55 protein-coding genes and 1 tRNA gene (1 of these 56 cut by a window edge) are annotated in these 56,977 nt (G+C 73.5%); 16 read left to right on the forward strand and 40 right to left on the reverse strand.

Annotation, left to right across the window (positions count from 1 at the left end):
* Positions 1–378: 378 nt before the first annotated feature.
* The 15 genes from GC157_04735 to GC157_04805 all read right to left on the reverse strand — a co-directional run bounded on the left by GC157_04735 (position 379) and on the right by GC157_04805 (position 14,455).
* Positions 379–3,510: a LysM peptidoglycan-binding domain-containing protein gene (locus tag GC157_04735; GenBank protein ID MBI1376776.1), complete on the reverse strand. Its 3,132-nt coding sequence runs from the start codon at positions 3,508–3,510 to the stop codon at positions 379–381.
* On the reverse strand, positions 3,507–3,956 hold the full coding sequence (locus GC157_04740) for a hypothetical protein (protein MBI1376777.1): 450 nt from the start codon (positions 3,954–3,956) through the stop codon (positions 3,507–3,509). Before GC157_04740 ends, GC157_04735 begins: the two co-directional genes overlap by 4 nt.
* Positions 3,953–4,393 (reverse strand): pilus assembly protein, encoded by a 441-nt coding sequence (locus GC157_04745; GenBank protein MBI1376778.1) that lies wholly within the window; start codon positions 4,391–4,393, stop codon positions 3,953–3,955. Before GC157_04745 ends, GC157_04740 begins: the two co-directional genes overlap by 4 nt.
* The gene (locus tag GC157_04750; GenBank protein MBI1376779.1) at positions 4,390–4,815 is read right to left on the reverse strand and encodes a pilus assembly protein; all 426 of its coding nucleotides are present in this window, start codon (positions 4,813–4,815) and stop codon (positions 4,390–4,392) included. Before GC157_04750 ends, GC157_04745 begins: the two co-directional genes overlap by 4 nt.
* Positions 4,816–4,820: 5 nt before the next feature.
* On the reverse strand, positions 4,821–5,027 hold the full coding sequence (locus tag GC157_04755; GenBank protein ID MBI1376780.1) for a hypothetical protein: 207 nt from the start codon (positions 5,025–5,027) through the stop codon (positions 4,821–4,823).
* A gap of 42 nt (positions 5,028–5,069) precedes the next feature.
* Positions 5,070–5,960 (reverse strand): type II secretion protein F, encoded by an 891-nt coding sequence (locus tag GC157_04760; GenBank protein MBI1376781.1) that lies wholly within the window; start codon positions 5,958–5,960, stop codon positions 5,070–5,072.
* Positions 5,957–6,868, reverse strand: coding sequence for a hypothetical protein (locus GC157_04765; GenBank protein MBI1376782.1), 912 nt, complete (start codon positions 6,866–6,868; stop codon positions 5,957–5,959). The genes GC157_04760 and GC157_04765 overlap by 4 nt, the downstream gene beginning before the upstream one ends.
* Positions 6,865–8,250, reverse strand: coding sequence for a CpaF family protein (locus GC157_04770; GenBank protein ID MBI1376783.1), 1,386 nt, complete (start codon positions 8,248–8,250; stop codon positions 6,865–6,867). The genes GC157_04765 and GC157_04770 overlap by 4 nt, the downstream gene beginning before the upstream one ends.
* A gap of 71 nt (positions 8,251–8,321) precedes the next feature.
* Positions 8,322–9,041 carry a hypothetical protein gene (locus tag GC157_04775; protein MBI1376784.1) on the reverse strand — a complete coding sequence of 240 codons (720 nt, stop codon included), beginning with the start codon at positions 9,039–9,041 and terminating at the stop codon, positions 8,322–8,324.
* A gap of 124 nt (positions 9,042–9,165) precedes the next feature.
* Positions 9,166–9,843, reverse strand: a complete 678-nt coding sequence (locus GC157_04780) for a flagellar biosynthesis protein FlgA (protein MBI1376785.1) — start codon at positions 9,841–9,843, stop codon at positions 9,166–9,168.
* Between the two features lie 31 nt (positions 9,844–9,874).
* Positions 9,875–10,669 (reverse strand): ATP/GTP-binding protein, encoded by a 795-nt coding sequence (locus GC157_04785; GenBank protein MBI1376786.1) that lies wholly within the window; start codon positions 10,667–10,669, stop codon positions 9,875–9,877.
* A gap of 116 nt (positions 10,670–10,785) precedes the next feature.
* Positions 10,786–11,370: a hypothetical protein gene (locus tag GC157_04790; protein ID MBI1376787.1), complete on the reverse strand. Its 585-nt coding sequence runs from the start codon at positions 11,368–11,370 to the stop codon at positions 10,786–10,788.
* A gap of 206 nt (positions 11,371–11,576) precedes the next feature.
* The gene (locus GC157_04795) at positions 11,577–12,413 is read right to left on the reverse strand and encodes a hypothetical protein (protein ID MBI1376788.1); all 837 of its coding nucleotides are present in this window, start codon (positions 12,411–12,413) and stop codon (positions 11,577–11,579) included.
* 276 nt (positions 12,414–12,689) lie between these two features.
* The gene (locus GC157_04800; GenBank protein MBI1376789.1) at positions 12,690–14,015 is read right to left on the reverse strand and encodes a hypothetical protein; all 1,326 of its coding nucleotides are present in this window, start codon (positions 14,013–14,015) and stop codon (positions 12,690–12,692) included.
* A gap of 29 nt (positions 14,016–14,044) precedes the next feature.
* Positions 14,045–14,455, reverse strand: coding sequence for a hypothetical protein (locus GC157_04805; protein MBI1376790.1), 411 nt, complete (start codon positions 14,453–14,455; stop codon positions 14,045–14,047).
* A gap of 548 nt (positions 14,456–15,003) precedes the next feature.
* Between GC157_04805 and GC157_04810 the strand changes: the two genes are divergently transcribed.
* Genes GC157_04810 through GC157_04820 form a run of 3 tightly spaced genes read left to right on the forward strand, consistent with a single transcriptional unit; the run spans position 15,004 to position 17,415 of the window.
* Positions 15,004–15,846 carry a TIGR04255 family protein gene (locus GC157_04810; protein MBI1376791.1) on the forward strand — a complete coding sequence of 281 codons (843 nt, stop codon included), beginning with the start codon at positions 15,004–15,006 and terminating at the stop codon, positions 15,844–15,846.
* A complete protein-coding gene (locus GC157_04815; protein ID MBI1376792.1) occupies positions 15,843–16,490 on the forward strand; it encodes a hypothetical protein in 648 nt (215 codons plus the stop codon). The genes GC157_04810 and GC157_04815 overlap by 4 nt, the downstream gene beginning before the upstream one ends.
* On the forward strand, positions 16,444–17,415 hold the full coding sequence (locus tag GC157_04820) for a hypothetical protein (protein ID MBI1376793.1): 972 nt from the start codon (positions 16,444–16,446) through the stop codon (positions 17,413–17,415). Before GC157_04815 ends, GC157_04820 begins: the two co-directional genes overlap by 47 nt.
* 284 nt (positions 17,416–17,699) lie before the next feature.
* Here GC157_04820 and GC157_04825 read toward each other — a convergent pair.
* Both GC157_04825 and GC157_04830 read right to left on the reverse strand, forming a co-directional pair.
* A tRNA-Met gene (locus GC157_04825) sits at positions 17,700–17,773 on the reverse strand.
* A 105-nt stretch (positions 17,774–17,878) separates the two neighbouring features.
* Positions 17,879–20,881, reverse strand: a complete 3,003-nt coding sequence (locus GC157_04830; protein MBI1376794.1) for a UPF0182 family protein — start codon at positions 20,879–20,881, stop codon at positions 17,879–17,881.
* Positions 20,882–21,074: 193 nt separating this feature from the next.
* Here GC157_04830 and GC157_04835 point away from each other — a divergent pair, with 193 nt between their 5' ends.
* Positions 21,075–21,572, forward strand: a complete 498-nt coding sequence (locus tag GC157_04835; GenBank protein MBI1376795.1) for a hypothetical protein — start codon at positions 21,075–21,077, stop codon at positions 21,570–21,572.
* A gap of 27 nt (positions 21,573–21,599) precedes the next feature.
* On the opposite strand, the gene GC157_04840 is transcribed toward GC157_04835, so the two are convergent.
* The 3 genes from GC157_04840 to GC157_04850 all read right to left on the reverse strand — a co-directional run bounded on the left by GC157_04840 (position 21,600) and on the right by GC157_04850 (position 24,075).
* Positions 21,600–22,655 (reverse strand): PDZ domain-containing protein, encoded by a 1,056-nt coding sequence (locus GC157_04840; GenBank protein MBI1376796.1) that lies wholly within the window; start codon positions 22,653–22,655, stop codon positions 21,600–21,602.
* A gap of 2 nt (positions 22,656–22,657) precedes the next feature.
* Positions 22,658–22,882, reverse strand: coding sequence for a hypothetical protein (locus tag GC157_04845; protein ID MBI1376797.1), 225 nt, complete (start codon positions 22,880–22,882; stop codon positions 22,658–22,660).
* 62 nt (positions 22,883–22,944) lie between these two features.
* Positions 22,945–24,075, reverse strand: a complete 1,131-nt coding sequence (locus GC157_04850; GenBank protein MBI1376798.1) for an NAD-dependent epimerase/dehydratase family protein — start codon at positions 24,073–24,075, stop codon at positions 22,945–22,947.
* A 284-nt stretch (positions 24,076–24,359) separates the two neighbouring features.
* Between GC157_04850 and GC157_04855 the strand changes: the two genes are divergently transcribed.
* Positions 24,360–25,754, forward strand: a complete 1,395-nt coding sequence (locus GC157_04855) for a hydrolase (protein MBI1376799.1) — start codon at positions 24,360–24,362, stop codon at positions 25,752–25,754.
* Positions 25,755–25,831: 77 nt separating this feature from the next.
* Positions 25,832–26,359 (forward strand): NUDIX domain-containing protein, encoded by a 528-nt coding sequence (locus tag GC157_04860; GenBank protein MBI1376800.1) that lies wholly within the window; start codon positions 25,832–25,834, stop codon positions 26,357–26,359.
* A gap of 40 nt (positions 26,360–26,399) precedes the next feature.
* On the opposite strand, the gene GC157_04865 is transcribed toward GC157_04860, so the two are convergent.
* Both GC157_04865 and GC157_04870 read right to left on the reverse strand, forming a co-directional pair.
* Complete coding sequence (locus GC157_04865) at positions 26,400–27,116, reverse strand: DUF45 domain-containing protein (GenBank protein MBI1376801.1); 717 nt, start codon at positions 27,114–27,116, stop codon at positions 26,400–26,402.
* Positions 27,117–27,492: 376 nt separating this feature from the next.
* Complete coding sequence (locus GC157_04870) at positions 27,493–28,203, reverse strand: alpha/beta fold hydrolase (GenBank protein ID MBI1376802.1); 711 nt, start codon at positions 28,201–28,203, stop codon at positions 27,493–27,495.
* A 93-nt stretch (positions 28,204–28,296) separates the two neighbouring features.
* Between GC157_04870 and GC157_04875 the strand changes: the two genes are divergently transcribed.
* From GC157_04875 to GC157_04895, 5 genes are all read left to right on the forward strand, one after another.
* Positions 28,297–29,139 (forward strand): hypothetical protein, encoded by an 843-nt coding sequence (locus GC157_04875; GenBank protein MBI1376803.1) that lies wholly within the window; start codon positions 28,297–28,299, stop codon positions 29,137–29,139.
* 657 nt (positions 29,140–29,796) lie between these two features.
* A complete protein-coding gene (locus tag GC157_04880; protein MBI1376804.1) occupies positions 29,797–31,059 on the forward strand; it encodes an ArgE/DapE family deacylase in 1,263 nt (420 codons plus the stop codon).
* 115 nt (positions 31,060–31,174) lie between these two features.
* Positions 31,175–32,236, forward strand: a complete 1,062-nt coding sequence (locus GC157_04885; protein ID MBI1376805.1) for a hypothetical protein — start codon at positions 31,175–31,177, stop codon at positions 32,234–32,236.
* A complete protein-coding gene (locus GC157_04890; GenBank protein MBI1376806.1) occupies positions 32,233–33,552 on the forward strand; it encodes an AarF/ABC1/UbiB kinase family protein in 1,320 nt (439 codons plus the stop codon). The genes GC157_04885 and GC157_04890 overlap by 4 nt, the downstream gene beginning before the upstream one ends.
* 127 nt (positions 33,553–33,679) lie before the next feature.
* Positions 33,680–34,513, forward strand: a complete 834-nt coding sequence (locus tag GC157_04895; protein MBI1376807.1) for an EamA family transporter — start codon at positions 33,680–33,682, stop codon at positions 34,511–34,513.
* 34 nt (positions 34,514–34,547) lie between these two features.
* Here the strand turns inward: GC157_04895 and GC157_04900 are convergent, their stop codons facing one another.
* The 6 genes from GC157_04900 to GC157_04925 form a co-directional block, all read right to left on the reverse strand.
* Complete coding sequence (locus GC157_04900; protein MBI1376808.1) at positions 34,548–34,733, reverse strand: hypothetical protein; 186 nt, start codon at positions 34,731–34,733, stop codon at positions 34,548–34,550.
* 4 nt (positions 34,734–34,737) lie between these two features.
* Complete coding sequence (locus GC157_04905; protein ID MBI1376809.1) at positions 34,738–36,372, reverse strand: nucleotide pyrophosphatase; 1,635 nt, start codon at positions 36,370–36,372, stop codon at positions 34,738–34,740.
* Between the two features lie 105 nt (positions 36,373–36,477).
* Complete coding sequence (locus GC157_04910) at positions 36,478–36,795, reverse strand: hypothetical protein (GenBank protein MBI1376810.1); 318 nt, start codon at positions 36,793–36,795, stop codon at positions 36,478–36,480.
* A complete protein-coding gene (locus tag GC157_04915; protein MBI1376811.1) occupies positions 36,792–37,229 on the reverse strand; it encodes a WhiB family transcriptional regulator in 438 nt (145 codons plus the stop codon). The genes GC157_04910 and GC157_04915 overlap by 4 nt, the downstream gene beginning before the upstream one ends.
* A gap of 203 nt (positions 37,230–37,432) precedes the next feature.
* Positions 37,433–37,660 carry a hypothetical protein gene (locus tag GC157_04920; GenBank protein ID MBI1376812.1) on the reverse strand — a complete coding sequence of 76 codons (228 nt, stop codon included), beginning with the start codon at positions 37,658–37,660 and terminating at the stop codon, positions 37,433–37,435.
* 197 nt (positions 37,661–37,857) lie between these two features.
* A complete protein-coding gene (locus tag GC157_04925) occupies positions 37,858–39,966 on the reverse strand; it encodes an AAA family ATPase (GenBank protein ID MBI1376813.1) in 2,109 nt (702 codons plus the stop codon).
* A gap of 263 nt (positions 39,967–40,229) precedes the next feature.
* On the opposite strand from GC157_04925, the gene GC157_04930 reads away from it, so the two are divergent.
* Together GC157_04930 and GC157_04935 are read left to right on the forward strand one after the other, a co-directional pair.
* Positions 40,230–40,469 (forward strand): mycoredoxin, encoded by a 240-nt coding sequence (locus tag GC157_04930; protein MBI1376814.1) that lies wholly within the window; start codon positions 40,230–40,232, stop codon positions 40,467–40,469.
* A 63-nt stretch (positions 40,470–40,532) separates the two neighbouring features.
* Positions 40,533–41,075 (forward strand): GNAT family N-acetyltransferase, encoded by a 543-nt coding sequence (locus tag GC157_04935; GenBank protein MBI1376815.1) that lies wholly within the window; start codon positions 40,533–40,535, stop codon positions 41,073–41,075.
* Here the strand turns inward: GC157_04935 and GC157_04940 are convergent.
* The 10 genes from GC157_04940 to GC157_04985 all read right to left on the reverse strand — a co-directional run bounded on the left by GC157_04940 (position 41,057) and on the right by GC157_04985 (position 53,305).
* A complete protein-coding gene (locus tag GC157_04940) occupies positions 41,057–43,717 on the reverse strand; it encodes an HAD-IC family P-type ATPase (protein MBI1376816.1) in 2,661 nt (886 codons plus the stop codon). The genes GC157_04935 and GC157_04940 overlap by 19 nt on opposite strands.
* A gap of 163 nt (positions 43,718–43,880) precedes the next feature.
* Positions 43,881–44,393, reverse strand: coding sequence for a DUF1876 domain-containing protein (locus GC157_04945; GenBank protein ID MBI1376817.1), 513 nt, complete (start codon positions 44,391–44,393; stop codon positions 43,881–43,883).
* A gap of 195 nt (positions 44,394–44,588) precedes the next feature.
* Complete coding sequence (locus GC157_04950) at positions 44,589–45,374, reverse strand: glucosamine-6-phosphate deaminase (protein ID MBI1376818.1); 786 nt, start codon at positions 45,372–45,374, stop codon at positions 44,589–44,591.
* The gene (locus GC157_04955) at positions 45,362–46,282 is read right to left on the reverse strand and encodes an ROK family protein (protein MBI1376819.1); all 921 of its coding nucleotides are present in this window, start codon (positions 46,280–46,282) and stop codon (positions 45,362–45,364) included. The genes GC157_04950 and GC157_04955 overlap by 13 nt, the downstream gene beginning before the upstream one ends.
* Positions 46,279–47,685, reverse strand: a complete 1,407-nt coding sequence (locus GC157_04960) for a hypothetical protein (protein ID MBI1376820.1) — start codon at positions 47,683–47,685, stop codon at positions 46,279–46,281. Before GC157_04960 ends, GC157_04955 begins: the two co-directional genes overlap by 4 nt.
* A complete protein-coding gene (locus GC157_04965; protein MBI1376821.1) occupies positions 47,686–48,441 on the reverse strand; it encodes an ABC transporter permease subunit in 756 nt (251 codons plus the stop codon).
* A gap of 80 nt (positions 48,442–48,521) precedes the next feature.
* Complete coding sequence (locus GC157_04970; GenBank protein ID MBI1376822.1) at positions 48,522–49,379, reverse strand: ABC transporter permease subunit; 858 nt, start codon at positions 49,377–49,379, stop codon at positions 48,522–48,524.
* A gap of 122 nt (positions 49,380–49,501) precedes the next feature.
* Entirely contained in the window at positions 49,502–50,863 is a 1,362-nt protein-coding gene (locus GC157_04975; GenBank protein ID MBI1376823.1) for an extracellular solute-binding protein, read from the reverse strand.
* A 72-nt stretch (positions 50,864–50,935) separates the two neighbouring features.
* Positions 50,936–51,955: an ROK family protein gene (locus GC157_04980; protein MBI1376824.1), complete on the reverse strand. Its 1,020-nt coding sequence runs from the start codon at positions 51,953–51,955 to the stop codon at positions 50,936–50,938.
* A gap of 186 nt (positions 51,956–52,141) precedes the next feature.
* Entirely contained in the window at positions 52,142–53,305 is a 1,164-nt protein-coding gene (locus tag GC157_04985; protein ID MBI1376825.1) for an amidohydrolase family protein, read from the reverse strand.
* Positions 53,306–53,416: 111 nt separating this feature from the next.
* Here GC157_04985 and GC157_04990 point away from each other — a divergent pair, with 111 nt between their 5' ends.
* A complete protein-coding gene (locus GC157_04990; GenBank protein ID MBI1376826.1) occupies positions 53,417–53,857 on the forward strand; it encodes an AraC family transcriptional regulator in 441 nt (146 codons plus the stop codon).
* Positions 53,858–53,900: 43 nt separating this feature from the next.
* Positions 53,901–54,323: a VOC family protein gene (locus tag GC157_04995; GenBank protein ID MBI1376827.1), complete on the forward strand. Its 423-nt coding sequence runs from the start codon at positions 53,901–53,903 to the stop codon at positions 54,321–54,323.
* Between the two features lie 36 nt (positions 54,324–54,359).
* On the opposite strand, the gene nudC is transcribed toward GC157_04995, so the two are convergent.
* Positions 54,360–55,343, reverse strand: a complete 984-nt coding sequence (nudC, locus tag GC157_05000) for an NAD(+) diphosphatase (GenBank protein MBI1376828.1) — start codon at positions 55,341–55,343, stop codon at positions 54,360–54,362.
* A 1-nt stretch (position 55,344) separates the two neighbouring features.
* A complete protein-coding gene (locus tag GC157_05005; protein ID MBI1376829.1) occupies positions 55,345–56,796 on the reverse strand; it encodes a dipeptidase in 1,452 nt (483 codons plus the stop codon).
* A 138-nt stretch (positions 56,797–56,934) separates the two neighbouring features.
* On the opposite strand from GC157_05005, the gene GC157_05010 reads away from it, so the two are divergent.
* Positions 56,935–56,977: the 5' portion of an acyltransferase family protein gene (locus GC157_05010; GenBank protein MBI1376830.1), read on the forward strand. It continues 1,196 nt past the right edge of the window; 43 of the gene's 1,239 nt are visible here — the first part of the coding sequence; it begins with the start codon at positions 56,935–56,937; its stop codon lies off the right edge, out of view.

Here is a 56,977-nt window from a genome sequence, read left to right on the forward strand (position 1 = left end):
GACCGAGCCGGCGTCGTCCTTCACGTCCAGGACGAGCCGGACCGCACGCTCGCGGAGCTCGTCGGGGTACTTCCTCGGTGCTGCCATGACTCCCAGCCTCCCGTGGCTTGAGAGCCTCCATCAATCCCGGGGCGGTTCAACGTCCGGCGCGCGAGCTCCGGCACCCGATAGCGCAGGAGGAGGTATCAAGCCCACGACCGACCACGGCGACGATGAACCCCGAAGCACGAGCAACGCGATCACGAGACCCGAATCCCACGATCACCACAAGGACCAAGACTCAGACGTCCAATCAACCCTCACAGCAATCACGATCAACGATCCACATCAACGACTCCTCCAACGCGCAAACCACCCCAACAACAACCCCCACCTCCATCAGACAGGTGCATTCGCGGGGCTGGCATCCGGATCGATTTCCTCGAGTTGGGCGCGCAATCGGGTTTCAAAGCGAGTAGCGGACTTCGTGTCTCCGCGGCGTACTGCAGCGGCGATAGCGATCTGGTGAAGCGATTCGTTGGCTGGGTCTGCCAGAAGGCCTCGGGCCACCGCCTTAAGAGCCGCAGTCAGTTCACCGGACTCAACATGGGTGACGGCGAGCTCGTAGGCGACGTCGACGATGGTGCTGATCATCTCCTGGATGTCGGCCTCCGCCCACGTGTACGTGGCAGGGTCGACCCCGAGGAACGGCCGTGCCCGGACGAGTTTGAGGGCAGCGGTCAGCGCCTCGATCCCGCCATCGGCCTGTCCCAGCCCCACACGCGCAAGCTCGAGGAAGTCGGTCCAGTCGCATCGGAAGTCGGGTGCGAGTCGGTAGCCCGCGTTTCCGGCGACCAGGGGCAGGTAGAGGTTGCCGTCGGGGTTGGCGCCCAGCCACGTGCGGGTGCGTCCGACGAGTGAGTTGCGCATGTCGTGGGTGACGCGCTTGCCGGAGAAGATTGCCTCGTCGATCTCGCTCGCAGTGGCTCCGGGGTGGAGTGCGAGGTAGGCGACCAACTCGATTGCCCGCGCGCGGCGGGTGGCATCGCTGGGCGTGCTGCCGGAAATCTCCGGACGTCCAAGAAGGGCGATACCGCGCCAGTCATTCGCGTCGCAAGGGAGGGTGCCCTCGAGGTCGTCCGCGTCGTCCGCAGTTCGGTTGGGACGTGGCGGCAACGCTGCGAGTACCTCGGTTCGTCGACTCCACAGTGCCGCGACCGGCATCGGAGTGACATCGAAGCCCTCGGTTGAGTCTTCGACTCCCTCGGGCGCGGGGTCGGGGGGCCCGAGGAGCGTCAGGATCTGCTTGTAGTCGCTGTCCATGAGACGCGAAGCAACGAAGGCGACGCCCATTGGGGTGAGAGTCGCGGTGCCGTCAGGGTGGAGCGTGATCTCCGTCGTTGATGCATTCGCAGCGTCGCGTCCACGAATGACCGCGACGCCTGCCCATGGGTTGGCTGTGACGTCGGTGTCGGTGATGAAGATTTCGGGCTGCCAGGCGTCCACCGAGCCGCCCTGTGCGCGGGCGGCCAGTACGTCGGGTGCCGTCTCGGCTTCGAGTAGCCGCGCCACCGACTGGAGTCTCGCGTTGGCTCGTCGGGCGCCGGCGTCGGTGCTGGTGGAGCAGACGCGGTCGGGGTCTGCGACGTCGGCGAGGTCGCCGAGCCACTCCGGCAGAGTGAGCGCGATGGCACTGGACAGCGGGCTGGTGGCGAGCTCGACGGCAATGGTGCGCATGACATCGCGCACCTGAGTCGGGTCGCCGTCCAACGCGAGCGTGCCGGAAGCTTCGAGGTTGAGCAGGAGGATGCCGTCCTCGACTGTCCCGACCGAGACCAGAGCCGGGTACGGCGTGATCGTCGCGGCTTCGGGTCGCTCAGCCATGAGCGTCGTGTCGAGCTGCCAGCGTCCGTCGCTGGCGAGGACGAACGGGGGAACGGCGTCTGCGTCCTCGGGGACGACGAGGGCGATGCCCCGCGAGTTGACGAGCACCGCATGGATGCGGGGCAGCGGGCGCCCCTTGATTCGGCACAGCTCACTGACCTGTGCCAATGCGTGCCCGAGGGTATCGAGCGTGATCGGCGTGTTGCTCGTGCGCAGGTTCGCCTCGGCTGCCGCGAGCGTCGGGTCGGGCATCGGGAGGCGTTGCCCTGGTCGGCGATGAGCTTGGAGTCGACGTCGACGACGCGTGACCTCGGCGATGGCGCCGGTCGCTGCGAGCGCTGTCAGCCCGAGGGCGAAGCGGCTGAAGTCAACACCGCTGGCGCCCAGGTCTGCGGAATCCACGCGAGGAGCGATTGCGCCCGGGCTTCCCGTCGCCGCGACCGAGGGGGCCTCCGATGGCTGGGTCGCCGGTGCGGCCTCGGATAGCCCGGGTCGAGGCACGTGCGGAGCGGCGGGTGGGACCGCTGCCACGTGCGGACCGACGGGATGCGGTGTGGATTGCGGAGTGGATGCCTTGACCGGAGCGCCGTGCGGGCGGTGAACGGGTGGGAGTTCGAGGATCCACCCGACGAGGATCTCGTCGGGATCGGTAAGGGCGTGGCCGTCCGCCTGGGGCCGGCCCTGGTTGAGGTGGAAGATCTCGCGGTAGCGCAGCGGATCGCCAAGATGGTCCTCGGCGATGTCCCAGAGCGTGTCGCCCCTGCGTACGACGTACTGATGGCCGTGGCTCTCCTTCGTCGCATGCCCCTCGGTCGTTGCGAGCTGCTGGGTGGTCGCGTGCTGCGGCGCCGGTGATGTCGCAATGGCGGCGGGCAGGATGAGCGTCCAGCCGGGGTAGATCCAGTGGGAGCTGGTGAGGGTGCGGCCGTCTGGCTGGGGGCGTCCGTAGTTGAGCTGGGCGATCTCGCGGAATCGGCTACCTGAGCCGAGGTGGGATTCGGCGATGGACCAGAGGGTGTCGCCGCGGTGGACGGTGACCGTGTGCGGGCCTGAGGTGCGGTGCGCGACGGGCGTGGGCGGTGTCGGCTTCGCTCCGCTGGTCGGGCTCGGTACCGGGTGCCTGGCTGGTGGCGTCGGTCGCGTCTGCGGTGCTTGCGGTGTGGCGGGAGTGGCGACGGATGCCTCGTGCAGCACTGTCACCGCGGCCGCGGTGCGTGTGCCGGGGGTGGTCGTGGCGGTGGGTGTGGAGAGCAGGAGCGCGGCGGCGGCGACGAGGCTGGCAGCGGTGCGTTGCGGCGCGGCGAGGAGCGGCATTCGCGGGGTTGGGATGCCGCGAAGGACGGCGCCGGCCTCAACGACGACCGACAGCGTGAACACGGCCCACGAGATCCAGGCGACGAGCGCGAGTGCGGCGAGGAACAAGTGACCGTCGTCGGGTCGGGTCAGTGCGTTCGCGATCCCTGTCCAGCTCAGGGTCGGCCATCCGTGGACAGGGGCGACGATCGCGAGCACGAACGGGATCCCGATCACCAAGGCGAGGAGCGCGCCCAGCGCGACAAGGCCGGTCACTGTGTCGCGCAGTCTCCGCCGTCCTGGCGCGTCTGCGGTGTTGACGACCGGCTGGCGGGTGGGGTGGTGGAGGGTCATGGGGTCGCTCCGGTGACGCCGCGGACGAGGGTGGCGGTGGCATGGCCCTGCACGGTGATGCGGGTGATGCCGATCAGGCCGAGAAAGGTCGTGGGTGCGCTGCTCGTGGCCGTCACGGTCAGGGTGCGTCCGCCGTCGGTGATGACGGCGGTCCCGGTAACCCCGTGCGAGGTCAGGTAGGCGGTCGCGGCGCGGGTCGCGGCCCGGGTGTCCAGCGTGGGCGCATCGCCGGCAATGGCTTCGTGCACCGCGATGGCTTGTCCACCGGTACGTGCGGCGTCGGCGGCGAGGGCGTCGGCGCGTTGGATGGCGCAGACCTTGGTGCCGCCGTCGACCACGAGTCCGATCAGGACGAGCAACCCGACGACGGTCAAGGACAGGAACAGGGTGACCGAGCCGCGGTCGTCCGACCGCAGCCGCCTCAGCAGTGCCTGAGTCGGGGTCATGTGCGAGCCCGGTAGGTGTCCAGCGGGCTGGTCGCGCTGGCGGTCTCGACGCGGCTGCCGGGTATGCCGGGCACGGCCAGGGACGCGAGGGCGACGGTGCAGCTGAGGGTCACCGTGACCTGGGCCGGGCGGCCGACCGGGACCGCGAAGCCGGTGGTGTTCACGGTGACGCGCGTTCCCGCACAGTGCAGGTCCCCCGCCGCGAGTTCGGCATTGGCGGCTTGTCGGGCTTGCGTTTGGGCGGTGGCGGGGTCGCGGGCGAGGGAGGCGGCTCGGGCCGCGGTCTGCGCTGCGTGGTCGAGGGCCTGGTGCGCGATCTCGACACGTCCCGCGACGATCACCAGACCGAGCAGGACGAGGACGGCGGGGGCGAGGACGGTGAGCTCGAGGGTGACCGACCCTGTGTCGCCTGCGTGCTTGGTGCTTTGGCGGGTCATGGGTTGAGGTCCGTGGTGAAGCGTTCGACCGGTGACTCGGCGGTCTGCGTGACGGGCAGTCCCGGGAGGCCGGGCAGTACCGACAGGGATCTGCCGGTGACTTGGATGCGGATCAGGGTCGGCGTTGACCCCGAGCTGCTCACGGTCGTTGCGGTGAGGCTGTCTGCCGCCTGTTCGTTCAGGAAGGCTCGGGCTCGAGCGGATCCGGCTCCCGTGGGGGCGTGGTAGGCGGCGCCCGCGGTGGCCCCTTCTTGGGCGGCGGCCATCGCGAGGTTGCGGGCGTAGAACCAGAGGCCGCCCTGCACGATCACGAAGACCAGGAGTAGTAGGACGGGGCCGAGGATCGCGATCTCCAGGCTCGCCGATCCGCCGTCCCCGCGCGCGTGTCGGGGGCGGTGCTGGGCTCGCTGGTGATCGCGCACCAGGGCTACTTGATCTGGTCGGTGCGGCGGGTGACGGCCAGGGTCAGGGCGGTGACCAGCAGTGTGGCGATCGCGACGAGGCCGAGGGCGATGATCACCATCTCGAGGGTGGAGACGCCGTCGTCGCCGTGGGCTCGTTGTGCCAGGCGGCGCTTGGCGCGGGTGGTCAGGCCGGCGAGCAGGATCGTGGCGGGGACGAGAACGTCGTTCATGGCGGGGTCTCCTGTTCGATGGGGGGTCGTGCGTGGTGGCGGTCAGCCGAAGAGGATGCGGGCGAAGGCTGGGTAGCCCAGCAGTGCCATGAAGGCGATGCCCAGCAGGGCGACGGGGACGATCATGTGCTCGCTGGCCGTGTTCGCGGTGGTGGCGTCGGCGGCCAGCAACTGGGTGCGCAGGGAGGCGGCGCGGGCGCGCAGGGTGGCGTAGACGGCGGCGCCGTCCTGGCCGGATAGGCGCATGATGTCGGCGAGGTCGTCGAGCTCGGTGACGCCGATCCGCAAGGCGAGGTCGGCCAGCCCGGTCCAGGGTGGTTGGCCGGCGAGCTGGGCGCGGGTCAGCGCGTCGCAAATCCGCGCGAACGGGGCGGCGTCGGCGACGGTGGCGGCTCGTTCGAGGGCTTCGACGGTGCCGGCGTCGCCGGCACGCTCGAGGGCCACGAGTTCGAGGTAGGCGCAGACCGCGTGACGCATCGCGTGCCGCTCCGCGGTCGCGCGGCGCCGCAGGTCCAGGTCCGGGACCAGGAACAGCACGGCCCCGAGGCCCAGGGAGGCTGCGATGGGGATGACCAGCGGCGGTGTGACGCCGAGCACCAGCATCGTGGTGGCGAGGACAGGCGGGAACGCCAGACCCATCAGCGCATAGCCGACCTTGCGGATGGCCAACGCCGGGCCGGTGTCGCCGACCAGGTCGAGGTCGCGACCCAACCGCGCCGAGCCGAGACGGTTGTCCAGCTCGACCGCAACGCGCGAGTCAGCCCACCGGCTCGAACCTGTCGACGCGGGTGCGGGACGGGCGGTCGGGGCGCTGCCCTCCAGCCGCGCCAACGCCGCCGTGAGGTCCGGCGTCTCGGGGATCAGGGCCCGCACGATCAAGGCGATCCCGCCGCCCACTGCGGCGCCCGCCAGGACGACGGCAGGGCTGATCACGAGACACCGCCTCGAACGTCCACAAGCGCAGCGGCCGTGACACCGTCGGCATCGGCGCCGAGCGGGAGCAGCAGGCGCGGCTGCGGCTTCGTGAGCGTCAGCGCGCGCATCCACGCGAGCGCGGCGATGAACATCACCGTGATCGTCGCCAGGACGAGTTGACCGAGGACGGTCCCGTAGGGGGCGAGGTAGGTGCCGTTCAACGATCCGACCGCGACGACCCCCAGGGTGATCAGGGTGACGGCGCGGGCGGTGGTGCGCGGTTTGGCGCGCTCGGCCTCGACGCGGCGACGCATCGCGACCTCCTCCCCGACCGAGTCCGCGACCGCCGCCAGCACCCGAGCAAGGCCTGGGCCGCGACGGCGGGCACCGAGGATGAGGGTGGCGATGACCAGGTCGGCGGTGGCGTCGTCGAGGTCGTCGGCGAAGCCGCGCAGCGCGGACTCGGTCGGCCACCGTGCCGACAGCCGCGCGGAAAGGGTGAACACCTCGGTCTGCAAGCGGGCCGGGCAGGTCCGGACGGTCGCGGCGATCGCCTGCTCCAGACCGACGCCGACGACCAGGACATCGGACAAGCGCCGGGTCCATTCCTCCAACGCCTCGACCTTGTCGATCGCGGCCGCGGCCTCGCGCGAGGTGGACAGCAGGATCGGCAGCCCCCACACGGTGACCGCCACGATCAGCGCCGCGACCGGCCACCCGGTGACCAGCCATGAGGCCATGCCGGCGACGGCTGCGGCCGCCCACCGCCACCGTGGCGTTCGCCGATTCAGCCGGTGGGTCGTGCTGCGCCGTGACTTCGTTCGCGGCCGGGCGGCGAGAGTGTTGGCGGGCAGGACGCCGGCGACGATTAGCACGAGGCCAAAGACGGCGACCGCGCCAGCGAGGGCGGCGAGCAGCGGGGTCATGGCCGCGGCTCGCGCAGGTCGAGGGTGCGTGTCCAGGTGCCGGCGCGGTGCTCCAGGAATCCGGCGTCGAACCCGACGTGCATCAGCTGGGGCAGGCAGGCCGGTGGGTGCATCGGCACGGCGCGACCGTCCAGACCCGGACCGAACACGGTCGTGACGGCTGGGCGGCCGAACTCGCCCATCCCGTTGACCTCGAGGACCTCGGACACGAACCGGTGCCGAGATCCGCCGCGGGCGGTGTCGTCGAGCAGAGTCACGTGGACCAGGAGGTCGACGGAGCCGGCGACCAGTCGGTAGGCGAAGGTGTCGGTCATGCCGATGTCGGCGGACAGGCACAGGGTGACGATGCGGTCCAGGGCGTGATGCGCGGTGCGGGCGTGGATCGTGCAAAGCGACCCGTCGCCGGTCGACATCGCCTCCAGCATCGGGACGGCCTCGCTGCCGCGGACCTCGCCGACGATGATCCGGCGCAGGTTCATCCGCAGCGAGTCCACAACCAGGTCGGTCAGCGTGACCTCGCCGGCACGGCGACCGGAGGCGTCGCGTTCGCTGGAGCCCTCGCGGGCCTCCATCGCCACCACCCGCGGGTGCCGGTGCTCGAGCTCGTGGAGATGCAGCTCGTACTCGCGCTCGATGGTCGCGAACCGTTCGCTGGGTTCGAACTCGTTCGCGAGCGCGCGGATCAGGGTGGTCTTGCCCGCGTTCTGCAGCCCGGTGACGACGATGTTCTTGCCCGCCCGTAGCGCAGCGCGCAGGAACGCAACCAGTGCGGTATCCAGCGTGCCGAGGTCGACGAGGTCGTCGAGGTCGACGTCGCGGACCCGATGCCGACGCACCACGACCTGCGGTCGCGGCGTGGTCCACGCCATCGCCGCGAGCCGGGAGCCGTCGTCCAGTCGCAGGTGCAGCCGCGGGTTCGCGGTGGTGAACGTGCGCTCCGAACCTCCGACCCGAGCCGCGAGGAGCTGGAGGTGCTCGAGGAGCTCCTCGTCGGAGTCCGCGACCGGCGGCCCCGGCTCCTCGCGGCCGTCGGCATACGAGACCCAGACCCGGTCGTAGCCGTTGACCTCGATGTTCTCGACCAGCGGGTCGTCGACCAGCGGCTGCAACCGGCCTAGGCCGAACAGGGCTGCCATCACTGCCTCGGCGAGCGCGTACTCGGTCTCGACGTCCCATGCTGGCTCGCCTGCCTGAAGCCGGCCCCGAGCGTGAGTGGTGAGAGTGTCGGCGAGCAGGGACCGGGTGAGTTCACGTCGTGCCTGGGCGTCGGCGACGGGTTCGGCCTGCAGGTGGGCAGCGAGCTGTTCGGCGACCTCGCGTCGTAGCCGCCGGACGAGGTCGTGGTCCACTGCTGGCGCCGTTGGGGCGGCTGCGATGGTCAGGGGCGGGTCCGGCCACGACACCGGCGATGGACCGGTCAGCTCGTCGAGGTCCCAGTGGCGCAGCGGCTCGGTCACGACGCCACCCCCACGGTCGGAACCGGCGGTGGCGCGCCGGGGGCGGACGAGGTGACGGACGCCTCCGCCACCGCTGTCGGCCCGGCGACCGCCTCCGCCGTCATGCCGTGCAGGGAGCGGGCGACGACGGACACCGAGCGGATCAGGGCGGAGCGCGCGAATCGCCGTGACATCGGTTCACCGTCCGACAACACCGCCGCGGCCCCCGCGTCCCACGTGATGGTTCCGGCGAGTTCGACGCCGAGGGAGTCCGTCACCTCGTCCGCCGGGTAGGGGCGTCGTTCCCCGACCACGACCGCTGCCACGCGTCGCGTGGCCACGTGTCCGTCGTTCGTGTCGGTGAGGCGGCGGACGACCGGGCGGGCTGCGGCCACGGCGCGCAGCGACGAGGGGGTCACGAGGACAACCGCGTCCGCCCGCGCCAACAGCGGATGAGCAGCGCCCGGGACCAGGCGCCCGAGATCTGCGATCACGTGGATGTCGCGCCTCGTGCTGGCCAGCTCCGCGAGGGTCGACCACAGTCCGTCGAGCCGAGCACCCTGCACGCTGCCTGACAGGCCGGGCAGCACTAGACGGCAACCTGTCCCGTCGAGGGCGAGGCCCGCGCTCATGAGGGCGACGTCGAAGGGCTGACTGCGGGCGGCGGCGAGGGCAGCGACTCCGACGTCGGGACCGACCGTGCCGCGCAGGAACCCGCTCGCGACATCCCCACCCATGGGGTCCGCCTCGACCATCACGACACAGTCATCGCCGGTCAGTGGCCAGGTGTAACTCAGGGCCAGCGCTGTCGTGGTGACGCCCGGGGACCCCTTCGCCGAGCACAACACGATCAGTGCCATGTCAGCTCGCCCTCGGCTCGACGACCACCGCGATGCGACCGGTAGCCGCCCGCGCCGCCAAGGCCGGGCCGTCGCCAGTCGCGACCGTCACGTCGACCACGGAGACACCGTTGAGGTCGGCCGACCCGACTCGGACCACGGTCGCCGAGATCGTCGACGGCGGTCCGGTGGGCGGGTCCGCGTCCGCCGCGGGGGTATCCACGACCAGGATCCGGTCGCCGGCCACCAGGCCGCCCGCCGGCATCCGATTGGCCGGGACAGCGAGACCGACCAGCAGCTGGCCCGCCGCAGGCGGCGCGGCCGTGGTCAGCGACGACCGCGACAGCAGCGTCCCCGCAGGCAGGTTCGTCGCGGCGGTCATCCCGACCACCGACGACTCGTCCGCGGCCGGGACGACCGCGACGCTCGAGTCGACGGACACGTCGGTCACGGCCAGGTCCGACTCCGACACGGTCGCCCCGAACGGCACGTCATGAGCGAGCACGAGGACGGGCGTGTGCTGGCCCGCGGAGCTGACCAGCCAAGCGGTCATCAGTGCGCCAAGCGCAACAAGGGCCACGCCGAGTGCCAGAAGGGCTGGACGGCGTCGGGACTTCGGGGCCACTACACGCGGGGCGGTCGGCATCGGTCGAGACGCGGTCGACTCCGCCGGGGCAGAGCCGTTCATCACCGTGGCCATCGCTGCACCTCGCTGGGGGAAGAAGGAACGATCAGGACGTCAGCACCTGCAGCTCACCGATGCGCACGCTCGTGCGCGACACTCGCGTCACCGTCAACACGCCCGACTGCCCGCCGCCGGACCAGGCCACGCGCCACGTCGTCGTCGCGGTGACCGGGTACAACGCGCCGGGCATCGACGCCGACGACCGCACGTAGGTGTGCCCGCATGTCGGCGACGACGTGGACGGCGACGACGACGTGAACGGAGTGCCCGGGCCGTCGCACGTGACCGTGTGACCGTCGCCCATGTCCCACACGATGCGCACGGCCTGCGCGGTCGCCGACACGGTCAGGCCGGGGATGGACGCTGATGCCGAGGTCGGACCCCACGTCGACGGCGACACGGTCGTCCACATCCAGACCGGAAGCCCTACGAGTCCGGTCTTCCCCGCCGGCGGGGCCATTCCGATCACCGGGCCATCCAGCCGCATCGTGTCCAGCGCCCGCTGCGCCAATGTCGCGGGTGACACGGTCGGCCCGTACCCGTCAGGCGGGTTCGGCAGCCACACCCAGCCCCCACCAATTCCGCCGCCACCAAGGCACGTTGCGACGTACACCTGACCGTTCGGGTAGTGGCCGTTCCACACGGGATCCGTCGCGGGCGGCTGCGGCGCTGCGGCCTTGAAGTAGCAGCCCTGAGAGTTGCTCCACCAGCCCCAATTGGCGTCGTAGCAGGGAACCGCCTCATGCGTGTTGGGGACGACGCAAGCGGGCGTCCCGCCACTACCGCTGCCGCCGCCTGGGGATGGCGACGGAGACGTTCCCGGGCCCTCCACTGTGATCACGCAAACGGGCTGCGTCGGAGGACAGGTGACGCCACCGCCGCCGCCGGCGGAAGCGCTCGGAACGCCCCACACGAGCACGAGAGAGATGACACCCACCGCGACCGCAGTCGCGCGTGTCAGCACGTCTGATCCCGGTGAACGACGGACGTGCTGACAGCCCATCTACCGCCGCTCAAGGCGATCGTCGAATCGACGACCACTCGCGGCGCCTGACCCGGGGCAAGAGCCGACTTCCCTGAAGCGACATAGACCGGCTTCCAGTTCGTGGAGTCGACGCAGTCAACTACGGACACGAGCCCACCTGCGCTGTCGATCGACGTCACGTGGGGGTTGAGCTCCGGCGCACCGCGCATGGCGATGCCGTTCTGGCGGAACAGCAGCAGGGTCGATTGCGCTCCCGCTAGAGCCTTGCCCTTGGCGTAGCGAGCGAGGTTCGGGTCTTGCGGCTTCGCGGGGTCCGCCTGCGATCGCGTCTGAGCCGCCCAGTAGCCGTGATACGCCGCAAGAGCCTCGTTCGCCGCCGTCGGCTCCGCGCTGCTGGTCGAGTTCGTCACCGAGTTCGATGGGCTCGGCGACGTGGTGGTCGATGAGCTACTTGGTGAGGACGGCTCGGTGCTGCAGGACGTACTGAGCATGACGAGCATGCAGGCCAGCCCGCACAGCGTGGTCATTCGCGAGCGCGAACCGCGTCGCATGTTCATCACCGCCTCGGCCAGCGACTCGATGAGACTTGCGGGTGCGGCGGGGGCGACCCCCGTCGTCCGAACTTTGTACCTCCCGCAACCGAGGCGCGCGACTGGTTCTTTGCGATCTTGCGGATAACTCCACGCAACGTGACGTTGTGGATGGCGCCTGGTTGCTGAGCCGATCACTGGCGGTGACGAGGGCCGTGCGCCGGCGTGTTGGTTCACGACGCGGCCGCGATCGCCACGGTGTTCGTCGCGCCATGTCGGGTTGGCGGGCTCGGCAGCCAGGAGCATCGGGTGGATCGCAAAGCGGCCGCGAGCTCTTGGTTGTGGTCGGCGCGGAACGTAGCGTCGGTGGCGAGTCGCTGGATGAGGCCGATGTCGACTCCGCCGAGCAGCACGGTGACGAGGCGACGGACTTGCCAGCCGGGTAGGTCCAGATCTGCGGCGAGCCTCCGCCAGCCGCCGATGATGTGGGCGGTGTCGTGGTGGCGTGTCGAGCGCTCAGCGACGGCGAGTACCAGTCGTCGGGCCTGGGGTCGTTCCCAGCCGAACTCGACCAGCTGGTCGACGACGAGGTCGATGAGCGGGGAGTCATCGACCAGGGCTCGAGTCTCGGGCAGGTCCTGGAGTTCTCGGGAGAGCTCCTCGAGGCTCACCGGGGGCCGGCGGTCGTCACGGGAGGCGTGGTTCAGGCGCCATGCCTTGCGTGCCGGGATGCCCCAGGACGCGGCCATGATCTCGCCGCGTACGGCTCTGCGAGCCGTCACCCAGAGGACACCCCATGGCGAGGGCACAGTTCGGATGAGTTGGGAGTTGAGGACCTCCCAGACCGCCTGCCACGCCGTGGCTTCGGCCTGTGATGCCGTTGGCCCCCGCAGACCCTGGGCTTCGATGTGGGGAAGGACAATCGTGGCGCGGACGTGGCGGAGCAGGGTCTCGCCGGGGCTGCTGTCCCAGCCGGCGGCGTCGATGGTGTCGAGTTGGGCGAGCAGGGATGCGCGATCGCGGGTGGCGGGACGGTGTCGTCGCAGGGTTGTGCTGGAGAGCGTGGACATGCTCACCTCCAGGTCGGGGTTCGGACCTGGCCCACCTTGCTCACGGAGTCCGTCATCTCGTCCGCCTTGGGGGTTCACGTCTGTGACCTGCACGAATGCCTGACGGCGGACGGGCTCGCGGCGAGACGACGGACGGAATGACGGACGTCGGGCCTGCTCGGCGGGGCAGCGGCCCGGTGATTGCTTGAGGGGGCGGACGAGATGACGGACGAGCGGCTTCGCCCGAAGCCCGCCGTAGCTGACCTGCCGATCACGAGGCCGTGATACACGCCTCGCCTAGATCCCGATGGCGTCCAGGGAGATCGGCTCGAGGGCTGGAGCTGGACGCACAGACTGGTGAGTGAGCGGTCGGAGCCCCGCGTAGGCGGCCAGGACCGGCTCGATGTCAATCGCGGAAGCGTGGACGTAGCGTCCTTCGAGCTTGGCCGTGACCAGGGCGGGGCTGTCGGTGACGCGGTCGCCCTCGAGGTGGCGGGCGTGGATGAACACCATGCCCCGCGCGGACTGGGCGCGCAGCGCCACTCCGCTGCACGTCGCGATGTCGTGGCACGCATTCAACAGGTGCTCGGCGACCGCCGGGGCGTCGCGCCGTGGCCCGTCAGCGTGGACGCCCTTGGCGTCCCGGACCACGGGGAACGCCGCCTGGGCAGCCGCAGCAAGAGCGTGAACCTCGGCGCGTACGGCTGAGGTGACGTTCGCCGCCGAGCCCAGCCGCGACAGTTGATGCACGGCCCCGACCCAGCCGGCTCGGTCGCGAGCCAGTGAAGCCGGCCCTGTGCTGCCGAGGGTCATCGGGTCGGCGTGAGCTACCAGGTGCGTGTGCACCACGACTGCGGCCGCGGCGTACTCGGTGAGGTCGAACACGCTTCCTCGGTGCGCGTGGCGGGAGAGGTTCCACACTCCCAGCCTGAGCCTGGCCATTCGATCCTCGAGCTCGACCCTTGGGTCCCCGAGGCGCACCGGCGGGCGTGCCACGGTAATCGTGTCGAGTGATGCGGAGGTGACGGCGAACCCGAGCTCTTGGCGGGCGACCTGATGCAGCTCGTGGGCGGCTGTGTCGACTCGATCCAGCGCCGGGAGGCGTCGTGCCACCGAGCGCCACGGCAACCCAGCTTGGCCGGCTCGGAGGGCCAGATCCCGGTCGGCGGAGCACAGTGTCGACACCATGTCGGCGAGGTAGGAGTACCCCACCGCGCGGACTGCTCCGTCCGACCAGGTTGCCGCGTCCGGGGTGCGCGGCAGCCCGGTCACTGCTTCGTGCGTGGCGAGCAGGTCCCCTGCGGCTCCAAGGGCGCGTGCCGAGGCCCGCCAGGACGCGCAGGGCTGGCCGTGGCCCGCCACCGATGGCTCCGCGGGCGGACGGACGGTGGCAAGCGCCTCGACGAGTCGCAGGGCTGCCCGGTCCGAGGGACTGGTCCAGTCCGACCATGCCATCCCCTGGACGCGGCGGGGTCCTCCTACCAGGCGCTCGACGTGAAGGCGAACTGCGGCGAACATCTCGCGGTAGGCGGCAAAGGCCGCTTCGGCCGCAGGACGATCGGTGATCCGCTCCGTGACCAGGCCGAGGGAGGCCCCGGCCGTGTGTCGCTGGGCCACCCTCATCAGGTCCCCGTAGGTGGGGCGAGAGGCGCTCACGGTCGGGGCAGCTTCAACCGGTCGAATACGCGCGCGAGACCATGTGCGACGCGGGCGAGCGCAAGGAGCTCCGCGTCGGAGAGGTCGTCCACTGCGGCAACGCCATCCGCCACCAGGCGCAATGCGTCCTGTAGGCATGCGCCCACCGCGGCGAACGGATTGGCTCGATCGCGAGGAGCGCAAGGGAGCGGCGCTGCGCTGAGCCGATCGAGCGCCGGCGCCTCCTGGTGAAGCTGATCCAGGGCGTCGCGCAGATCGAGGGCGGCCAACGTGCAGCTCAGGTCGGCATCGATGTCCGCGTCGAGCGTGAGTTCGATCAGCGCATCGTGGGCAGCCTCAATCAGAACTGAGATCCGACGGATCAGCAGCTCGGGCGCGCGCTCGGAGCTTGCATCGACGATCGCCATGACTTACCTCCCGGAGTAGGCCGCGAACGTGCCCAAGTTCCGGACCGGGTCCTTCCGCCGTCACGCGAAGAGCAACTTCTCGGTGGATGACTCGGTCTCAGAGGGAGGTGTGCAGAAGTTGAACGCGAGGGCCAGGCATGGCCGACTCGTCTCGAGGAGGCGCGATTGGCCGACCTGGTTGCAGCTGCGCCGCAGTGGAAATCGGGGGGGTGTAGACACCGAGGCGTTCTGGATGCGAGGGACCTCGCCGTCGAAGGCAGGTACACCTCCATGCCGGCCGGTCTGTGCAGACTGGCAGAGCGCCGCTTGGCGGCATCGGGCCCTTCCCGGAGAGCCGGAACACCACTGGTCGGGTCGAAGAACTGGTCATGCCCGGTGCCTGGCCGGGTGCGCGGCGGCCGGCGTGAGTGCTGGCGGATAGCGCGCATGGACTGTCCGTTTATCGGTGCTTTTAGTGTTCTCAGGAGTTCCGTTGCTCGCTCTGAGTGAACTTCGGGTCTGACTGTCGGACGTGACTGCTACTTTTCTGCGAGGAAGGGGGTTCGTTAATGGTCGATGTGTTGGTGACCGGAACGGACGAGTTCGACAAGCCTTTGGGTGCCCTGGTAGGGGTCTCCCGGTTGCGGCTGGAACGCACCCACATGGAAGCTGCTGTTGCGGAGGTCCGGTTCGTGCCCGGACGGGAGGAGCTGTCCGAGGCGGACGCAATCCACGTGTGGAACGGCCTGGGGAAAGCGTCCCTGCCGGTCTTTGAACGGCACACGATGAACACGGTGAATCTGACGGTCACACCCAGTGGTGCGGACCATTCCACTCAGGTTCAACATGGGTGGGTCTTGGCGACCAACGACCGGCGCACCGCTGTCACGTTGCTCCCGTCAATGGTTGTCGTCCAGACGTCCGCGTATGACCACTACTCGACGAGTCTCGGCAACCCGCTCACGGAGGCGCTGCGGCTGTTCGTCGAGGCGACCGGTGCTGCTGTCGTCCAACGCATCGGGCTGCGTTACATCAACCGGCTTCAAGACGCCGAGGCTGTGGCACCGGTGTTCTGGCAGGACCATGTTCGGCCGGCGTTCGCTGGCCCTCTCGTCGGCGAAACCGCCGCGCTGGTCGAGGCGCTCCATCAGCAGGTTCAGCTCCAGCTCGATGCGACCGCTGGTGCCCGTGTCCAAAGCGGGGTCTTCCGGGAGCAGGGCGTGGAGAGCCGGTACAGCTTTCTGGTGGATCTTGATGTGTACCGGGAGCAGGCATTGGACTTCGATGAGACGTTGATCGCGAACATGACTAGGCAGTTGAACCGGACAGCGCTCGCGTTGTTCGCACAGGTGCTCTCGGAGAAGTACTGGGCTGAACTCGGCCCTGTCCCGGTTGAGGGGGTGGCGAGGTGACTGCGACGACGATGGCTCGGCCCACGGGCACGTTCCCCGGGTTCGACCTGCCGGACTGGGCAGCCCATGTCGTCAAGCGCCCGTCACCGACGAATTTGAACACCGACATCATCACCCGGGAGATAGCTGAGGTAATCGCCGCATGGGACGCGGGGACCCTCAACGCGGTCGAGGTCGCCCCGGAGTTCCCGCAGGACCCCGTCGAAGCGGTCGCGTTCATCAAGGAGCTGCTGGGCGTCTCCCAAGACGATGTCCTCAACGCGGTCGGAGTGAAGGAACGTACGTTCTTCGGTTGGAAGCAGGAAGGGCGCCGTCCCCGGACCGACAGTCTCGGGGCGCTGTGGCCGATGGTTCAGGTCGTCGGCAGGCTCAACGACATCCATCCGAGTCTCACCGCGTGGTTCCACACCAGTGACACCGCCCAGATTGCATTTCGTGCCGGAGACGTCAACGGGCTCGTGATGGCCGAGCTCGACTTCAACCGGCGCATGTTCCCGTCCGCACCAATGTTCGTCCCCGCTGACGACACCCACACCGACGACGAGCACACCGAGACACCGACCCGCACCCGGGTCGGGTTCACGTCCGAGGATGTCGATGAGGTCCTTCTCCCCGCGAGCAGGCCACCCGGCAATGACGAGTGACGCTGATCTGACCGGGGGTCCCTCCGCTGAGGTGGGCCTCTGGTCGGTGTCGGCGGTCACCCCGACGGACTGGTCACAGTTCACCGAGCAGCTCGACCAGTGGGAACAAGGCCACCTCCTCCTTGACCTTCCACTGACGTGGTTGACCCCGTCGGGCTTCGACCCGGTCACAGGGGTCACGTCCACGTCCGACGAGGTGAAGCCCGCCTACTCGACGCTCGCCCGCACGAACGCGTTCATCATCGCGAGCCAAACGTGCGACATCGGTGCTCTACCCCCAGGGGACAAGCACCCTTTCATCCTTGCCGCACCACTCATCCCGTCGACCACCATGTCACGCGGGCAGGCGAAGAAGGCGTCCGAGTTCGGGGTCGGCTATCTGTTTCCGACCGTCGCCCCGCCCCTCGGGGAGACCGGGGACAGCGACGTGGCCTGGTTCGCGGACCTTCGTGTTCTCGTTCCCCTGTCGAAGGGAGTCCTCCTCGACCGGATCCCAGCGCCCGGGTTCGCTGACGAGGCGACCGCGTTCAAGTTCGCAACAGCGGTCGCCTACAAGTTCCGCCGACCCGCGCTCCACCCGATCCTGTCGGAGGACCTGCCACGGCTCCTCGATCAGTTCATCAAAGAGACCGGGCTGACGAAGTCCGCGTTTACACAGACCGAACAGGTGCGGCTTCGAGTCACCGATGGGGAACTCCTCCACGCGAAAGCCGTCCAGGTTCTCGTCCTCGGCGAAGTTGAACTCACCGACGGGCAGCAGGACATGTGGCGCGGCTGGGAAGCACGCGGGAAAACCCTGGTGCGGGGCGCTGAGATGGAACTCGGACCCACCCTGTTCACCACCGCTGAGAAGCTCTCCGCCGCGAACTACCGCACCACCATTCCTCTACGCCTGGACAACCTCGGCCCCACCCCCTGGTGGTAGACCGCGCCACGCGCGCCAGGCAGCTCCTGCCGGGCGAATGACGGCATCCGCCATTGAGTTTCTGGCCGAATGCACTCGCTAGGGCTGGTCCGCATGGGGGAGGTCACGCGCAGCTGCCGCGCCGGGAGCGGGTTCCAGCGGGTGCCAGTGCTTCCCGTTTGGTGCCGTACCGGTCCTTCTTGACATCTCCGGTGACGTCCGGTTCTGATGGCAAATTGATGGCAAATGATCAAGGACCCCAGTGCCAGAGGCGCTGGGGTCCTTGTCCCACAAGGGATTTCGCGTAGCGGGGGCAGGATTTGAACCTGCGACCTCTGGGTTATGAGCCCAGCGAGCTACCGAGCTGCTCCACCCCGCGTCGATCGGGCCGTGCCCGACGCAGGGCATCACCTTACGTCGGCGCCGCGCGGCGCGGCAAATCGCCCCGGGCCGTCGGACGCAGACCCCCGGTCCCGGACAGTCGTCAGGCGGCCGCGGCGGACGCCGAGGGCGACGGTGGCGAGGTGGCCGCCGCCTGCGGGGTCGCGGACGGCGAGGCGCTCGGCGAGGCGGTCGACGTCGACCCGGTCAGCGCCGCCTGCGCGGCGGCGGCCGCCGCGAGGGCGCGCTCGAGACGCTTCTGGGCTGCGCCGTAGGCGGTGAAGTCGTTCGCCGCGAGCGCCTTCACGCCCGCGTCGTAGGCGGCCTGCGCCTCGGCGAGGGCCGCGGTGAGCTGCTGCTGAAGCGTGAGCTGGCTCGACGGCGAGGGGGACGGCGATCCCGTGCCGGTGTCGCCGCCGTCACCGGTGCCCGGTGGGACGACGACGCCCGAGCCGCTGAACACGCTCGCCAGCGCCTGGCCGAGGGTGTCCTCGTAGGCCACCTTGTTGCCGAACCCGGCGAAGACCTTGCGCAGCAGCGGGAAGCCCTCGCTGCCGGCCTGGCGGACGTAGAGCGGCTCGACGTAGAGCACCCCCCCGGCCACCGGTAGGGACAGCAGGTTGCCGAACACGACGTCCGAGCCGCCGGCGTCGAGCAGGGTGATGTCCTTGGACGCCACGGGATCGCTCTTGAAGTTGTTCTGCACCTGCGCCGGGCCGGGGATCGTGGTGGTCGACGGCAGCTGGAGGACGCTGATCTTCCCGTAGCCCGGGCCCGGTTCGCTGTTGACCGCCATGAACGCCGCGAGGGTGTTGCGTTTCTGCGGCGCCAGCGTGGTGGTGAGGGAGAACACCGGCGTCGCGGAGCCCACCGGCTGCACCTGGAGGTAGTACGGCGGCTGCGCGGCGACCGGCGCGGTCGCGCTCGTGGTGGGGTCGTTCGGTACGGTCCAGAAGTCGTTGCCGGTGTAGAAGCCCGTCGGGTCGGTGACGTGGTAGCGCGTGAAGATCTGGCGCTGCACCTTGAAGATGTCCTCGGGGTAGCGCACGTGCTCGAGCACGCTCGGCGGCATGCTCGACAGCGGCTGCACCGAGCCCGGGAACGCCTTCATCCACGTGGCGAGGATCGGGTCGCTCTGGTCCCACTGGTAGAGCGTGACCGTGCCGTCGTACGCGTCGACGGTCGCCTTCACCGAGTTGCGGATGTAGTTGACGTTGTCGCGCGTCTGGCCGGCGACGTTCTTGGCCTGCGTGGTCAGCGTGTCCGTCGTCGCGTCGCCGAAGGAGATCGGCGTCGAGTTCGGGTACTGGTCCGTGGTGGTGTAGCCGTCGACCACCCAGAGCACGCGGCCGTCGGCGACGATCGGGTACGGGTCGCCGTCGACCTGCAGCCACGGAGCGACCTTCTCGACGCGGTCGCGCGGGTCGCGCACCTCGAGGATGCGCGAGTCGCTGTTGATCAGGTCGGACAGGATGATGTTGCTGTCCTGGTACTTGATCGCGAACAGCAGCCGGTTGAGCGGCGAGCCGACCGGGATGCCGCCGGTGCCCGTGTAGGTGTAGTTCGTGGAGCCGGAGTCCGTCGCGTAGTCGAGCTCGCGCGGCTCGGAGCCGGCCGGCGCGCCCACGATCGAGTACTGCGGCGAGTACTCGCCGAAGTAGATGCGCGGCTGGTCGATGGTGAGCAGGCCTGACGGCGGCAGCCCCTGCTCGAAGAACGACGGCGCACCGGCCGACGTCACGGTGTTGTCGTACGCCGCCACCACTCCGAAGCCGTGGGTGTAGACGACGTGGTCGACCGCCCAGCTGCGCTGGCTGGGGTCGATGCCGTTGAGGTTCACCTCGCGCACGCCGATGACCGTGCCGCGCTGCTTGTCGCCCAGCGTGTAGCGGTCGATGTCGAGCGAGTCGGGGAACCGGTAGTAGGTGCGGTTGGCCTGGTACTGCTGGAACGTCGGCCCCACCACGGCCGGGTCGAGCAGGCGGATGTTGTCCAGCGTGCCGGAGCTCGCCTTGATCGCGTCGGTGCTCGCCGACGGCGAGGCGGCATAGTTCTGCACCGTCACGCCGTCGAGCCCGTAGGCGGCACGCGTCGCGTCGATGTTGTTCTGGATGTAGGGCGCCTCGCGCACCTGCTCGGTGGGGCGCACCTGGAACTGCTGCACGAACGCCGGGTAGAGCGAGCCGATGACGATGGCCGAGCCGGCCAGCAGCACGAGGCTCGTCGTGGCGAGGGTGAGGCCGCGCCGGAAGGCGCTGACGAAGAACAGCACCGCGCAGATGACCGAGATGTACATCAGGATCGTCTGGCCCGGGATGAGCGCGTTGGCGTCCTTGTACGTGACGCCGGGCACGAAGTCGTCGGTCGAGAGCGTGACCTCGTAGCGGTCGAGCCAGTACGCCGCGGCCTTGAGCAGCACGAAGACGCCGATGAGCACCGCGAGGTGCGCCTGGGCGGCCCGGCTCATCCGGTCGTCGGCGGGCTGGAGCCGGATGCCGCCGTAGATGTAGTGCACGACCAGCGAGGCGAGGAACGCGAGCACCACTGCCGCGAACAGGAAGCCGACCACGAACCGCAGGAACGGCAGGGTGAAGACGTAGAACGACAGGTCGACGCCGAACACGGCGTCGGTGGTGCCGAACGCGGTGGAGTTGCGGAAGAGCAGCCAGTCCTTCCACTCCGAGGTGGCGCTCACGCCGGCGAGCAGCCCGAGGATGAGCGGGATCCCGATCACCGCGACGCGGCGCAGCGGGTCGAGCGCCTCGCGGTAGCGCTCGAGGCTGGCCTGCTCGGGCGAGAGCTGCCGGAACACCGGCCGCACCCGGTAGGCGATCCACATGTTGACGCCGACGATCACGGCCATGAGGCCGCCGAAGACCACCAGCAGCGCCAGGCGGGTCAGCAGCTGCGTGCTGAACACGTTCGTGGCGTCGACCGACTCGTACCAGAGCAGGTCGGTGTAGAAGCCGGAGAACAGCGAGAAGCCGAGGACGATGACGCCGATGACGACCAGGGTCCAGATCAGGGCGCGGTTGCGCCGGGACCTGCTGGCGGACGCGGGCCTGCCACCGCGCCCTCCACCGGCTGCGGGCGAGGCGAACGTCACGAGCAGCACCCTACGTGGCGGTCCAACGGCTTGCCCTTCCGGTCCTCGCGGCACAATCGACGTCGTGAGCAGCCACGACGCACCCACTGGACCCGACGAACCCGCGGACTCCGGCGTTCCCGCCGCAGACGAGCCGACGCAGGCCGCGACCGGTCACGATCGGGTCACGGCCGCGGCGGCGGAGCTCCGTCTGATGGACCTCGCCCGCGAGATCGAGCGGCACGTGGGCTCGGAGGGCTGGGACCAGCCGGCGCGGATGTTCGCGCTGGCGCGCACCGCCGAGCTGGTGGCACTCGAGCCCGCGCTCGCCGCCGTGCTCGAGGCGGAGGCCGCCGACCCGCACTCGCTCACCCCGATCGAGCAGGAGCGGCTCGACACCTCGCGCCCGCTCGACGAGGTGCTCGCCACCACGACCTGGCCACCGGAGGTGGCCGGCGCCGCGCTCGTGCTGGAGCGGATCGTGCTGCCGCCGGAGGTGGAGGAGTCGCTGCCCGACGACGAGGCCGAGCTCGAGGCGATCGTCGCGGAGCACCCGGACCGCCAGGACGTGCGCATGGCCGTCGTCGTGCTGCGCGAGGGCGGCCGGATGTGCGTGCTGCGGCTGCGCTCGCACGACGAGGACGCCGACGTGCTCGTGGGCGCGGACGTCGTCCCGCGGCTGGCCGACGCGCTGGCGGCCACGCTGCGCTGACTCCCCCGCCACCAGCAGGGGACGCGGTCAGCCCGTGCAGGCGGGCACCGGACGGCCCTGGAGGTAGGCGCGGATGGCGTCGACGGCGTCGGACAGCGTCGACACCTTCGCGACGGTGAGCCCCGCGGGCACGCCCGCGTCCAGCACGTCGCTGCAGTTGGCCGCCGGGGCGAGGAACAGCGTGGCGCCGTTTCCGCGAGCGCCCACCATCTTCTGCGCGATGCCGCCGATGGCGCCCACGGCGCCCTCCGGCGTGATCGTGCCGGTGCCCGCCACGTAGCGGCCGCCGTTGAGCTGCCCCGGCGTGAGCTTGTCGATGATGCCGAGGCTGAGCATCATCCCGGCGCTGGGGCCGCCCACGCCGCCGAGGGTGATCTGCAGGTGGAACGGCGCCCGGTAGGTCTCGCTGACCGCGATCCCGAGGAAGGCGCGGCCCGGGTCGCGCGGGTTCGACGTCGCCGTGATGCGCTCGACGTGGGTGTCGGTGTCGGACCGCTTCACCCGGACGCTGACGGTGTCGCCCGGCTTCACCCCGGACATGGCGGTGGAGACGTCCTGCGGCGTGGTCACCGTGGTGCCGTCGATCGCGAGGATCTGGTCGCCGGGCTCGAGGTGGCCGTCCGCCGGCTCGCCGGTGAGCACCGAGGAGACCACCACCACCTTGTCGACCGGCCGGTGCAGGTAGTTCAGGGCGGCGGCGACCGAGTCCGACGTGCTGTCGGAGAAGTCGCGGGAGTTCTGCTGCTGCACCTCCTGCGTCGTCACGTCGTCGGGGTAGAAGGCCTCGCGCGGCACGACACGGGTGCTCGGGTCGGCCCAGCCGGCGAGCACCCGGCCGAGGTAGACGCCGGTCTCGGGGCCGCCCCGCTCGTTCACCGTCGTGAGGTCGAGATTGCCCTCCGTGGGGAACGTCGGCGTGCCGCTGATGTCGATGAGCGGCTTGCCGTCGACCTCGCCGATGGTGTTGAACGTGGGGCCCGGCGAGAGCTCGACATAGGGCAGCGGCACCAGCACGCCGACGGCGAGCAGCACGGCGCCGAGCCCCCCGGCGGCCCCCAGCCAGAGGGAGCGTCGTACGGCCAGGCTCACGGGCGCGGGCCGCCCTGCGCCGGGTCGGCCGGTCGCTCCTCGTGCGCCCCACGGCGGTGCAGCGGGGGCAGGGGACGCTCCATCGCCCGGCGGAAGCGGTCCATGTCCTCCATGCCCTGCTCGGCGTCGGCCGGCTTGCGCTCACGGTTGCGCCAGGCGAACCAGATCACCGCGAGGACGGTCGCCGCCAGCGGGATGAGCAGCCAGCGCAGGACCTCCATGGGGGTCAGCCTACGAGCCGCGTGCCGCTCCGGCGGTACGGAGCCCGGCGCGGGCGGCGGCGTCAGCGCGAGCGGGCCCGGCGGGCGGCGCGCACGAAGGCCGCGGCGCCGAGCACCGCCACCGTCGCGCCGGCGGCCGAGGCGCCCGCCACGGTGGCGTCGCGCCGGCCGATGCGCCGTCCGGCCAGGGCGTGCTCGCCGCTCACCTGCTCGAGCACCACGCGCAGGCACTGGCGGTTGTCGTACGCCGCCTCCCAGCCGGCCGCGCGCAGGGCCGCCGAGGGCACCACCAGCGGGTGCATCACGTAGGCCAGCTCGCTGGCCGGGGCCGGGGTCACCCCCACCCGGTGCAGCCGCTCCGCGGTGGCCAGCGCCAGCGAGGCGGGCACCTCCACGCGCTTCATCCCCGACTCGTCCTCGAGCGACTGCTGGTCGAGGTAGCCGTCGCTGGCCGCGGTGACGGCGCCGTCCACCCGGCCCAGCGCCGCGACGTGCAGCGCGGAGGCGAGGTCGTCCACGTGGCAGAACTGCCACGTGGGCGAGGTGTCCTTCATGACGAGCAGGCGCGGCGCGGCGAAGTGCCGCGTGACCAGGGTGTCGACGCCGGGACCCACGAGCGCGGCCGGCCGCACGACCACCACCGACAGGCCCGGGTGGACGCGGCGCGCGTCCTCGGCCACGCGCTCCATCTCGAGCAGGTCGGCATGGATGCCCTCGGGCACCGCGCGCAGCGGCGCGTCCTCGGGCAGGGGCACGGGGTTGTCCGGGAGCGCGCCGTAGACCGAGGCGCTGGTGACGAGCACCACCCGCTTGACCCCGGCCGCGGCCGCCGCGGTGACGACGGTCTGGGTGCCGCGCACGTTGAGCGCGGTGCGGGTGGCCGTCGGCGCGTCCAGCGACCAGTCGACGGCGAGGTGCACGACGGCGTCGCAGCCGGAGAGCCGGCCGGCGAGCACGGGGTCGCGCACGTCGATGACCCGCCAGGTGGCGCCGTCGGCGTCGCCACGGCGCACGTCGAGGGCGACGACCTTCGCGACGTCGTCGGCCGCGAGCAGCCGGCGCACCAGCACGTCGCCGATCGCGCCGGCGGCCCCGGTGACGGCGACGACCGCCCCTCCCCGGCGGCTGCCCGACGACCGGGTGCGGCGAGCTGTGGCCTTGCGCGGGGCCGCCGGGCCACCCTGGGCGGGCACGGCGCCGGCGGCGACGTCCGAGGAAGCGTCGTCCGAGGTGGCGGCCTCGACGGCCGGGGCGCCAACCGGGTCGGCGTGCGGCGGCTTCGTCGAGCGACGTCCCCGTCCCGCGTTCGCCGCCGGCGTACCGCCGGAGCCGTCCGAGGACGTCACGGGCGCCCGCCCGTGGTTACCGTGGACGACGTGACCGTGCGCATGCGCTCATTGTCCCCCACCGCCGCGGGCGGCGGGGCGAGTACGGACGTCCCGGCGACGCATGCCCCGCACGGCGAAGGAGCGGCGCGATGAGCGGCAACCTCCCGTTCGGCTTCACCCCTGGGGACGGCGACGACGAGCCCGGCGGCCCGGTGAACCCGTTCGGCGCCGGCGGCTTCGACCCGTCGTCGATGGACATGGCCCAGTTCGGCGCGGCCCTCCAGCAGCTCGGCCAGATGCTCCAGTCCGGCGGCGGCGACGGCTCCGCGGTCAACTGGAACCTGGCCCGCGACACCGCGCGCGGCCTGGTGGCCCAGCAGGGCGACCCGTCGGTGTCGGCGACCGAGCGGCGCGAGGTGGAGCAGGCGCTCGACCTCGCGACGCTGTGGCTCGACCCGGTCACCTCGTTCCCGGCCACCGCGTCCGGCGGCGGCGCGTGGAGCCGCAGCGAGTGGATCGAGGGCACCCTGCCGTCGTGGCGGCGGATCGTCGAGCCAGTGGCCGAGAAGGTCACCGCGTCGATGAGCGCCAGCCTCGGCACGGGCGGCGGCCTGCCGGAGGGCGTGCCCCCGGAGATGGCGCAGATGGTCGGGCCGCTGCTCGGGATGGCGCGCCAGATGGGCGCGATGATGTTCGGCGCGCAGCTCGGCCAGGGCCTGGGCACGCTGGCCGGCGAGGTGCTCGGCGCCGCGGACGTCGGCATCCCGCTCACCGAGGACGGCCGCGCGGCGCTGCTGCCGCGCAACGTGGCGGCCTTCGGCGAGGGGCTCGGCGTCGACCAGGAGCAGGTGCGCCTCTACCTAGCCCTGCGCGAGGCGGCCTCGCAGCGGCTCTTCGCCCACGTGCCCTGGCTGCGCTCGCAGCTGACCGCGGCGGTCGAGGCGTACGCCGCCGGCATCCACGTCGACCAGGAGCGGATCGCGGAGGCGGCCCGGGGCATCGACCCGTCCAACCCCGAGGCGATGCAGGAGATCCTCGCCTCGGGCGTGTTCGTGCCCGAGGACACCCCCGAGCAGAAGGCGGCCCTGGCCCGGCTGGAGACGCTCCTCGCGCTCGTCGAGGGCTGGGTCGACGACGTCGTCACGCAGGCGGCGTCCGGCCGGCTGCCCTCGGCCGGCGCGCTGCGCGAGACCATGCGCCGCCGTCGCGCCACCGGTGGCCCGGCCGAGCGCACGTTCGCCACGCTCGTGGGCCTCGAGCTGCGCCCGCGGCGGCTGCGCGAGGCAGCCACCCTGTGGTCGGCGGTGCGCGAGGAGCGCGGCGCCGACGCCCGCGACGAGCTGTGGGGCCACCCGGACCTGCTGCCCCACGTCGAGGACCTCGACGGCGACGAGGCCATCGCGGCGTTCGTGCGCCGCACCGCCCCGCTCGACCTCTCGGCGCTCGAGGGGCTCCCCGAGGCTCCGGGCGCGCCCGAGGACGCGAGCTCGCCGGAGCAGGACGGCCCGGACGCGCCCGGGGACGGCGGCGGCTCCCCCGCGTGAGCACGACCGGGACCGCCGGCGGCGACGCGCCCGACGCCGGGTCCGGCGTCGGGTCCGGCGTCGCGGGCGCCGACCGCCTGCACGCCGACGCCGAGCACGTGCTCCGCACGTGGGCCGCGCCGGACGCGGCGCAGGAGAGCCTGCGCCGCGAGTACCTGGACTTCCTGGCCCGGCACGCCGACGCGCCCTACCGCTCCTGCGTGCCCGGGCACCTGACCGCCAGCGCGCTCGTCGTCTCGCCGGCGCGCGACCGCGTGCTGCTCACCCTGCACGCCAAGATCGGCCGCTGGCTCCAGATGGGCGGGCACTGCGAGCCCGACGACGCCGGCCTGCACGCCGCGGCGGCGCGCGAGGCGCGCGAGGAGAGCGGCATCGAGGGGCTCGTGCTCGGCGCCGAGCCGGTGCGCCTGGACCGCCACCGGGTGGGCTGCCACGGCGGCTCGTGGCACCTCGACGTGCAGTACGTCGCCGTCGCGCCACCCGGGGCCGTCCACGTGATCAGCGAGGAGTCGCTCGACCTGCGGTGGTGGCCGGTGGACGCGCTGCCCGAGCTCGCCGACGACGCCCTGGAGCGCCTCGTGGCCGCCGCCACCGCCCAGCGCTGAGTACCCGCCCGCTGCCGAGAACCTCACGCAGCAGGAGGCGTCAGAAGAGCGGCTCGGCTCCGCCGGAGGAGTCCGCGGCCGGACGGCGCCGGCGCAGCGCGGCCGCCGGCTCCGGCGCCGCAGCGGGGCCGGCGCCGACCGTCGGCGCACCGTCGGCCACCTGGACGGGGCGCTCGGCGGCGGGATCCGCCGCCTCCGGCTCGCCGTCCGGCGTCTCGGCGAGGTCGAGGCCGTGGCTGGTGGCGTGGTCGACCCCGGCCAGGAACGCCCGCGCCTCGAGCAGCCGCGGGTAGCGGGTCATCCACGCCTCGAACTGCGGGCCGTGCCCGGGCACGAGCAGGTGCACGAGCTCGTGCAGGAGCACGTAGTCGACGACGTGCTCGGGCATCGCGGCGAGGCGGTCGGAGAGGCGGATCGCGGCGTCGGCCGGGGTGCACGAGCCCCAGCGGCGGTTCTGGTTGCCCACCCAGCGCACCGATCGCGGCACCGCGCGGCCCTCGAGGTGGCGGCGCGAGAGGTCCTCGGCCCGGCGCATCAGCTCGGCGTCGCTGCCCCGCACGCGGCGCTCGCGGGAGCGCAGCCGCTCGACGAGCTCCTCGACGTAGGCGGGGATGTCCGCGCGCGCCATCCGCTGGGGCACCACGACGATCGTGCGCCCGCCCTCGCGGTAGGCGGTCACGCTGCGCCGCCGGCGGGTGCTGCGGCGCACCTCGACGTCGGGCGGCAGGCCGGGGAGGTCGACGACGGTCTGGCTCATCGGGGACGACGCTAGCCCGGGGCCCCGACAGGGTGCGTGAGCGCGCCCGGGGCACGCCGCGAACCGCTCGGGTGCACGGGAATTTCGTGTCCACACCCGGTGGACACGGAACCCGCAGGTCGCGCGGCTCCGGCCGGTGCGCGGCCGGCGTCGTCCCCAGCGTCGTCCACCCTGCGTCCACAGCGACGCGCCATGCGGTCCCCACCCTGTCCCCAGGGACGTCCACAGGGCGAGGCCCGCCCGCGTTGACCGGAGTTCCGTCGCGGGCCTAGGTTCCTCCTTCGACGGAGCCCTTGGGAGAACGGGCCGGTGTTCGCAAGGGGAAGGCGAACAGCGGCTGCGAGACCCGAGGGCTCCTGTCGTTCCCGGCACCGGGTCAGCCGCGACCGGTGAGCCTCGTCGCCAGGTCCACGACGGCGGCAGCCACCGCGTCCGGGTCCACCACCGCGTGCAGGTGCCCGCCGGTCAGCCGGGCCACCGGGCGGCCCTCGGCCCGCGCCCGCGCCTCGTCCTCGTCGTAGGCCTCCGACAGGCGCAGGTACGCCGTGGGGAGCGTCCGCCAGGAGTCCGGGACGGGGAAGCGCTGCTCGTAGTAGTCGAGCGGGAGCCGCGGCTGGTCGGCCACGACCGTCGCCCTCGCGCGGGGGTCCGGGAGGAGCCCGGCCACCTCCTCGTCCGGCCACCAGGAGGTCCACACGGGGAGCCGCCCGGACGGATCGGCCAGCGTGCGCAGCAGCTCGAGCAGCGGGACCGGCGCCGCGGGGGACGGGCCCGGGTCGGCCGGGGTCGCCGCGTCGACGAGCACCGCGCCGGACACCGGCCGGGGCGAGCCCGCGGCCACGGCGGGCAGCAGCAGGCCGGCGTTGCTGTGGGCGACGAGCACCACCGGGCCGGGGGCGTCGAGCTGACCCATCGCATCCGCCGCGGTGGACACGACGGCGGGCCAGTAGGGCGGCCCGGCCTGCGCCACGTGGCGCAGGTCCGGCACCACGCAGTCGTGCCCGGCCCGCAGCAGGCGCTCCGCGACCGGGCGCCACGTGCTCGGCCCCACCACCGGGCTGTGCAGGAGCACGAACGCGTGGGCCATGCCCCATCGTGACGCACCCGTCGTCCGGCCGGGACGACCCGGTCCTGGCCCGGACGACGGGTCGCCGCGACGCCGCCCGGTCGCGCGCCGCACCTGCGAGACTGCGGCGTGCCGTCGACCCGCTCGCCCGTGCGCGGGCTGGTGGACGCCTGCCACCCCGGCCCGACCGTCACCGTCACGCTGGCGGTGACCGCCCTCGCCGCCGCCTTCGGGCGGGAGCCGGCCGGCCTGGCGCTCGTCGCGGCCGCGACGCTCGCCGGCCAGCTGTCGGTGGGCTGGTGCAACGACGCCCACGACGCCGACCGCGACCTGCGTGCGGGCCGCTCGGAGAAGCCCACCGTGCGCGGGGACGTGACGGCGTCGGCGCTCTGGCGCGCGGCCGCGCTGGCGGCGGCGGCCTGCCTGGTGCTCTCCTACCTCGCCGCCGGACCCGTCGGGGGCACCGCGCACGTGCTCGCCGTCGCCTCGGCCTGGCTGTACAACCTCGTGCTCAAGACCACGGTGCTCTCCCCGCTGCCCTACGCGGTGTCCTTCGGGCTCGTGCCGGCGTACGTCACCTACGGGCTGACGCCCTCGCAGCCGCCGCCCGCATGGCTCACGCTCACCGGGGTGCTGCTCGGCGTCGCGGCGCACCTGGCCAACGCGATCCCCGACGTCGAGGCCGATCGCGCGGTGGAGGCCGGCGGGCTGGTGGCCGCGGTCGGGGTGCGCCGCGCCACCTGGGCGACCCTCGGCCTGCTCGTGCTCGCCGTCGCCCTGCTCGTCGCCCAGCTCAGCCTCGCGGCCGGGGCGGCGGCCGCGATCGGGCTGGCCGCCGCCGGCGGCGGGCTGGTGGTCGCCGTCACCGGGCGCGGTCGGGCGCTGTTCCGCTACGTGATGGCGCTGGCGCTGGGGTGCGTGGCGCTGCTGCTGCTCGCCGCCCGCAGCACCCGGTGAGGGCTGGTGCGTGCTGCCGCGCGAGGGGTTCGCGCGTGCGTGGAGGCCCCACGCGACGTGAGCACCGTCACGCGGCGACCTGCCCGGGCCCCCGCGGACGCGTCGAACGAGCACTGTTTGTCCTGATTTGCACTTGTTCGACCTCGTTCGGCCGCGGCGGGGCGGTGCGCGCCTGCGCGGTTCCCCGCGTGCTCGGGCGTAGGGTCGAGCCAGCCCAGGCCACCTTGGTGGCCCGTGCTCGCCGCGCGCCCGGGCCCCCCCGTCGGGAGCTCGGCGACCGGGGCGGCACGCATCCACACCAGGAGGAGGACCCCATGGCGGACGAGAGCTACACCGGCGAGGCGTACTGCGTGAAGTGCAAGGAGAAGCGCGAGTTCACCGGCACCGTCGTCGAGAAGAACGGACGTCGCATGGCGCAGGGCATCTGCCCCGTCTGCAACACGAAGGTCAACCGGATCCTCGGCAAGGCCTGATCGTTCCTCGCTCGTCCGGAGCCCCGCCCGCGCGCCGTCGCGGGCGGGGCTCCGTCGTCGGCGGCCCCGTCCCGCCCCCTGCCCCGGCGCGCGTCCCTAGGGTGACCGCGTGACCGAGACCCCCGTCGGCGACGCCGACCAGCACGGCCGCCCCTCCCCCGGTGCCGCCGATCCCGTCCCGGGAGTGCTGGCGGCGGTGGACGCCGGCCTGCCCGCCGCCCTCGACCTGCTCGAGCGCCTCGTGGCGATCCCCAGCGTGGGCGGCAGCCCCGCCGAGGTCGAGGTGCAGCGCGTGCTCGCGGACGTGCTGCACGAGGACGGCTTCGACGTCGCCCTGTGGCCGCTCGACCTCCCGGGGCTGGTCGAGGACCCGGCCTTCCCGGGCATGGAGGTGGCCCGCAGCGAGGCGCTCGGCCTCGTGGCCACGCTGCCCGGGCACGCCCCGGACCTCGGCCGCTCGCTGCTCGTCGACGGGCACACCGACGTCGTCCCGCCCGGCGACCTGGGCGCCTGGACCGGCGACCCCTGGACGCTGCGGCGGGTCGAGCGCGACGGGCGCGCCGCGTTGGTCGGCCGGGGCGTGTGCGACATGAAGGGCGGGCTGGTCGCCGCGATCGCGGCGGCCCGCGCCGTGCGGGCCCTCGGCGTCCGGCTGGCCGGCGACCTCACCGTGGCGCCGGTCGTGGGCGAGGAGGACGGTGGCCTCGGCACGTTCGCCCTGGTGCGGCGCGGGGTCACCGCGAGCGCGTGCGTCGTGCCCGAGCCCACCGACCTCGACCTCGTGCCCGCCAACGCCGGCGCGCTGACCTTCCGGCTGCTCGTCCCGGGGCTCGCGGTGCACGCCTCACGGCGCACCGAGGGCGTCAGCGCGATCGACGGCTTCGTCCACGTGCGGGCCGCGCTCGCCGAGCTGGAGGCCCGGCGCAACCGCGACGTCGACCCGCTCGTGGGCCGCTGGCCGCTGGCCTACCCGCTCTCGATCGGCACGGTCCACGCCGGCGACTGGGCGAGCACCGTGCCGGACCTGCTCGTGGCCGAGGGGCGCCTCGGGGTCGCCCTCGACGAGGACCCGGCGACCGCCCGCGCCGAGCTCGAGGACTGCGTCGCGCAGGCCTGCGCGACCGACCCCTTCCTGCGCGAGCACCCGGTGACGGTGCAGTGGTGGGGCGGGCAGTTCGCGTCCGGGCGCTCGCAGGCCGGCGAGCTGCTCGCGGGCCTGCGCCGGGCGCACGCGCTCGCCGCCCCCGGACGCCGTCCGCAGGAGGAGTACGGCGCCCCCTACGGCAGCGACCTGCGCCTGCTCGCCCCGCACCTGCCCACCGTGCAGTACGGCCCGGGCGACACCCGCGACGCCCACGCCCCGGACGAGAGCATCCTGGTGGACGACCTGCGCACGGCGACCCGGGCTCTGGCCGTCCTCTACCTCGAGCACTGCGGCGTCGTCTGAGCCAGCGGGCCGCGGCCGTGCCCCGGCCCCTCCACCGACGGCGCCGACCACGGTGCGCGCCCGGGGCTGTGGACCGCTCCGGCGCTCCACAGCGCGCTGCCCCGAGGGTGCGCGCATGAGCCGACACCTGCCCCTCACCCGTCCCGGCCGGCCCGTGCTGCGCCGGGGCCGCGACGCCGTGCAGATCGGCGTCGACCCGCAGCGCGCCGTGCGGGTCGACCGCCTCAGCGACGACGCCGGCACGGCGCTCATGCACCTCGACGGCGTGACGGGGCGCCACGAGCTGCTGCGCCTCGCGCCCGAGATCGCGCCCGCCCTCGACGAGCTGCACGACCTCGGCGTGCTCGACGACGACCCCGGGCCGGCCGGCGGCCTGTCGCTGGTGCGCCGCGAGCGCTACGGCCCGGACCTCGCCGGCCTCGCCCTCACCACGTCCAGCACCCGGGAGGCGGCCCGGCGGCTGGAGCGCCGGCACCGCGCCACCGTGGCCGTGCGCGGCAACGACCGCGCCGCCGCCCACGTCGCGCTGGGCCTGGCCGCCGCGGGCGTCGGCGCCGTCGTGCTCGAGGGGCCGGACCGGGAGACCACCCTGGCCGACCTCACCCCCGTCGGCCCGTTCGAGCCGCACGCCTCGTGGCGCGACGAGGTGGCCGAGGCCCTGCGCCGCCAGGGCGCGCGCCCCACCGCCGTCGGCGGCCGCGACCGTCGTCCCGCCCTCACCGTGGTGTGCTCCGCGGCCGACTCCGACCTGCCGTGGACCGACCCCGAGCTCGCCGACGACCTCCTCGGCGACGGGGTCGCCCACCTCGCGGTCGCGGTCAGTGGCGACGCCGCCCGGGTGGGTCCCCTCGTGCTGCCGGGGAGCGGGCCGTGCCTGTGGTGCCTCGAGCACCGTGCCCGCGACGCCGACCCCGCGTGGCCCGCGATCGCCGACCAGCTGCGGCTGCGCCACCCGAGGGCGCGGGCCCAGGGCGGTCCGCTGGCCGTCGCGGCGGGCGCGCTCGCCGTCGCCCAGGCCCTCGTGGTGGTGGACACGCCGGGCGGTCCGGCACCGGTGACGGCGTCCGCGACGCTCGAGCTGAGGGCGCCCGAGTGCCTGCCGGACGTCCGCCCGGCGCAGCGCCACCCGGTGTGCGGGTGCGGGTGGGCGGGGGGCACCGTCACAATGGTCGGGTGACCGACCTCCCCCGCCGCGCCGTGACCCGGGGAGCGCGTCTCGCGGCGCTCCCCCTGGGCTACGCCGGACGCACCGCACTGGGCTTCGGCAAGAAGGTCGGGGGCAAGCCCGCGGAGGCCGTCGCCACCGAGATCCAGCAGCGCACCGCCGAGCAGGTGTTCAAGACCCTGGGCGAGCTCAAGGGCGGGGCGATGAAGTTCGGCCAGGCCATGAGCATCTTCGAGGTGGCGCTGCCGGAGGAGCTGCTCGAGCCCTACCGGGCGACCCTCACCCGCCTCCAGGACGCCGCCCCGCCGATGCCCGCCGACACCGTGCACCGCTGCCTGGTCGAGGCCCTCGGCGACGACTGGCGCGAGCGGTTCTCCGAGTTCGACGACGAGCCGGCGGCGGCGGCGTCCATCGGCCAGGTGCACCGCGCGGTGTGGCACGACGGCCGCGAGGTCGCGGTGAAGATCCAGTACCCCGGCGCCGGCAAGGCGCTCATGGGCGACCTCGCGACGGTGTCGCGGATGGCCCGGATGTTCGCCTCGATGTCGCCCGGCATGGACATCAAGCCGCTGCTCGCCGAGCTCAAGGCCCGGGCCGCGGAGGAGCTCGACTACCTCACCGAGTCGCAGTCGCAGCGCCAGTTCGCCGCCGCCTACGAGGGCGACGACGAGTTCGTCGTCCCGCACGTGCTCGCCGCCGCGCCGACGGTCGTCGTGTCGGAGTGGCTCGACGGCTACCCGCTCTCGCGGGTGATCGCGGAGGGCACCCGCGAGGAACGCGACCACTACGGCACGCTCTACCTGCGCTTCCTCATGTCCGGGCCGCTGCGCGCCGGGCTCCTGCACGCCGACCCGCACCCGGGCAACTACCGCGTGCTGCCCGACGGCCGCCTCGGCATCCTCGACTTCGGCGCCGTGGCCCGACTCCCGGAAGGGCCGCCGCCGGCGATGGGCCAGCTGCTGCGCATCGCCACCCTCGGCGACGCCGAGGCGATCGTGGAGGGCCTGCGCGAGGAGGGCTTCATCAAGCCCGGCGTCGAGGTCGACGCGGAGACGTTCTTCGCCGCCCTCTCGCCGTTCGCCGAGCCGGCGACCCACGAGTACTTCCACTTCAGCCGCGAGTGGATGCGCAGCCACTTCACCCGGCTCTCGGACCCGCGCAACCCCGACTTCTCCGTCGGGTTCAAGATCAACCTGCCGCCGCAGTACATGCTCATCCACCGGGTCTGGCTCGGCGGGATCAGCGTGCTCTCGCAGATGGACGCCACCGTGCCCATGCGCGGCGAGCTCGAGCGCTGGCTGCCGTCGTTCACCGCCGGCCCGGCCTGACCGCGGGCCGCTCCGTCGGGCCGATCGTGGTCGCCGGCGCGTCGGTGCCTGCTGGCATGCTGCGCGGGTGACGACGTCCCGCCCGGGCCTGCACCGGGTCCCCGCGTGGACCCTGGCCGTCACGGCCATGCTTTCGGTGCAGCTCGGCGCCGCCCTGTCCACCCGGCTGTTCGACGTCGTCGGCCCGGCGGGCACGGCCTGGCTGCGCCTCGCCGCGGGGGCGGTGATCTTCCTCGCGCTCGTCCGCCCCGACCTGCGCGCGCTGCGTCCCGCCACCCTGCCGGTGCCCGTGGCCCTCGGGGTGGTCACCGGCGTGACGACCGTCGCCTTCCTCTCGGCCATCGACCGCATCCCGCTCGGCACGGCCGTGGCCGTGGAGTTCCTCGGCCCGCTCGGCGTCGCCGTGGCGCGCAGCCGCGACCGCCGCTCGCTGCTGTGGCCGGTGCTCGCGCTCGCGGGCGTGCTGCTGCTCACCCGCCCGTGGACCGGTGAGGTCGACGTCGCGGGGCTGCTGCTCGCGGCACTGGCGGCCTGCGGCTGGGCGGCGTACATCCTGCTCACCCAGGTGGTCGGCGACCGCTACGCCGGCATCGACGGGCTCGCGCTCACGATCCCCGTCGCGGCGCTGGTGGCCACCGTCGTGGGGCTCCCGCAGGCGGCCGGCCACATCGACGGCCTCGTCGTGCTCCAGTCCTTCGGCCTCGCCCTGCTGCTGCCCGTGATCCCCTACGCCCTGGAGATGCTGGCCCTGCGGCGACTCACCACCGCGGCGTTCGGCACGCTGATGTCGCTCGAGCCCGCCTTCGGGGTGCTGGTGGGCGCCGTGGTGCTGGCCCAGCACCCGTCGGCGGCGCAGGCCGTCGGCGTGGCCCTCGTGGTGGTCGCCGGCATCGGCGCGGAGCGCACCGGGCACCGCGAGGCGCCCGTGCCCGAGCTCGTGGTGCCGCCCGGCGTCGCCTGACGCCGGGTCCCACCGGGCGCAGTGGCCGACCGGCTCACCAGTCCTCGGCGTCCAGCTTGCCCTCGATCGCGCGCAGGTTGTCGCGGGCGCACGCCGGGCAGTAGCGCAGGTCGCGCCCACGCTCGTGGGAGGCCACCCACTGCAGCGCGGCCATGCCGCTCTGCTCGTCGGCGTCCGCGTCGAGCGTCGCGCCGCACCGCGCGCAGATCAGCACCGTCATCGCGTCACACCCCACCCAAGTAGAGGAAGCCGGGGCCCTCGTCGCGCCAGGGCACGCCGAGGGGGTCCAGCGCCGCCCGCAGCGCCGGGGCCCAGGAGCCCGCCGCCGGGGGCTCGGCGGTCTCGAACCCATGGTCGGCCGTCAGCAGGAACACCGTCTCGTCGAGGACGCCGACCCGCTCGAGGTGGTCGAGCAGCACCCCGAGCCGCCGGTCGCAGTCGCGCAGCGCGTCGAGGGCGATCGGCGAGCGCGGTCCGCCGGCGTGGTGCCCGGCGTCGGTCGTGTACTGCGACCACCAGGTCACCGCGGGGAACTCGGCCGGGTCGGCCGCCGAGAACAGCCCCACGACCGTGGACAGGCCGAGCACGTCGATCCCCGAGTAGAAGGCGTAGTCGTCGTCCTCCCCGCACCGCGCGTGCGTGACGAGCTCGGAGGCGAGCGGGTCGGGCAGCAGGGCGCGCACCGCGGTGACGAAGTCCCGCGAGTCGCTGCTGCCCGCCTCGCCCGGGTCGACCGCCTCGCCGCTGGCCAGCGCGGCACGCACGAGGGCGAAGGTGGAGGCCCAGGCCCCCCGCTCGGTCATCTCGTTGACGCTCGCGGTGCGCACCCCGGGCCGGGCCGCCGCCACCGCCTCGAACAGCGTCGTGACGCCCTCGCGGTAGAGCTCCGAGGTCAGGTGCCAGGTGGCGGGGTCGTTGGGCACCACGCGGCGGCCCTGCTCGCGGTCCCAGTACACGTTGCCGACGACGCCGTGCCGGCCCGGGCCGACGCCGGTGAGCATGCTCGTGTGGTTGACCAGGGTGAGGCTCGGGAACTCGGCCACCGCCCCGCCGGCCAGCGCGCAGCCGCGCTCGAGCAGCCGGGCGACGGCGGGCAGCTCCCCGGCCGCGGCGAGGTCGAGCATCGAGCCGGGGTGCCCGCCGTCCCAGAGCAGGCCGATGACGTAGGTGGCGCCGCGGGTGACCAGGTCCGAGCGCACGACGCCGTCGAGACTGGCGAGGTGCTCGAGGTCCACCCCGGCGAGCCACGCCAGGGTCGGCATGACGTCGACGAGCCGGGCGTGGTCGGCCACCACCCCGCGCTCGCGGACGCCGGCCCCCGAGACCAGGAACGGGGCGCGGGACTGGACGACGTCGAGGGAGCCGTGCTCACCGCGGTGGCCGCCCTCGTCGGGGAACCAGTGCCGCGGGGTGTGCACCACCGCGAGGTCCGGGCTGCGCGGGTCGGTGAAGAACGACTGGAGCCGCGGCCAGGGCAGCGGGTAGGCGTTGGAGTCGTGCTGCGGAGAGGGGTCCGCGACCTCCGCGGCGTAGGGCAGGAAGGCCAGCGGGTCGGTGCTGGGCAGCGGATGGCGGCCCTCGAGCAGGCGGCCCTCCGGATGGTCGGCGTCGAGCAGGGCGCGGCCGGCGTGGTCGGCGACCACCACGGCGAGCGGGCGCCCGTCCGGCTCGCGCCCGGCGGCGGGGTCCGGCCACGCGACGAGGTCGACGATCTCGGCGAGATCGCGGGCGGTCAGCGCGGCGACCGCGGCGTCGAGGGCGGCGCGTACCGGGTCGGGATCGACGTCGGACGCGACGTCGGGGCCGGTGCCGGGGTCGACGTCGGCGTCCGGGTCGGCGGGGAGCTCGTCGGCGGCCACGGCCCGATCCTGCCGCAGCGACCGGCCCCGGACACGACGACGGGCGGGTGACCCTCGAGGTGGGTCACCCGCCCGTCGTGCTCACCGCCCATCGGGACCGAGGTCCTAGCGGGCGAGAGCGAGGGCGGACTCGCGGGCGGCGAGGACCGCCGCCTCACGAGCCAGCCGGGCGCGGCGCTCGGCCGCCTCCGCCCGGCGCGCGGCGAGTGCGACGCGTCGGACGCGCCACAGCTGCGCCTCGTGCTGGCGCACGGCCAGCTGGTTCTGCATATGGCTGCGTGCCATCTGCTCGGGGACGAGATACATGTCGGACTCCGAACTCGAGACGGGCGTCGCGGTCAGCGACGGCCCGGGGACGTGGACCGCCCGGTGGGCGGGGAGGGAGTACGACGCGGGTGCGTCGGACTCGGTACGACGGGTCATGCGGCTGCTCCCTCGCGCGGCGTCGGGATGACGCCGGTGTCGGTGAGGTCGTCGAGGTACTCGCCGTCCTGGTCGACCTCACGGGTGAGCTCGGCCAGACGGGCGGCGAGTGCGTCCTCGGCGGCGCGCCGGACGAGGTGGTCGTCCTTGCGAGGACGGCCCGGCCGGCGCTTGCGCGCCACGACCTGACCGCGCTCGAAGAGCTCGCCACCCCAGACGCCCCACGGCTCGCGCCGCTCCAGGGCTCCGGCGAGGCAGGCGGCGCGCAGCGCGCAGCCTCCGCAGAGAGCCTGGGCGAGCGCGACGTCGTCGGGACGCTCGGCGAACCACAGTTCCGGGTCGTTCGACCGGCACGGCGTGCTGGTGTCGACCCAGTCGGTCGACGCGGCCTGCTGTCCGAGGGTGTGGGTCAGGTCGTCGGTCAGGACGCTCATGTGCGGTCACCTCCTTCGCGCACCGCGGGATCGTCCGCGGTCCTCGAGTCGTGCGGGATAGGGGGTCGTGCGGATGGTGCGGGTGGTGCGGCGGTGCGGGTGGAGCCGGTGGTGCTGCGTGGCCCCGGGACGGACCCGGAGAAACACGAAGGCCGCGGTTCCCGGTTCGGGATCCGCGGCCTCGAGGTGCCAGGGGTGAGGTGTCACCCAGTGGATCCTCGAGACTGCGGGTCGTACGACGTACCGGTGGTGCCCGGCTTGGTGATGCCGCGGAACCAGACGACGGGCGCGAGATCGGTGTGGCCGTCCGCCATGACGACGACGGCGGACGTGCGGCCCTGGAACGCACCGAAGGCCGCGGCGAGCGCGGCGGCAGCGGCGACGCACAGAGGCAGCACGAAAGCGGCCTCGGCGATGTACGTGCTGATCATCGGGGGCTCACCTCCTCGTGCCTCGTCCCTGGCGCGTCGTCCGGGGTGCGCGTCTCTCGCGCGAGAAGGAGGTTACGCGGCCGGTCCGACAGAGCGCAATCAGGTTTACGGCGAGTCTTCGACGAATCCGCAGAACTGTCGTCCGGACGGCCCACGCCGACCGGCGGTGCGGGCCGTCGGGGGACGCCGCGCGGCCCTCAGGCCCCGTCGTCCGGTGGCTCGGGCGGGGTCTCGCCCCGCACGAGGGCCAGGAGCTGGTCGGCGTAGGCCGCGAGGGTGCGCGCGCCGATCCCGGGGATGCGCACCAGGGCCGCGCGGTCGGCCGGGCGCTCGGTGGCGACGCCCTCGAGGGCGGCGTCGCCGAGCACGACGTACGCCGGCACCGAGCGACGGCTGGCCTCCCCCGACCGCCACTGCTCGAGGCGGCCGAGCAGCTCCTCGTCGTACGACGCCGGGCAGGTGCGGCACCTCCCGCGCGCCGACTCCGCGCCCGTGACCAGCGCGGCCCCGCACACCCGGCAGGTGGCCGGCACCCGCCGGCGTCGGCCGGCGTCGGGGCCGCCGCCCGCACGGCTGCCCGTCCCGCGCACGACGCCGCCGCCGTCGAGCATCTCGACACCTGCCGCGGCTCCCGCCGAGTCGAGGAAGCGCGAGCGGTCGCGGCGACCGCGGCCCGAGCGCGACCGGGCCCAGGTGAGCACGAGGTGACGGCGGGCCCGGGTGCAGGCGACGTAGAACAGCCGCCGCTCCTCCTCCACGCGGGCCGGCGTGTCGGCGTACTGGATCGGGAAGGTGCCCTCCGCCAGGCCCACGACCACGACGGCGTCCCACTCGAGCCCCTTGGCCGCGTGCACCGTCGCCAGCGTCACCCCCTCGGCCGAGGGGGTGCTGCGGGTCTCGGCCCGGTGGTCGAGCTCGGCGACGAGGTCCGCGAGCGTGGCGCCGGGCGTCTCGGCCGCGAGGTCGTCGGCCAGCGTCACCAGGCGCAGCAGGTTCTCCCAGCGCTCCCGGGCCGCGCCGCCCGCCGGCGGGTCCGGCGTCCAGGCCATCGCGCCGAGCAGTGAGCGCACGTCGGCCGCGAGGTCGCCCGTGCTGCCGCCCGAGCGGGCGGCGCCGCGCACCCGCGTGACGGCCTCGCGCACCTCCGGCCGGTCGAAGAAGGCCGACTCGCCGCGCAGCACGTAGGGCACGCCGGCGGCGGCCAGCGACTCCTCGAGCAGCTCGGACTGCGCGTTCACCCGGTAGAGCACCGCCACCTCGCGGGCGGGCACCCCCTGCCCGAGCAGGCCCCGCACCGTCGCCGCGGCGGCGTCGGCCTCGGCCTGCTCGTCGGCGTACGCCGCGACGCGCGGCGCCGGGCCGTCGGGCAGCTGCGAGCGCAGCTCGAGGCGCAGCCGGGCCTCCGGGCCCGTCGCGCCGGCGAGCACGCGGTTGGCGAGCCCGACCACCTGCGGCGTGGACCGGTAGGACCGGACGAGACGCACCTCGGTGGCGTGCGGGTAGCGCGTGCGGAAGTCGAGCAGGTAGGACGACGTGGCCCCGGTGAACGTGTAGATCGTCTGGCTCGCGTCGCCCACCACGCACAGGTCGTCGCGCTCGCCGAGCCAGAGGTCGAGCAGCCGCTGCTGGAGCGGGCTGACGTCCTGGTACTCGTCGACGGTGAACCAGCGGTACGCGGTGCGGACCTCGTCGGCGATGTCCGGCCGGGTGTCGAGGATGCCCACGGTGAGCAGCAGGACGTCCTCGAAGTCGACGAGGCCCTGCTCGCTCGTGCGCTCCTGGTAGGCGGCGTAGGCGTCGGCGACGTTCTCGCGGGTGAGCCCGGCCGGCGGCTCGCGACGCGCCGCCAGCGACGCGGCGACGTAGTCGGCGGCCACCACCTGGCTCGCCTTCGCCCACTCGATCTCGCTGGCGACGTCGCGGGCCAGAGTCGGGTCGGCGAACCCGGCGGAGCGCAGCACCGGGGCGAGCACCCGCGCCTTGCTCGGCAGGATCTCCGGCAGCGCGCCGCCCACGACCCGCGGCCAGAAGTAGCGCAGCTGGCGCAGCGCGGCGGAGTGGAACGTGCGCGCCTGCACCCCCGAGACGCCGAGCTCGGCGAGGCGCTGGCGCATCTCGCCCGCCGCGCGGCTGGTGAAGGTGACCGCCAGCGACCGGCGCGGGTCGTGGCGGCCGGTGAGCACGGCGTAGGCGATGCGGTGGGTCACCGCCCGGGTCTTGCCGGTGCCGGCCCCAGCCAGGACCACCACGGGACCCGACACCGCCGAGGCGGCCTCGCGCTGCTCGGGGTCGAGCGCCTCGAGCACGTCGTCGGGGGTGACCACGGACCGCGCGCGGCGGGTCGGCGCTCCCGGCAGGCCGGGGACGGGGTCGGCGGCGGTCACGGCGCCATCCTCGCAGCCGCCGAGGACCGCGGCCCCGGGCCGCCCGCCCCGCGGTCGGCGGCGCGGGGCGCGGATGTGATCATCGGGAACAAGCCGGGGCCAGGCTGCCGTTGAAGGGTCAACGGCGCACGACCGGCCGGCGGGCACCCGGCCCGCACACGAGACGACGAGGAGCGGACGACGCGATGGCGGTCACGATGTACACCACGACCTGGTGCGGCTACTGCAGCCGGCTCAAGGCCCAGATGGGGCGTGAGGGCATCGAGTTCACCGAGGTCGACATCGAGCGCGACCCCGACGCGGCCGAGTTCGTCATGAGCGTCAACGGCGGCGACCAGACCGTTCCCACGGTCGTCTTCCCCGACGGCACCGCCGCGACCAACCCCAGCCTCCGCGAGGTCAAGGAGCGGCTCGGCGTGGCCTGACCCGCCCCGCCCCTCCCCCTGCCCGGCGCCCCGCCACGGACAACCCGTCGGCGGGGCGCCGTCATGTCGGCGAGGATCGCCCCCGTGGTCCCACCCCCGCGCCTGCGCGTGGCCGAGCCCGACGACCTCCCCGAGGTCGCGCTCGTGCGCGCCCGCTCGTGGCAGGCGGCCTACGCCGGCCTCGTGCCGCACGACGTCCTCTCGCACCTCGACGAGCCGGAGCGGCTGGACCGCTGGGTCGCGGCGTACTCCGGCTGGGGCCACGCCCGCACGGTCGTCGCCGAGGACGACGGGCGGATCGTCGGGTTCACCTCCTCGGGCCCGGAGCGCGGGCCGGACGACCTGCCGTGCGGCGTCCACGGGCGCGGCGAGGTCTACGCGATCTACACCCTGCCGTCGGTGTGGGGCACCGGGGCGGGGCGCGAGCTGCTGCACCACACCCTCGACGAGCTGGTGACCTCCGGCTACGACCACGTGACGCTGTGGGTGCTCGAGGGCAACTCCCGGGCGCAGCGGTTCTACGAGCGTCACGGCTTCGCGCCCACCGGCGAGCGCGCGCAGCCCGCGGACTTCCTCCCCGAGCTGCGCTACGCCCGTCGGCTCTGAGCCGCCGTCGGGGAGCGCGGCGCGGTCGCCCGCTTGAACCCGGCGACCGCCGCGAGCAGGCCGACGCCCATGGCCAGGACCAGCAGCCAGGACGCGGCGGGAGGCGCGGCCGTGCCGAAGGCCTCCTGCATCCACGGCGAGAAGGTGAAGAGCGCCTGGAGCACGAGCATGGCGGCCCCGCCGACGAGCACCCACCGGTTGCTGAGCAGACCGACCCGACGCACCGAGCCGTCGAGCGAGCGGCAGTTCACCAGGTAGGCCGCCTCCATGGCCACGAACGCGTTGACCGCCACGGTCCGCGCCTGCTCGAGCGTCGCGCCCGTCCGCAGCACGATCTCGTAGCTGACGAAGGCGCCCACCAGCATGAGCAGGCCGACGACGACCATGCGCCACACGAGGTGCCGGGTGACGATCGGCTCACCCGGCGAGCGCGGTCGCCGCGTCATGATGCCGGGCTCCGCGGGCTCGAAGGCGAGCATCAGTCCCAGGGCCACCGCCGTCGTCATGTTCACCCAGAGGATCTGCACCGGGGTCATGGGCAGCGCGAGGCCCGCGACGATCGCGGCGAGGACGACGAGGCCCTCACCGATGTTGGTGGGCAGCGTCCACGTCACGAACTTGACGAGGTTGTCGTAGATGCTGCGGCCCTCCTCCACGGCGGCCTCGATCGTGGCGAAGTCGTCATCGGCCAGGACCATGGCGGCGGACTCCTTCGCGACCTCCGTCCCGTTGCGGCCCATGGCGACCCCGATGTCGGCCTGCTTGAGCGCGGGTGCGTCGTTGATCCCGTCGCCGGTCATCGCGACCACGTGCCCGCGGGACTGCAGGGCCTCGACGATCCGCAGCTTCTGCCCCGCGCTCACGCGGGCCACGACGTCGGTGCGCTCCAGGACGTCGCCGAGCCCGGCGAGCGTCAGCGGTGCGACGTCCGCGCCGGTGACCACCACCGGCGGCCGGCAGCCGGCCAGCCCGGCCCGTGCCGCGACCGCCGCGGCCGTCCGCGGGTGGTCGCCGGTGATCATCTTGACCTGGATGCCCGCGCGCCGGCAGGCGGCGATGGCAGCCGCCGACTCCGGTCGCAGCGGGTCGGCCATGGCCTGCAGACCGAGGAACCCCAGGGTGCCGGTCAGGTCCTCCGGGATGCGGTCGAGCTCGGTCCGTGTCCACGCGAACGCGAGCACCCGCAGCGCCGCGTCGCCGAGCGTGGTCGCCTGCGCCTCGACCGCCGCGGCGTCCAGGGCGCCGCCCCGATCGGCACGACCGCACAGGGCCAGCACGGGCTCGACGCCGCCCTTGACCACGAGCAGCCGTCCGCCCGAACCGGGGTCCTCGTGCAAGGTGGCCATCCAGCCCGTGTCGGACGAGAAGGGGACCTCGTCCACCAGCGGCCGCGCGGCGAGCTCGACGCGCTGGTCGACCCCTCGCGCGAGCGCGGCATGCAGCAGCGCCGTCTCCGTGGGGTCGCCCACGGCCTCGACCACGCCGGCCCGCGGCTCGCGCAGCCGCGCCGAGCTGCACAGGACACCGGCCACGAGGCACGGCCGCACCTCGGCCTCCGGAGCGTCGGCGAGCTCGTGCTCCTCCCCCACGACCACCACGCGCAGCACCGTCATGCGGTTCTGGGTGATCGTCCCGGTCTTGTCCGTGCAGACCACGGTGGTGCTTCCCAGCGTCTCCGCCGCGGGCAGCCGGCGCACGATGGCGTTGCGGCGGGCCATCCGCGACACCCCGATCGCCAGCGTGATCGTCACCGCGGCCGGCAGTCCCTCGGGGATGGCGGCGACGGCGAGCGCGACAGCCGCGGTCACCATCTCGGCCGCGCTCTCTCCGCGCGCGACACCGAGGGCGAAGGTCACGGCGGCCACGACCACGATCACCAGCGACAGCCAGCGACCGAACACCGCGAGCCGCTTCATGAGCGGCGTCTCCACGCCCTGCGCGGAGCCGACGAACGCCTGGATGCGCCCGATCTCGGTCTGCGCCCCGGTCGCCACGACGACGCCGAGGGCGCGCCCCGAGGTCACGAGGGTGCTCGACCAGGCCATGTTGAGACGGTCCGCGACCGCTGTCTCGGCCGGCAGCACGAGGGCGCGCTTGTCGACCGGCTCGGACTCGCCGGTGAGCGTGGACTCGTCGACGCGCAGGTCGTGGACCTCCGCGAGGCGCAGATCCGCGGGCACCTTGTCGCCCGCCTCGAGCGACACGATGTCCCCGGGGACGAGCTCGGTGGAGTCGACGCGGCGCACCACACCTGCGCGCACGACGGTGGCGCGGGTGCGGGCGAGGTCGGCCAGTGCCTCGAGGGCCGCGCTGGCCCGCTGCTCCTGCACGAAACCCACCACCGCGTTGACGGCGACGACGCCGAGGATGACCGCGGCGTCGACGTACTCCCCGACGGCGACCGTGACCACCACGGCCGACAGCAGGACGTAGACGAGGGGGCTGTGCAGCTGCAGCGCGAGCCGCACGAGGGGACCGTGCTCGCGCCGGCGCGGAAGGCTGTTCGGCCCGTACGCCTCCAGCCGCTCGCGGGCCTCGTCCTCGCCGAGGCCGGTCTCCAGGTCGGCGCCGAGCACGAGGAGCACCTCGTGGACCGGCAGCTCGTGGTGCTCGCGCGCGGCGTGGGCCGTGCCGGCGGTCATGGCCGGCTCCCCACCTCCGCCCGGACCGGCAGCCGGCCCGGGGAGTGACGTCCGTCAGCACCGGCGTGGGTCACCCGCACCCGCAGGGGGCGGCCGTCCATCGTGGTCCTCCCTCGCCGCCATGACCCGGTGCCGTCGTGCGGCCTCGGCGCGGCGTCCGGGCTCAGCGCAGGTCGACGGACGACGCGGCGCCCGGCACGTGCACCTTGCGGTGCTCGACGTCGGAGATCGTCACGTCGATGGTGCGCGCCAGCGTGGTCGCCAGCAGGGTGAGCGCCCGCGAGACGGCGAGCTCGTCGCCGATCTCGGGCACGTCGGTGTCGTGGGGGTTGCGCTGGCTGTGCCCCTCGGCGACGACCACGGTGCCGTCGTCGTCCTCGTGCAGCAGGGCGAGCGCCGTGGTCTCCGTGCCGTCCTCGACCAGCTCGACGTCCACGCGCCAGGACTTCATCCGGCGTCGCGTGCCGTCCGTCGGGGCAGCCGGCCAGACGTCGCGGACCGGCTCGCCCTGGCCGCGCGGGAACCACACCGTGCTCTGGTTGGAGTCGTCCCACCGCACGACGTAGGGCGGGCTCCCGTCGGGATGGCGCAGCGCGAGGATGCGCCCCGAGCGCAGGTGGCCGTCGCGGGCCGTGGCAGCGAACACGCGGTCACCGACCGAGCCCCTCATGCTCATCACTCCCCTCCGGCGACGGCCCGGCCGGGGTGGTGGCGCAGCGACCGGACGTGGTGCGTCGCCTCACGTCCACTGTCCCACCCGCCCCACGCCGAAGCGAGAGGGCGGGCCCACTCGCACACGCAGTGCACAGGTTCCGGACGTGGCTGGGGGCCCGGGCTGCTCCCCGGGCCCCCAGTCGTGATCCCGGGCTCGTCAGCCCGGGAGCCTGAGGCCCCGCGCGGAGGCGTCGTAGTAGGCCCGGTTGCGCAGCAGGGCCGCGGCGTCCTCGTCGAGGACGGCGACGGCGTCGGCGTGCCACTGCAGCACCGACGCCGGGCACGAGGCGGTCAGCGGCCCCTCGAGCGCCGCGGCCACCGCCGCCGCCTTGGCGGTGCCGGTGGCCACCAGCACGAGCCGCCGCGCCTCGAGGATCGTGCCGAGACCCTGGGTGACGCAGTGCGTCGGGACGTCCTGCGGCGCGCCGAAGAAGCGCGCGTTGTCCGCGCGGGTGCGGTCCGAGAGCCGCTTGACCCGCGTGCGCGAGCTCAGCGCCGATCCCGGCTCGTTGAAGCCGAGGTGACCGTTGGCGCCGATGCCGAGCACCTGGACGTCGACCCCGCCGAGGCCGGCGACGGTGCGCTCGAAGCGGAGCGCCCCCGCCTCCAGTGCGGCGAGGCAGGCGCCGCTGCCGTCGGGCACGTGGAGCCGCTCGCGGCGCAGCCCCACGGGCTCGCACACCGTGCGCTCGAGGACCGCGCGGTAGGACTGCGGGTGCCCGGGCGGGAGCCCGACGTACTCGTCGAGCGCCACCCCGGACAGGTCGTGGCACCGCAGCCGCCCGTCGGCCGCCGCGGCGGCCAGCCGGTCGTAGAGCCCCATCGGTGACGACCCGGTGGCCAGGCCGAGCACCGGCGGCCGGTCGGCCGGCAGGCCGCCGAGAACGGCCTCGGCCGCGACGTCGGCCACCACGGACGCGGACGGCACGATCACGACCTCCACGGCGCACCTCCCGTCCCGGCGGCGACGCCGAGCCGGGCCGCGCCGATGGCCGCGACCGGGACGTCCGAGGCGAGCAGCGACACCTTCTCGTCGAGGCGGAGCGAGGCCAGCAGCGGCGATCCGGCGGCGCGGCGGCGCTGCTCGGCGCGGACCGCCTCGAGCAGCGGCTCGCCCATGAGGGTGAGGCCGCCGCTCATCACCACCCGCTGCGCCCCGGAGGCCAGCACGAGCACCTGCACCGCGAGGGCGATGCCGGAGCACAGCATGGCCGCGGCGCGGGCGGCGTCGTCGTCGCCGCGCTCCGCCGCGCGCAGCACGTCCCAGCCGGCCTCCGGCGCCTGGGGCCACATGCGCACCAGGGCCGACCCGGAGGCGAGGGTCTCGAGACAGCCCGTCTGTCCGCACGCGCACCGCGTTGAGCCCCCGACTGGCAGGTGGCCGATCTCGCCCGCCACGCCGTCCACGCCGCGCACGACGTCGCCGGCGTGCACCACCGCGGCCGCCAGCCCGGTGCCGAGGTTGAGGTAGGCGAGGGTGAGCCCGGCGCCGAGGCCGGCGAGGTGGTGGGCACCGAGCGCCGCCGCCTTGACGTCGTTCTCCACGAGCACGGGCATGCCGAGGCCGGCGGCGAGCGCGCCGGCGAGGTCGAGCTCCTCCACGTCGAGGTTCACCGCGTGGCGCACCGTGCCCGCGACAGGGTCGACAAGACCCGGGATGCAAGCTCCGGCGGCGCGGACGCCGTCCGGGCCGGCGGACTCCAGCACGCGCAGGGCGAGGTCGACGGCCCGGGCGACCACGTCGTCCGCACCACGGCCGGACGGCGCCGTGGCGGACGCGCGCACCTCGCCGTCGTCGCCGAGGACGACGGCGGCCGTCTTCGTCCCGCCGATGTCGACGCCGAGCCTCACGACGCCGCCCCCGTCCCGCGCAGCAGCGCGACCAGCGGGCCGGCCACGGCAGGCGAGCCGCCCCACGTGACGAGGTCGGCGCCGCCGCGCGGCCAGCCGCACTCGACCACGACCACGGACGCCCCGCGGGCGCGGTGCCGCGCGGCCACCTGCCACGCCGGGTGGTCCGGCCCGAGATCGCGGGCGACCACCGCCACCCGCGGCGCCGTGGCCGCGCCAGCCTCGTCGTCGGCCGCACCGACCGCCTCCGGCCCCCAGGGCACCTGACCCACGGCGAGGTTCGACGACGTCGACACCTGGACGATCGCGACCGCGCCGCCGCCCGCGAGCCACGTGCGCGCGTGCTCGCCGACCTCGAAGGCGTCGACGACGGGCACCGCCGGTAGCGCCCCGTCACGGCCCGCGGCGTGACGCTCGCGGTCCGCGAGCCGGTCCACCGCCGCCGCCGCCTCGCGCAGCCGCTCAGCCGGGATCCGTCCTGCCGCGACCGCGGCGACGACGGCGTCGAGCACCTCCTCGAGCAGCCGCGCACCGGTGCCGGGCCCGAGGCAGAGCAGGTCGCACCCGGCTGCGAGCGCCCGCACGGCGGCCTCGGGGATCCCCGTGGCCGCGCTCGCCCCCGCCATGTCGAGCGCGTCGGTGACGACCGTGCCGGTGAACCCGAGCTCGCCGCGGAGCACGCCCTGCACCAGCGGCGCCGAGAACGTGGCCGGCACACCGGGGTCGACGGAGGGCACCACCAGGGCGGCGGTCATCACGGCCTCCGCGCCGGCCCCCACGGCCGCACGGAAGGGCGCGAGCTCGCGCTCGCGCAGCGTGGCGGCGTCGACCGCCAGGACCGGCAGGTCGAGGTGGGAGTCCGTCGCGGTGTCGCCGTGGCCCGGGAAGTGCTTGGCGCACGCGGCGGTGCCGGTCGAGCGCAGTCCCTGCACCCACGCGGCGGCGTGCCGCGACACCAGCCCCGCATCCGCGCCGAAGCTGCGGGTGCCGATCACCGGGTTGTCCGGCGCGGAGTTGACGTCGACGACCGGCCCGAGGTCGAGGTCGACGCCGACGTCGCGCAGGTCGCGGCCGATCGCCGCCGCCGCGGCGGCGGTGAGGCCGACGTCGTCGAGCCGGCCGAGCACGCCGTTGCCGGGATACGGCGAACCGGTGCGGTAGTGCAGGCGCGTGACGTCGCCGCCCTCCTCGTCCAGCGCGACCACGACGCGCGGCGAGCGGGCGTGCAGGTCCGCGCAGAGCGAGCGCAGCTGGTCGCGGTCGACCACGTTCGCGCCGTAGAGGCACACCGCCCCCAGTCCCTCGCGCAGGGCGTCGTCGAGCCACGCGGGCACGGCGGCGCCGTCGAACCCGGGCATCAGCGTCCGCAGCGCGAGGGCGCGGACGTCGGAGGGATCGTGCACCTAGCCCTTCACCGCCCCGCCCACGAGGCCGCTGCTCATGCGGCCCTGCACCACCATGAAGAAGACGATCACCGGGACCGCGACGAGCGCCGAGGCCGCCATCACCTGACCCCAGTCCGTGGCGCGGGTGGCGCTCGCCTGCACGAACCCGCGCAGCCACAGCGGGAGGGTCTGCGACTGCTGCTCGGTCATCGTCACGAGCGCCACGGTGAACTCGTTCCAGGCCTGGAGGAACGCGTAGACCGCGGAGGCGACCAGCCCAGGAGCCAGCAGCGGGAACGTGATGCGCAGGAACGCGCGCGTGCGCGAGAGGCCGTCGACCATCGCCGCCTCCTCGAGCTCGACCGGCACCCCGGCCACGAAGCCGCGCAGCATCCAGATCGTGAAAGGGACGACGGCGGCGGCGTAGAGCACGGAGAGCCCGATCACGCTGTTGAGCAGGCCGACGGTCGACATCATCTTGTACTGCGCGATGAACAGGCCCTCCGCGGGGAGCATCTGGATCAGCAGCAGGGCGAGCACGAACGACGTGCGCCCGCGGAAGCGGAACCTGCTGACGGCCAGGGCGCCGAGGAAGGCGATGCCGATGGCCACCACGACGGCGAGCAGCGTGACGGCCACGGAGACGCCCAGCGCGCGCACGAAGCCGGAGTCGGTCACCACCGCGACGTAGTTGTCGAGGGACCCGCCGGTCGGGAGGAACGAGGGGGTCGTGGACTGCAGCCGCACGTTCGGCAGCAGCGAGGACGTCAGCATCCAGTAGACGGGGAACGCCCAGACCACCGCGATGACGACGGCGAGCAGCGACCACAGCCGGGTGGCCGTCCTGCGCCCGGTCACGCCGAGTCCTCCTTCATGAGCGAGCGGACGTAGTACCAGCTGAGCCCCACGGTGAGCAGGAGCATCACCACGCTGACCGCGCTGGACATCCCGAAGTCGCCCTTGCCGGTGCCGAGCTGGTAGATGAACGTGCCGAGCAGGTTGGTCTCGTTGGCGAAGCCGCCGGCGTCCTGGAGCAGCTTGATCTGGGTGAAGACGCGCAGGTCCCAGATCAGCTGAAGCAGCAGCACGATCGAGATCACCGGCGCGATGAGCGGGAGCACCACGTAGCGCAGGCGCTGCCACCAGGAGGCGCCGTCGAGCTGGGCGGCCTCCATCACCTCGGCCGAGACCTGGGTGAGCCCGGCGTACACGCTGAGGGCGACGAACGGCACGCTCATCCAGATGACGATGACGCCGGCCACCATGAAGAACGAGAGTGGCTGCGCCAGCCAGTTGTGCTGGTCCGCCGCGTCGATGCCGATGCGGACCAGGAACCAGTTGAGCAGGCCGCGGCGCCAGTCGACGATCCAGACCCAGATCGTCACCGCGGCCACGGCGGGCGTCGCCCACGCGAGCAGCAGCGACACCTGGATTACGATCCGCGCCGCCCGGCTCACCCGCTGCATGAGCAGCGCGAGCAGGCCCCCGACCGCGACGGTGAGGAACGCGACCACCACGCAGAAGACCACCGAGCGGACCACGACGGCCCACAGCGACGGGTCGCTGACCAGCGTGCGGTAGTTGTCCAGCCCCACCCACTCCGGCGGCTGCCCGAACTGCTGCTTGAGGCCGAACTTGCGGAAGCTGGTGACGAGCTGCCAGCCGATCGGGTAGCCGAGGGCGGCGACCAGGATCACGACCGCCGGGGTCAGCAGCAGCCACGGGGCGCGGGAGCGTCGGCGCCGGTCCACAGGAGCGCCTCCCTCCGGGCCGTGGGCGGTCGCGGGTGCCGCGGCGGCCGGGACGGGACCCGTCCCGGCCGCCGTGGTGGTGGTCACTGCTGGTTGAGGATCGGGGTGATCTTGGCGTCGTACTCGGCGGCGAGGGCCGCGAGGTCGGACGCGTCACGGATCTTGCCGAAGAACTCCTCCATCAGCTGCGAGGACTCGACGGCGGCCCAGCCGGGCGCCGCCGGGGTCAGCTTGCTGTTGAGCGCCGAGTCCATGAGCGCCTTGGCGAACTGGTCGTTCCCCAGCGAGCTCACGTAATCGCTGTTGGCCGGGCCGAGGCCCGCCTTGCCCAGCATCTGCTGGTACTCCGGCGAGAAGATGATGCGCAGCAGCTCGCGGGCGAGGTCCTGGTTCTTGCTCGCGGCGGAGATGCCGATGTTCGAGCCACCGGCGAAGACCGGCGCGGGCTTGCCGTCGTTGCCCGGCAGCACCATGACCTCGAACTTCTTGTCGTTCCAGGTGCGGGTGTCCTTGCCGTCGACCTTGGTCAGGTCGCCGATGGACCAGTGCGCCCAGCCCGGCGCCATGATCGTCGCGGCCGACAGCGAGGTCTTGCCGGTCACCGCACCGGTGTCGTCGGTGATCTTGTCGCTGTCGTTGATGTAGAGCCAGGGCGACTGGTCCTTGGCGTCGGCCGGGGCCTTCGAGGCGCTGCGGTAGATCTGCTGCAGCTGCTGGAGACCCTTGAGGCTGTTCGGGTCGGACAGCGTGGACACCCACTGGCCGTCGACCTTCTTCGCGAGGTCGCCGCCGTTGGCGAAGATCCACGAGATGCCGTTGCGCCAGTCCTGGCCGCCGAGGAAGAAGCCCGAGAAGTTCTTGATGCCGCGCGGGTTCTTCTGCGCCAGGGTCGCGACGTCGGAGTTGAACTGGTCGAGCGTCGTCGGCGTCGAGAGCCCGGCCTGCTGCCAGATGTCCTTGCGCATGAACATGTAGCGCGAGCCGAAGTAGTAGGGCAGCGCGTACTTCTTGCCGTCGACGCTGCCGGCCTCGACGAACGACGGGAGCAGCTTGTCGCCGCCGAGCTCGTCGTACATGTCGCTGATGTCGGCGAAGGCGCCCACGTTGGTGAACGTCGGCGCCTGCGTGTTGCCCAGCTCGAAGACGTCGGGGGTGTTCTCGGGGTCCGGCAGCGCCGTGGTGAGCTTGGTGAGCAGGTCGCCCCACGACTGCTCCTCGATCGTGAGCGTCGCGCCGGTCTTCGCCTTGAAGGTGTCCTTCAGGTAGGTCCGCAGCTCGTCGGGCGTGTCACCGCCGGCGAGCCACAGGGTGATCGTGCGGGTCGAGTTGTCCGCGGGAGCGGAGGAGGTGGCGGACGGGCTCGTGCTGCCGCTGCCGCTGCTGCAGGCGGACAACGCGAGCGTCGCGGCGGCTGTCGCCGCGACCAGGCCGATGAGCTTCTTCATGCGGAATGATCCGTTCCGTGAGAGGGCCGCCGAAGCGGCTGTTCCGGTTCGAGTCCTTGCTGCTCGGTGGATTCAGGCCACCCCCCACTGGTCCCAGAGGACCAGCACTGCAGCCCCGCGCAGGACGATGTCGTCGGGGTCGGCCGCGACGCGCACCTCGAGGGAGGACGCGTTGCGGGCGAGCATCCGCCGGCGCAGGGTTTCGTCCACGGCTCTGAGCAGCGGGCCGTCGACGAGATCGAGTGGGCCGGCGAGCACGACCTCGGCGAGGTCGAGCGCGGCCACGACAGGGGCGAGCGCGATGGCGAGCCGCTCGCCCGCGGCGCGCAGGGCGGCGCCGGAGTCGGTGGAGGTGTCGGCGAGCGCCTTCTGGAGGCGCGGGGCGGACAGCCAGGTCTCGAGGCACCCGACGTTGCCGCAGGTGCAGGTCTCGCCGCCGTCGGTGCCGACGGTGACGTGGCCGATCTCGCCGGAGGCGAAGTGCGCGCCGCGGATGCGCCGGCCGCCCACGATGAGGCCGCAGCCGACGCCGAGCCCGATGCGCACCACGGCGATGTCGTCGCCACCGGCGCCGAGGGTGTGCTCCGCGTGCACGGCGGCGTCGGCGTCGTTGCACACGAGCACCGGCAGCCCGGTGGCCTCGGCGAGGATCGCGCGCAGCGGGACGTCGGCCCAGCCCAGGTTCGGCGCGGTGAGCACGTCGCCGTCGGGGCCCACCACCCCGGGCGTGCCGACGCCGACACCGAGCAGCGGCGCGGTCGCCGCGCCGACGGCCTCGGTGACCACGGCGAGGACGTCGGCGAGCACGTCGTCGCCGGACGCCGAGCCGCCGAGCGGGCGCTCGCACAGGTGCAGCACGCCGCCGTCGAGGTCGACGACGGCCGCCCGGAGGACCTCGTGGCCGGTGAGGTCGACGCCCACCACCTGCAGTCCCGCCCGGTTGACGTCGACGAGGGTGGCGGGCTTGCCCGGGCGCACCCGGTCGGACTGGCCGAGCTCGACCGCCTGCCCCCGCTCGAGCAGCTCGCCCACGAGGTCCGAGGCGGTCACCTTGGTGAGCTGGAGGCGGCGGGCGAGGTCGGCCCGGCTCATGGGGCCCTCGGTGTAGAGGGCCTGGAGCACGAGCGAGAGGTTCTGGCGCCGGCCGTCCGCGGGCAGGACCGCGCTGTCGTGCTGCAGGCGGCGGGGGGATCGGCTCGGCACGGAGGTTAGTAAAGTTTACTAACCAACCTCGGTCAAGACTCTCGAGGAGCGGTTACCGAAGCGTGACCCGGGGCCTCAGGCCAGCCACGTGCCGGCCCGCAGCACCCGCCGCACGCGCAGCGAGGCCGGGTCGAGCACGGCGAGGTCGGCCCGCAGGCCGGCCCGCACCTGGCCCAGCTCGTGGTCGAGGCCGAGCACGCGGGCGGGCGAGGCCGACGCCTGTTGCGACGCGCGCAGCAGGCCCGTGTCGTCAGGGGCCCCGGCGCCGGGGCCGTGCGCCGCGGCGCGGAACCCGACGTCGGCGGTGGCGACGCTGCCGGCGATCGGGCCGCTGCCGCCGACGCGGGCCACGCCGTCGGCGACCACCACCGTGAGGCCGCCGAGCTCGTAGCGGCCGTCGCCGAGGCCGGCGCCGGCCATCGCGTCGGTGACCGAGAGCAGCCGCCCCGGCGCCACGCAGCCGTCCAGCCACGCGGTGAGCGCGGGGTCGAGGTGCACGCCGTCGCGGATCAGCTCGAGCGTCACGTCCTCGGCCGCGAGCAGCGCGACGACCGGCCCGGGGTCGCGGTGCCCCACGGGGCGCATCGCGTTGAACAGGTGCGTGGCGTGCGAGGCGCCGGCCGCCACGGCGGCAGCCGTCGTGGCGTGGTCGGCGTCGGTGTGCCCCACGGCCGCGACGGCGCCGTGGCCGACGACGCGCCGCACGGCGTCGAGGCCGCCGGGCAGCTCCGGCGCCAGCGTGACCATCCGGACCGCGTCGCGCCCCACGAGCGCGTCGACGTCGCCGGGGGCGGGGGCGCGCAGCAGGGCGGCGTCGTGCGCGCCGCACCGCGCCGCGGACAGCCACGGGCCCTCGAGGTGCACGCCCGCGAGCACGCCCTGCTGCACCAGCTCGGCGAGCGCGTCGACCTCCCGCGCCGTCCGGTCGAGCGGCCCGGTCACCAGGGAGGCGACGAGGGTGGTGGTGCCGTGCGCGAGGTGCGCGGCCGCCGCGGCGGCCGACTCCGACGGATCGGCACCGAACGAGTGCCCGCCGCCGCCATGGCAGTGGACGTCGACGAAGCCCGCGACGACGACCGCGTCGCCGAGGTCGAGCACCGCGCCGTCCGGGTCGCGCACCGGACCGTGCGGCAGGCCGTGGCCGACCTCCGCGATGCGCGAGCCGCGCACCCGCACCCAGCCCGGGCGCAGCACGGCGTCGGGCACGACGACGGCCGCGGCGGTGAGCAGGAGGTCCATGGCGGCCGACACGCTAGCCCACGGGCGCGCAGCGCCCGGGCGGCCGCGTAGGCGGGAGGCCCGCGGCGGACGCGGGCGTCGACGTGGGACGCGGCGCCTACCCTGGGCGGCGTGCCCAGCCCGCGAGTCCCGGCGACACCGGTGCGCCACCTCGTGCGCGCCCGCGACCTCGCCGACGCGCGCTACGCCGAGCGGCTCACCGTGGACGACCTCGCGGCCGCCGCGTGCCTGTCCCGCGCGCACTTCAGCCGCGAGTTCCGCCGCGCGTTCGGCGAGTCGCCCTACTCCTACCTGCTCACGCGGCGGCTCGAGCGCGCGGCGTCGCTGCTGCGCAGCACCGACTGGTCGGTGGCCGACATCTGCATGCGCGTGGGGCTGACGAGCGTCGGCTCGTTCACGACCAGCTTCCGCCGCGCCTACGGCCGGACGCCGACGCAGTACCGGGCCTCGTTCCCGCCCGCGGCCGCGCTGGCGATGATCCCCGGCTGCGTGCTGCGCGCCTACGGCCGCCCGGTGCGCAACAGCACGATCGGAGAAGACCGGGCCTCGTGAGGCCGCCTACGGTCGGGGTCACGCCACCACCGAGGAGGACCGCATGCTGGCACTGTCGACCACCCAGGTCTGGGTGCACGACCAGGACGAGGCGCTCTCGTTCTGGACCGAGAAGGTCGGGTTCGAGGTCAAGGAGGACGTCACGGTCGCCGAGCTCGGCAACTTCCGCTGGCTCACCGTGGGCCCGCCCGGCGAGAGCGGGACCGCGATCGTGCTCATGGCGATCCCCGGCCCGCCCGTGATGGACGACGCCACCAAGGCGCAGGTGCAGGACATCGTGGCCAAGGGGTTCGCGACCGGCCTGTTCTTCACGACCGACGACGCGATGGCCGCCTACGAGCGCCTCGCGGCCCAGGGCGTCGACGTCGGCGACGCGCCCGTCCAGCAGCCCTACGGGATCGACTTCGGCTTCCGCGACCCGTCCGGCAACAACTACCGGGTCGCGCAGCGGATGCCGATGCGCTGAGCGGTCACCGGCCGGGTGGCCGGCGTGGGCCCGCCCTCAGCGGCGGGCCCACGACCCGGGCAGCGGGCCGCCGTACCAGTGCTCCACGAGGCGCCGGGCGATGGAGATCGCGGGCGGGATCCGCACCGTGCCGTCCTCGCAGCCGGCGAGCATCTCCTCGCGCGTGAACCAGCGGACCTCGGTGATCTCCGTGCCGTCCGGGCGCGGCTCGGGCGACCCGGGCGCGAGCCTCGCGTGGTACCCGAGCATGAGGCTCGAGGGGAACGGCCACGGCTGCGATCCCAGGTAGTCGAGGCGGTCGACGAGGACGCCGGCCTCCTCCTGCATCTCGCGCACCACGGTGAGCTCGGCGGACTCCCCCGCCTCCACGAACCCGGCGAGCGTGGAGAAGAACCCGTCCGGCCACTCGGCGCGGCGGCCGAGCAGGGCGCGGTCGTCGTCGTCGCGGACGAGCACGATGACGGCGGGGTCGGACCGCGGGAAGTGCTGGCTGCCGTCGTCCGGGCAGCGCCGCGACCAGCCCGCCTGCGCGGGCTCGGTCGCCGCGCCGCAGCGGGGGCAGCGGGGGTGCGCGTCGTGCCAGTGCGCGAGCGCCACCGCCGCCACGAGCAGGCCCGCGTCGAGGTCGCCGAGCGCCGCGCCCACCTCGCGCAGGCCCTCCCAGCGCACGTCCCCGTCGGCCCCGGCCGGCGCCTCGGGCGGCTCGGCGTCGGGCCGCAGCAGCAGGGCGACGTGCGCGACGTCGTCGTGCACGGCGAGCAGCACGCGCACGCCGTCGTCCCCCGCCTCGTGCGGGCCCACCAGCACCAGCCCGGCGCTGCCGCGCGCCGGCTCCGGGGCGCCGTCGGCAGGAGGGACCTCGGTGCGGACCCGGGCCTTGCCCCGGTGCAGCACCAGCACCCGGGTGGCCGGGTCGCGCCAGGCCTGCTCGAACCAGGCGTCGTCCTCGCGCCGCTCGGCCGCGCGGTCGATCCCGCCGCGCGCGAGGGTCAGCGACGCGAGCAGTCCGGAGTCGGGCACGTCAGCGGCTCCACGTGGCCGGCAGGTCCGACCACAGGTAGGCGGTGGCCTCGGCGCCCTTGAGCAGGAACTCGAGGTCGCCCTTCTCGTTGGGCGCGTGGATGCGGTCGTCGGGCAGGCCGACGCCGAGGAACACGACGGGCACCTCGAGGATCGACGCCAGCGCGGCCTGCGGGCCGCTGCCGCCCTCGCGCGTGTAGAGCACCTCCTGGTCGAACGCCCGCTGCATCGAGCGGGTGACGCTCTGGAGGGCGGGGTGGTCCAGCGGGGTGAGGAACGGGCCGACGCCGGCGCGCTCGTAGCGCGGGGTCACCTCGATGCCCTCGGGGATCGTGCCCTCCTCGCGCAGCAGGGCCAGCCAGGCGTCGAACGCGGGGCGCACGTCGGCCGGGTCCTGCGCGGCGACGAGGCGGAACGACAGCTTCGCGTGCGCCTCGGCCGGGATGATCGTCTTGCCGCCAGGCCCGGTGTAGCCGCCCCACAGGCCGTTCACCTCGGCGGTCGGCCGCGCCCACACCCGCTCGAGCGTGGTGAAGCCGGCCTCGCCGTGGGTGGCCGTGGACTGCGCGTCGACGAGCCAGGTGGCCTCGTCGAAGGGCAGCCGGGCCAGCAGCTCGCGCTCGCGCTCGGTGAGCGCGACGACCTTGTCGTAGAAGCCCGGCAGCGTGACGTGCCCGTTCCCGTCGTGCAGCCGCGCGACCATGCGGGCGAGCACGGTCACCGGGTTGGGCACCGCTCCCCCGAACGAGCCGGAGTGCAGGTCGCCGCCCGGGCCCTTCACGTCGACCTCGACCTCGACCATGCCGCGCATGCCGACGCACACGGAGATCGCGTCACGGGAGAACACCCCGGTGTCGCTCACCACGACCACGTCGCAGCGCAGCCGCTCGCGGTTGTCGCGCAGCAGCGCGGAGAAGTGGATCGAGCCGGACTCCTCCTCGCCCTCCACGAGCAGCTTGAGGTTGACCGCGGGCGAGGTGCGGCCGGTCGTGGCCAGGTGCGCGGCGAGCCCGAGGACGTGGAAGTAGACCTGACCCTTGTCGTCGATCGCCCCGCGGCCCACCAGCTCCTCGCCGTACGGCGTCGAGCGCACGAGCGGCTCGAACGGCGTCGTCTCCCACAGCTCGACCGGGTCGGCGGGCTGCACGTCGTGGTGGCCGTAGACCAGCACGGTCGGCGCGTCGGGGTCCTCGCTGGGCCACTCGGCGTAGACCGCGGGCAGCCCCGGCGTCGGCCACACCTCGACGGTGGGGAACCCGGCGCGCACCAGGCGCTGGGCCAGCCAGTCGGCGCTGCGGGCGACCTCGCCGGCGTGCGCCGGGTCGGCGCTGATGCTGGGGATGCGCAGCCAGTCGGAGAGCTCCTCGACCAGCTGCGCGCGGTGCTCGGCCACGTACGCGCGGACGGCGGGGTCGGGGGCGGTGGACGGGGAGGCAGCGGCGTCGGTGCTCACAGCCGCGACCCTACGACGCCCCCGGTCACCGCGCTGCGGACGCCCGTGTCCGGAGCACGGCGCGGGAGCGAGGAGCACCTCCGGACGCGTGCGAGGATTCCCCGGGAGTCCAGGGACGAGCGGCAGGACGGCGTACAGGTGGCGGACGGCACGGGTCGGCAGCGGTTCATCGGTCAGCTGA

This window comes from Frankiales bacterium, from assembly GCA_016125335.1.
Lineage (GTDB): Bacteria > Actinomycetota > Actinomycetes > S36-B12 > CAIYMF01 > Longivirga.

Excerpts from the sequence above, each read along its gene's own strand:
- GC157_04865 (MBI1376801.1), bottom strand. The coding sequence starts at position 27,116 with ATGAGCCAGACCGTCGTCGACCTCCCCGGCCTGCCGCCCGACGTCGAG.
- GC157_04995 (MBI1376827.1), top strand. The coding sequence starts at position 53,901 with ATGCTGGCACTGTCGACCACCCAGGTCTGGGTGCACGACCAGGACGAG.
- GC157_04940 (MBI1376816.1), bottom strand. The coding sequence starts at position 43,717 with ATGACCGCCGGCACGGCCCACGCCGCGCGCGAGCACCACGAGCTGCCG.
- GC157_04790 (MBI1376787.1), bottom strand. The coding sequence starts at position 11,370 with ATGAACATGCGACGCGGTTCGCGCTCGCGAATGACCACGCTGTGCGGG.
- GC157_04985 (MBI1376825.1), bottom strand. The coding sequence starts at position 53,305 with ATGGACCTCCTGCTCACCGCCGCGGCCGTCGTCGTGCCCGACGCCGTG.
- GC157_04980 (MBI1376824.1), bottom strand. The coding sequence starts at position 51,955 with ATGAGCCGGGCCGACCTCGCCCGCCGCCTCCAGCTCACCAAGGTGACC.
- GC157_04800 (MBI1376789.1), bottom strand. The coding sequence starts at position 14,015 with ATGAGGGTGGCCCAGCGACACACGGCCGGGGCCTCCCTCGGCCTGGTC.
- GC157_04975 (MBI1376823.1), bottom strand. The coding sequence starts at position 50,863 with ATGAAGAAGCTCATCGGCCTGGTCGCGGCGACAGCCGCCGCGACGCTC.
- GC157_04810 (MBI1376791.1), top strand. The coding sequence starts at position 15,004 with ATGGTCGATGTGTTGGTGACCGGAACGGACGAGTTCGACAAGCCTTTG.
- GC157_04915 (MBI1376811.1), bottom strand. The coding sequence starts at position 37,229 with ATGAGCGTCCTGACCGACGACCTGACCCACACCCTCGGACAGCAGGCC.
- GC157_04765 (MBI1376782.1), bottom strand. The coding sequence starts at position 6,868 with ATGACCCCGCTGCTCGCCGCCCTCGCTGGCGCGGTCGCCGTCTTTGGC.
- GC157_04965 (MBI1376821.1), bottom strand. The coding sequence starts at position 48,441 with ATGCTGACGTCCTCGCTGCTGCCGAACGTGCGGCTGCAGTCCACGACC.
- GC157_04895 (MBI1376807.1), top strand. The coding sequence starts at position 33,680 with ATGCTTTCGGTGCAGCTCGGCGCCGCCCTGTCCACCCGGCTGTTCGAC.
- GC157_04935 (MBI1376815.1), top strand. The coding sequence starts at position 40,533 with ATGTCGGCGAGGATCGCCCCCGTGGTCCCACCCCCGCGCCTGCGCGTG.
- GC157_04775 (MBI1376784.1), bottom strand. The coding sequence starts at position 9,041 with ATGGGTGGGGATGTCGCGAGCGGGTTCCTGCGCGGCACGGTCGGTCCC.
- GC157_04870 (MBI1376802.1), bottom strand. The coding sequence starts at position 28,203 with ATGGCCCACGCGTTCGTGCTCCTGCACAGCCCGGTGGTGGGGCCGAGC.
- GC157_04910 (MBI1376810.1), bottom strand. The coding sequence starts at position 36,795 with ATGACCCGTCGTACCGAGTCCGACGCACCCGCGTCGTACTCCCTCCCC.
- GC157_04945 (MBI1376817.1), bottom strand. The coding sequence starts at position 44,393 with ATGAGCATGAGGGGCTCGGTCGGTGACCGCGTGTTCGCTGCCACGGCC.
- GC157_04855 (MBI1376799.1), top strand. The coding sequence starts at position 24,360 with ATGAGCGGCAACCTCCCGTTCGGCTTCACCCCTGGGGACGGCGACGAC.
- GC157_04755 (MBI1376780.1), bottom strand. The coding sequence starts at position 5,027 with ATGAACGACGTTCTCGTCCCCGCCACGATCCTGCTCGCCGGCCTGACC.
- GC157_04885 (MBI1376805.1), top strand. The coding sequence starts at position 31,175 with ATGAGCCGACACCTGCCCCTCACCCGTCCCGGCCGGCCCGTGCTGCGC.
- GC157_04745 (MBI1376778.1), bottom strand. The coding sequence starts at position 4,393 with ATGACCCGCCAAAGCACCAAGCACGCAGGCGACACAGGGTCGGTCACC.
- GC157_04735 (MBI1376776.1), bottom strand. The coding sequence starts at position 3,510 with ATGACCCTCCACCACCCCACCCGCCAGCCGGTCGTCAACACCGCAGAC.
- GC157_04920 (MBI1376812.1), bottom strand. The coding sequence starts at position 37,660 with ATGATCAGCACGTACATCGCCGAGGCCGCTTTCGTGCTGCCTCTGTGC.
- GC157_04900 (MBI1376808.1), bottom strand. The coding sequence starts at position 34,733 with ATGACGGTGCTGATCTGCGCGCGGTGCGGCGCGACGCTCGACGCGGAC.
- GC157_04805 (MBI1376790.1), bottom strand. The coding sequence starts at position 14,455 with ATGGCGATCGTCGATGCAAGCTCCGAGCGCGCGCCCGAGCTGCTGATC.
- GC157_04795 (MBI1376788.1), bottom strand. The coding sequence starts at position 12,413 with ATGTCCACGCTCTCCAGCACAACCCTGCGACGACACCGTCCCGCCACC.
- GC157_04820 (MBI1376793.1), top strand. The coding sequence starts at position 16,444 with ATGAGGTCCTTCTCCCCGCGAGCAGGCCACCCGGCAATGACGAGTGAC.
- GC157_04930 (MBI1376814.1), top strand. The coding sequence starts at position 40,230 with ATGGCGGTCACGATGTACACCACGACCTGGTGCGGCTACTGCAGCCGG.
- GC157_04845 (MBI1376797.1), bottom strand. The coding sequence starts at position 22,882 with ATGGAGGTCCTGCGCTGGCTGCTCATCCCGCTGGCGGCGACCGTCCTC.
- GC157_04780 (MBI1376785.1), bottom strand. The coding sequence starts at position 9,843 with ATGGCCACGGTGATGAACGGCTCTGCCCCGGCGGAGTCGACCGCGTCT.
- GC157_04835 (MBI1376795.1), top strand. The coding sequence starts at position 21,075 with ATGGACCTCGCCCGCGAGATCGAGCGGCACGTGGGCTCGGAGGGCTGG.
- GC157_04740 (MBI1376777.1), bottom strand. The coding sequence starts at position 3,956 with ATGACCCCGACTCAGGCACTGCTGAGGCGGCTGCGGTCGGACGACCGC.